This is a genomic window from Nostoc sp. ChiQUE01b (assembly GCF_034531255.1).
In the GTDB taxonomy this organism is placed as follows: Bacteria; Cyanobacteriota; Cyanobacteriia; order Cyanobacteriales; family Nostocaceae; genus Nostoc.
Genome location: NZ_JAVRBM010000074.1, coordinates 1 through 44,929 on the forward strand (window position 1 = coordinate 1; position 44,929 = coordinate 44,929).

The following is a 44,929-nucleotide window of genomic DNA, read 5'->3' on the forward strand; positions in this document are numbered from 1 at the left end:
CAAAAGATTTGCCTGCACTACCTCCTGCCATTTTTTAGTTCCGTCGAACTCACGTCATGATTAGTGCTGATTCAACTTGGCAATTAATCTTTCAAGGCCCACCTGTTTTTGCCTGGTTTGAGCCGACTTGGAATTGGCTAAATGTACCGTTTGCACTGTTCAACCCTTTTTTTTACCTGGCATTCATGATTTCTGTGGGTGTTCAGGTAATCGAAGCCCACGCCCTACGAGGTAAGAACCCAGATTCCGCACGACGGGAACTTCAAGACCACATGGTTTATGACCTTGAAACTAAGCCTAGTGGCAAGATTGACTTGGTAGGCCAACTCTGGGCGGACTACAAGACCGCAGGTATACGCGATCGCTCTAGTGCAGGGCTAGTTGTGATTGCGGTCTGGGCATTCGATATTGTCACCACCTTTGCGGCTCGTAACCCATTTGAATTTACAGCCCCATTCATGATTTTGGGTTGTATCTTGTTTAACATTGGCACAATGATGGCTGGTGAAATTGGGTTTGCTATTTGGCGACTGACAAAGGATTAGAACGGAATGGCATGCTTGAAAAGATGAAATGTCGTCAGGGCAGGGTGTAGGGGGTAGGGGGTAGGGGGTAGGGTGTAGTGTTTAAGACAATTTAATTTGGATTGGGCTAAGGAGTTCAACATCTTCTTAATTCCCCAATACCTGCAACCCCACACCCCACACCCATAAGCCAACCATATCAAGGGTTTGCGCTTAACAAGCGTGGCATTCGGATTAGAACGGAAACCGCCCAAAAAACCAATAACTATAAAAAGGGCGGCAACGTTTACCAAGGGAGGCATTTATGCAAAGTAACGATATCCCAAAAATTACAACTAAGGAAACGGAACATTTACGCGAATCATATCCTAGCTTGTCTCACTTGGAAGCCGGAAATATTGCCCAATGGCTGCAAGAGAGAAAAGAGCAATTATTTGAAATGGCCCGAGTTTCTGAGAACGAAGCAGACATGATCCGTGTACTTGGTTTGTTGGCTTCTGGGATTGGAGCAGTTTGTTATGCGGTCAACCCACTGGCATTAGTTGGTGGTTTAATTGGTGGTGCTGCATGGCTATGGTTTGTTGTCGAACACTCGAACCGCACTAAAGAAATTGCACCCTTGCCTTTTGTACGTGGCAACTTTATAGACGCTCTAGCTCGTGCCGGGGATTATGATGCTAGGAGCCATTATCAAGCGGATCATCTTGCTAATACCGTTAAATTCCTAGAACGACAATCAGCACAAGAGTATGCCTTTCTTCATGCTGAGTTTGAAAATATTGTCCAGTATTTAACGCAAGTTGAACCAGGAAAACGTTTTTATGCTTATCGCTTTCTGTTTGGCTGGTTTGGCAAGCTTAAGGGTCGTCAGCTACCTACTTATGAAAGCATGGCTCTCCATTTACAGGATGTGACAATTGACAGCCGGGTGAATCGGTCGGAGATCAGTGCGATCGCACAGGCAAACGTCCAGTTACCACCTACCGTAGATATCAAGCAGTTTCAATCGCCACAGGTAGATATTGGTCAGATGAACCAAGCTGCGGAGTTTTCTAGACAGACAGAATTACAGCCATCTTCCTCTGATGGGCTTGTACCAGACACTATAATTAATCTGCCTCTGACTAATAGGGCAAACGCACTGATCGCTGCTTTAACGAAAAGTGGTTTTCAAGTAGAAGATATGATGAGTTCCCAAGTCATTGCGATCGCTGGTACTCAACGAGGTGGCAAGGGAACCTTAGCAGCAATCTTAGCAACATTATCAACTGCACTTGACCCCGGATTGAATACCCAATACTTTACAGCCGGGGTGGACGTTTACCCCTTTGCCTGCAACTTGACCTCTGCCCTTAAGTATCCCGATCGAGATGCGGATGGGGCTGATCGACTCGTTGCTAGTGATTTATTGAAATTTCTTAAGGGTTTAGATGGAAGCGAACCTTACTCCCATAAAAATTTACTGCTAGTAATTGATGAGGCGATGCGGTTGTTGTCATTGTTGGAGGAGAGCGATCGCACTTGGGCTATTCAATATCTGCTGAGTCGCTTTGCTAAATCTGGTGGTACATTAATTATCGTGCTGCATGGCTCTAACCTGACAAGCGTGGTCGGGAAAGCTACGGCTGGGCTGGCAGACACCTTTAAGCAATCGGTTAACTTTATTGGCTGTGTAGCTCAAGCGGTTAGCGCTGGTGGTCTACGCAAAATGAATGTTGCTAGTGGAGAATATTTCAAAGCCAACCCTAACAACTTTGGAGAACCTGTTAGCGGTGGCAATCTGGGCATGATTCCCGAATGGCTAAAGACTTACAAACACCCAGGTAATGGGCAACCAGACCCAGCCAGAACATTACTTGAGTTTTTCCCGGAATTGATTCAACACCATCAAAAGACTGTTATACCTAAAGGCGAGAAAATTGCACCATCAGACGCAGTTAATCACTTGGAGTCCATTATTTCAAAGCCTTATCAAGAAGTGGAATTTCTGGAAGTAGAAGAGAGTAGTATTTCTAAGGCTGATTTAGACCAAATTGTGGCAATCGTTGCGGCTACCGCTAATCCTCCAACTTCTTTTGCAGCTATCAGAAACAGCCGCAAGTGGGGCGATGATAAAAGGAGTGTTCTTTGCTTGAGAAATGCTCTATCACAATTGATTGAGAGTAATCAATTGTGCGGAAATGAAAAAGATGGCTTCAGCGTTTTTAATGTTTTGCAGTAACATTCGTGATACTGACTGTTGAGTTCTAGTTGAGTTCCGGTTGAGTTCCGGTATTCTCACATCTCCAAGTACAGCTTAAAAATAGAGTCTTTTTATTTCTCCAGCAAGTTTTAATTTTTCTAAACATTTTCCCAAATGTGCAAGCATGAGAAGTTTAAGAATGAGCGATAAATTAACCACAGCATTACAAAAACTAGCTATCAGTCCAGTTAAGGCAGACAGGCTGGCTATTTGTAGATTGGAAAAAGAGTACGGCGCTTCTTTATCAGAAATCATTGGTGAACTCGAAGATTATGCCATAGTCCATGAATCTATATCAGACGAAAGGGCTAAACCCAAAAATCAGTTCATTATCCTTTGCTGCTATGGCTGTCTTTGGGGCGCAGTTATTGGAATTGCGACGTTATTTATCAAGCCCAGCATTACTGTGGTGGCGATTGGGTTGGGTTTTACGGCTGGGGTATCTGGGAAATTGCTGGTTCAAAAAGGGGAATAAATCGAAGTAGTTGAAGATTGGTTTTAATTGTTTAGCTGAACTCTTAGATTCATTCCGGGATACCAAACAGTTTCTTAATTCTGCACCCAGCGATCGATATTAATCTCACGCCGAAGCTAATTCTTCTGGTAGTGTATCACTTACTCAAGCTCAACAGATGTTGGCACTTTTAGAAAAAACCACAGCCACTTCAATTGATGAGTTTATCCAAAATGAATTGAAATTAGACGGGTTCCGCCAGAGCTAATTCGTTTGAGAATCGAAAGATTGCTCCAGAATTCTCCGATCAAATATAAATTCGACGGTTGGAATAGAAATCAAAATTAATGTTACCGGGATAAAAACTATGCAAGACAAAAATCAAGACAAATCTCAAAAATCAGCCTCAACTCCAAATGGAACGATAGCAGCTAGTATTGTTAATTTTCTTAACAGTCTCTCTGAAAATTTTCAGCTATCACAACGAGAAGCACAACTTCATCAGCAATGTTTAGAAAATACGAAAACTAGCAAGCTTCTCCGAGAAAAACAAGAGTTTATTAATGAAGCTAACCATCAAATGCCAATTTTATTAACTTCCAAATCAAGATTGATAGTTCTTGAATCAATACTTGTTGCTCGTGCCAGAGATGGTAAACCCATAGATGATTTAGTCACAGCAATTGAATTATTGAGAAAGGATCTTATAAAACTAGATACTCCATCCATTGTCAACTTACAAAACCAGCTTTCTCCCAAACCTCATAAAACTAAAGACACTGTAATTACACATCGTCATCAATACGATTTTCCTATTCTGAGTGAGGTTGGGGCTTTAATCGGGGATGTTCGGAATTTAATACTATTTCTGCTCATATTTACTGCTCTTTCTGTTTTGATTTTACCAATAACTAACCCTAAACTCTGTAATTCATGGAATAATTCTAGCGATACTTATGAAAATAACAGTTTATATTGTCAAATCATTGGTAAATTTAATAGTTTATTTTCTGACTATCAAAAAAGCAAATAGTTTTTTTTGATTTAACCTTTTAAAGAGGCTGGCATGATTAAATTATTGATTTGCTGTTTGCCTAATTCAATTCTTGATACTGAATCTTGCCCTTGGGTTGGAGAATTATGAAAATTTATCAGATGAAAAATAAACTGGCTCCTCTGCTCAAACAAATAGCTACTGTTGGACTTGGCTTTTTAGTTATGCTGTTGATAACTGGTGGTCGAGCTTTAGGTTTTATAGTAGGGTTGAGCGTAGTTTTAGGTATTAGTTTTGTTGTTTGGAGCGAAAACAAGCGAATACATTAAACATTACACAGCCTAAAGTTTAATCACTAGTATTGATTCACCAGTTTTTGGATATAAGGCTTGGATGAACCGTAACTTACAATTGCTACATCAAGCTTAACATTCTTGTAGATGTTCAAGGCACGTTGAATTGCTGCAAGAATCCAATCTGTTTGGTTTCCAAATGCTCCACCACCGAGCAGCGTCAAAAACAATCGGTTATTACCATTGTTTCTCCAATTCAAAATCGCAGTACAAATAGTTGCTTCGTAGGATGCCTCTAAAACCAACTGTGCAAATTTCGCCCACAAAGAAGAAGAATGCTCCGAGTAAGCAACTGGTAAAGCAGAACAATAGGCTTGTGAAACATTGTGTTTGCACTCATTAAGTGTCACTTGAGTATCCCATTGAATACCGATGCGTAGCAACTTTCGCAATTCATCGACTTCCCTCTGGCTTGATGCTTCAAGCCGATTTGAAATTTCGACTAAACCGCTGCGTGATGCCAGAGCATAACCATTTCTCATTTCCCAAAGACGGTTGTCTTGATTTCCTAATGCTGCTCCTATATCTTTGAGGCAATCGATTTGGTTTGTTGCTGATTGACCGATTTGCCCATTTACTCTCACAAAATAATTTCGATAAATTGTGCCTGCGCCCGTTGCCACAGCACACGCTGGCCCTTGAGTAAAATCATCCTCATAAATTCCTACACCATACTCAGGCGTTACACCAGGAGATATCATTTCTAGCAAATTGAACTGAGAAGCTACCTGAAACAGTGAATTGGCATTGGATTCATTAATATGCAAATCCTGCACGTTGGCTACTACTTCACGTAGGGTTATTTTTCCCCTTTCATATCCACTTGAGAGAACACGTTCTCTCAGTTCGGCTAAAGATGGTGTTTCTAACTGACCACACACCATGACTCTTCCATTTACATGAGATTTCAACACCTCACCGTCAACAGCCATATTTTCCCTCACTAGAATCGGGGATTGTTCTGAAAAACCTGTTAATGTTTCAAACCAAGTCATTGGATAAAATCAATCAATATAACTTTTTATTATACTGAATAATTTTGTATCATTTTTTTCTTTTTTATGAAAAATGCATCTTCCTTTTGCACGAGGTCTTGAATATACAATCTTTAAATTTTTAAGAAAGTCAGCAAATTTTAAAAGGAGCTTGAGTCGCTCGTTTTCTGAAAAGACAATATCTTAAAGGTCTCAGCAGTAAATAAGCTATGCTGGTTTTTTCTCATTTGTAATTTTTTTATCAAAAATTAATTTAAATATGTAGTCAACTAGTATTTTAAATTTAAAATAAAAGGTTTCTAACGAATGACTTTTGAACTTACCTCTTTAAAACTACAGGTACGCCCAAACGATCTCGATAGTTTAGGTCATGTTAACAATGCTACCTTTTTGGAGTATTTAGAAACAGGACGTTGGGATTGGTTAAAGCACCATAAGATAAATATTAAACAGAAAATTGTTCCAGTTGTGGCTCGGATTGAAGTTAATTATCGTAAGGAAATTATATTGGAAGATGTGATTGTCAACACTAAGTTAGAGCAATCAAATCAACCATCACTCTACCAAGCCAACTTTTGGCAATCAATTGAGGTTATCAAAGAAGGGAATTTACTAGTTGCTGTTGAAGCCCGCATTCAAGTAGTATTTATTGATTCCACAGAGCGAACTTTGCGAACGCTACAAGAATTTTTAAAATCAGCTAGCAATAATAGCAATTCTATTAATTGAGCTTATTAGATCGGCTGCAAGAGCCTCTGCCACAGCCTAGTGTACCTCTGTTGGTCATCTGTAGTTCTGACTGCCAGAGATATTGCTTTCTTCGAGCCAATTACAATGGCTAATTTTCTAGCACGCGTCAGTCCAGTGTAGAATAAATTGCGCGACAACATCATGTAATGTTGCATATATAGTGGCAGTATCACTACTGGATACTCTGAGCCTTGGCTTTTATGGATTGAAACGGCGAACGCCAACGTAATCTCATTCAAATCGGCATAATCGTAAACCACATCTCGTCCACCGTAGTCCACTGTAAGCTCCTGTTCTTCCGTGTCGATACTCAGGATGGTTCCCAAGTCCCCATTGAATACTTCCCGGTCGTAGTCATTCATCTGCTGGATGACGCGATCGCCCTCCCGCAGAATCATCCCCCCTCGGTTAATCTCTACCTTTCCCGATGTAGGGGGATTGATTAACTGCTGCAAAACAGCGTTAAGATTGCGAGTTCCAACCAAACCCCGTGACATCGGGCAAAGCACTTGTACATCAGATGATGAATTAAAACCCAACCGGGGAATAAAATCTGTAATCAACTCGCAGATTGCCTGTACCCCATGCTCTGGCTGATGTCCTCCACCATGCCAAAGGCAATCTGACATGGGATTGTCGCTAATCGGCTCTAGGTTTGGATAATCCCCTTGATTGATTTGGTGTGCGGCGATGACAATTGCACTCTGCTGGGCTTGGCGGAATACTTGCGTTAACCGTACTACTGGTACTTGAAGCGAATTAATTAGGTCAGCCAGCACTTTCCCAGGGCCAACTGATGGTAGTTGGTCAATATCACCTACTAATAATAGTTGCGCTCCTTCGGCTACGGCTTTCACCAAGGAATGTGCCAGAAACAGATCCAGCATCGATGCTTCATCAGCGATAATTGCGTTGTGTGGCAACGGATTTTCATGGTCGCGCTTGAACCCCATTGTTTTTGGGTCAAATTCCAACAAGCGGTGTATGGTCTTCGCTTCCAAAAGAGTCATCTCGGCTAATCGCTGTGCTGCTCTGCCTGTTGGTGCAGCCAAGGCAATGGATTTCCCCATTGCTTTCCACAGGCTGACAATGGTGTGCGTGGTAAAAGTCTTGCCCACTCCCGGCCCACCAGTGAGAACCATAACTGGAGAATAAGCTGCCTTCTCTACCGCTTGCTGCTGTTGTGACGACAACTGGATTTTGCGACTGGTTGTAAATCTTTCTATCCAAGCTCGAACACGAGGCATATCCTGTAGTATCGGCTGGCTTAAGCGTCGAGATATCATCTGTGCCAAATTCATCTCAGTGTGAAAGAACGTTGGTTTGTAGCACAGTAGTAACCTTTCACCGTAACTTTCTTTAACGCTTTCCCTGATTAACTCCTCTCTAGCTGACATCTCTTTAATAATTGCAGCGATTGCATCTTGGGTTGGCTGATGGTCATCTGTTGTCAACAATTTTGCGACTTTCTCGATCAGTTCTGGCTGGGGTAAGTAGCAGTGACCATCTTCGGCTGCTTCACTCAGTGCGTGAATAATGCCAGCACAATATCTAAAGGAAGAATCCGTTGGTACGCCTAAGTTACGCGCAATCTTGTCAGCCGTGAGAAACCCAATCCCGTAGATGTCGGTTGCTAGTTGGTACGGATTGGCGGTAACTTTTGCGATCGCATTGTCCTGGTACTGCTTGTAAATCTTCACCGCATAAGTTGTAGAAACGCCGTGACTTTGCAGAAATATCATCACCTCTTTGATGGCTTTTTGTGTCTCCCAGGCGTTCTTGATTAGCTTGATCCGCTTTTTGGCAATGCCCTGAACTTCGATAAGTCGGTCAATCTGCTTTTCGATGATATCCAGTGTTTCTAAACCAAAATGTGCAACGATGCGTTTGGCAGTGACGGGCCCAACTCCTTTGATGAGTCCACTTCCCAAGTATTTCTCAATTCCGGTGAGGGTTGCTGGTTTGGTTTCTTTGTAATTAGTGACTTGGAATTGTGGGCCATATTGCGGATGCTCTCGCCAGAAGCCTGTTAGTTGTAGCGTCTGCCCTGGTTGAATGTTAGCGAAGTTCCCAACAATTGTGGTGAGGTCGGTAGAACGTGAACTCTTTAAACGCGCTACGGTATAGCCGGATTCCTCGGAGTGGAAGGTCAGGCGTTCGACTACCCCTGTGATGGTTTCGTAGTGCGGGGTGGCGTTTAGGGGTTGATTAGTAGGTGTTGAGAAGGTGGACATTGGGGATCAAAAATGCCGCACATTATTTTAAGTTAGAAAATAAGTTTTTTGTAGTACATAAATACTATCTCAACCACACCCAGGTGACAAGAATCTTGAGATATTAAATCAAAATGACGAAAAAATCACACACTTTTTGATACATTAATTCTTAAATACTAGTTCCGCTGTCAAATCCAGAGGCATTAATGCGATGCAAGTTATTCACGGCACCTGGATACCAGACCAAACAACTGAATTTATTCAATCTGGTTCTTTTTATCTGTGGATAGAAACTTCTGTGGCTAAACAAAGCCGTACTCGACAGCAGATTCATCCTAGACATTTATCACAAGAAGAATTAGTCAGTTTTTTAGTGCAGAATCTGGGATTTAAAGAGACACCTGTACAATTAAAAGAACGCATCTCTACCAAATTTTTTGCTCTGCCGACTGTCAATAATCAGCCCATTCCTTCACCAGAATTAATTAAGTATCTAGAGTTTGAATTTCCTGAAAGTTATGAAGATTTCCAATACTGGAACGTCATCTGCTATGAAGCAGTCGTATCTGCTAAAGGCAAAAAGTTAATCAATATTGTCAAACTCCTCAAAGATATTCATTTTTTAGCACTTTATAATGCAAATGAATTTCAAATAGGCTCAGATTTACTCTTCTGGTATCATTATACGCAAGCATTTAGACAAATCATCTTCAAAGACCAATATATTCCGGCATTAAAATATCGATCCTTAGCAGCTATTAAGGATAAAACGCGCAATCACAAAAGTAAAGAGCTATCCTCAAAACAATTTGAGATATATGCTCTTTGGGAGATTATTTCTGAGCAATATGAAGTAAATATTCTCAAATATCTTGAATATATGCCACTCCTTTGCACAGCGGGTAGTCACAATCAAGAGCAACAAATAGAATTTTTCGACAAAGAAACGCTGCTACGACATTTTTCCGAATTTCTTCTCCAAAATCTAGTAACTGATACAATTTCTACAGCCACTTTTGATAAACAAATAGCAGATTCTCTGATTTACTATTGTCTGAATCAAGACAAATATAATCCCTTAAAAACAGAAACTTCTTTACTCGAATACCAACAGTGGTTGGCTTGGAAAAACAGAATTCAGCACACTCAATCTAACTTACCCTTTCATCTGTGCTTTCAGCTGCACTCTCCAACTGCCCAAGATGTAGACAATTGGCAGATTCAATTTTTGGTATCTAGTAAACAAGACCCTTCTTTAAAGCTAGCATTGGCAGATTATTGGTTGATGAATCAAAAAACCAAAGCTAGCGTTCACAAAGAGTATGGTCAGGATTTTGAAACTAATTTACTGCTGAACCTGGGCTATGCTGCTCGTATGTATCCCAAGCTTTGGCAAGGATTAGAAACAGAGTGTCCTGTCGGAATGCAGCTTACCTTGGATGAAGCATTTGGCTTCCTCAAGGAAAGTGCTTGGGTGTTAGAAGATTCGGGTTTTAAAATTATTGTCCCGGCTTGGTACACTCCGGCTGGGCGCCGTCGCGCTAAAATTCGCCTCAAAGCATCAACCAAAAAATTAACTCCCACAAAGGGTGAAACCAGAAGCTATTTCGGTCTAAATTCACTGGTGGAGTATCAATATGAATTAGCAATTGGCGATGCTACTGTTACAGCACAGGAATGGGAACAACTAGTTAATACTAAGGCTCCCTTAGTACATTTTCGCGGTCAATGGATGGAATTAGACCGAGATAAAATGCAACAACTACTCCAATTTTGGGACTCTCACGGTTCGGAGCAACCGCAGATGACTTTGCTGGAGTTCATGCAACGTACTGCCGAGGCTGGAGATGATTGGGAAATTGAACATGACCAAGCTTTATCAGAAGTTATGTCAAAGCTGCAAGATAAAAGCCAATTGGAACCAATTTCACAACAGCTTTTGCTGCAAGGTACTCTGCGACAATACCAAAAGCGTGGGGTGGCTTGGCTGCAATATCTCGAAAAATTAGGCTTAAATGGCTGTTTAGCAGACGATATGGGACTGGGCAAGTCTGTACAAGTAATTGCGAGATTAGTACAAGAAAAACAGACATTTAAGCCCCTTTTACCCACTTTACTAATTGCTCCTACTTCCGTTGTTGGCAATTGGCAAAAAGAAATTGCCAAGTTTGCTCCTCATTTAAAAACTCTTGTTCATCATGGCAGCACGAGGCTACAAAATGGGGTAGATTTTTCTGCGGCTTGTCAAGAACACGACGTAGTAATTAGCTCTTTTACTCTAGTTCGTAAAGACGAAAAGCTCCTCAGCAGTCTGAAATGGCAACGCATAGTTGTAGATGAGGCGCAAAATATCAAAAATCCAAAAGCTGCACAAACCAAAGCTATTCTCAAACTTTCGGCTCAACACCGCCTGGCCTTGACTGGCACTCCCGTTGAAAATCGCTTATTGGATTTGTGGTCAATTTTTAACTTTCTCAATCCTGGGTATTTGGGGAAGGAAGCACAGTTTCGTAAGTCTTTTGAAATCCCTATTCAAAAAGATAACGATAAAGTCAAGTCAACTACTTTAAAGAAATTAGTTGAACCTCTGATTTTGCGGCGAGTGAAAACTGACCAATCTATTATTAGCGATTTGCCAGACAAAGTTGAACAAAAACTCTACACTAACCTGACAAAAGAACAAGCATCGCTGTATGAAGTTGTAGTTAAAGATGTCGAAGAACAATTACAAAAAGCCCAAGGCATTCAGCGTAAAGGGTTAATTCTCTCAACTTTGATGAAACTCAAGCAAATTTGCAATCACCCAGCCCAGTTTCTTCAAGATGCTAGTGAATTTCTCCCAGAACGCTCTCACAAACTCTCTCGTCTGGTTGAAATGGTAGATGAAGCAATATCAGAGGGAGAAAGCCTCCTGATATTTAGCCAATTTACCGAAGTTGCCGAGCAAATTGAAAAATATCTTAAGCATAATCTGCATTGTAATACTTACTATTTACATGGGGGTACTACTAGGGAGCGTCGGGAGCAAATGATTAGTGAATTCCAAGACTCTCAGACAGAACCATCTGTATTTGTGCTTTCTTTAAAGGCAGGTGGTGTTGGTATTACTCTGACTAAAGCTAATCATGTTTTTCACTTCGACCGTTGGTGGAACCCCGCAGTTGAAGACCAAGCTACAGACCGCGCTTTTCGGATTGGTCAAAAAAAGAATGTTTTCGTACACAAATTTGTGGCAATTGGAACTTTAGAAGAACGTATTGACCAAATGATTGAAGATAAAAAGAAACTTTCTTCAATGGTTGTTGGTAGTGATGAATCCTGGCTTACTGAATTAGATAATTATGCGTTTAAACAACTTATCACCTTGAATAAAGCTACTATTTTGGAGTAAGTATTATGGCTAAATTTAGTCGCACTTGGTGGGGTGAGCGTTTTATTAAAGCCTTAGAAGGTTTTACCGACGATAACCGACTTCAACGCGGACGTTCTTATGCACGTGGTGGTAAAGTCAAGAGTTTTGAGATTGAACTCAATAAAATTACTGCTAAGGTTAAAGGCTCTATTAATCCTTATTTTGGAGTTTATAAAGAACCAACATATAACATAATCATTGAAATTACACCTATTAGCAAAACGCGGTGGAATGAAGCTATTCCCAAGATTGCTTCTAAAGCCAGTATTGTTTCTCGATTGCTCCTCAATGAAGTTCCCGAAAATATTGAAGAAATTTTTGCCCAAATAGGATTACGTTTATTGCCTCATAGTAGCAAAGACTTTAAAACTAAATGTTCTTGCCCAGATTATGCTAATCCCTGTAAGCACATTGCTGGGGTCTATTATCTGGTAGCTTCTCAATTAGATGCCAATCCATTTTTACTATTTGAATTGCGCGGACTCTCTAAAACAGAACTTCAAACAAAATTAGTGGCTTCACCTTTGGGTAAAGCACTATCAACATCTCTTTCGCAGCCCGAAGAGTTTAACATACAAAAGAGTGAATCTTTCTATACAAAAATAGAAAAGCGGGCTGTCGATCAAAAACCGAGTCTGAGGGAGTTTTGGCTAGGTAGTAAGCGATTGCCCTCAACTATTGAAGCGCCTAATAATACTGGCATTCCAGCAATTTTAATTAAGAAGGAAGGAGACTTTCCTGCTTTCTGGCAAAAAGATAGTTCCTTTATCGAAACTATGGAGGAGCTTTATCAACGTGTCAAGAGTAAAAATCAAAACTTGATTTAACTAACTGGGCGGCAATCTCTTTCTCACTACACTAGCTTAATTCATATCTACAAATCAAAGTCTAAGAAAAATGTTTTATTGCCTGAATCCTCTTGTTCAGGGTAGGCTGATACACTTGAAACACTCTGTTGAGATGCTCCTGAATTGGTATCTATGCCATTAAAATCAGATGTATAAGCTGTTGGTTGCTGTATATTCAACACTCCTTTTTTGAATGCAAAATAGCAATCAATTATGAAATGAACCGTCTCCAAATAGCTTTTGTCTAATTGTTTAGCCTCTGCTATTATGCGTTGACGATAACTATTTCTGATGCGTACTTTGTCTGAGACATTATCTTGATTATTGAGCATGGCTTTATCCTATTGGGTTTTTAAGAATTTTTGTTAACTAGCCCCTTCGGGGCAGGGTGTGGGGTGTGGGGTGTAGGGAAAGAAAGAGTACCCCAAACAACAGGATACAAGCCTCTGTATTTATACATAGAATGAAAAGAAATATGTATTTTGACATAGGTAGTACGAAAAATATAATGTCTTTGTTTGAAGCCCTTTCTTTTAAGAATGACATTTCCCTACACCCCACACCCTACACCCTACACCCTGTTAACTATTGCTTTGGCCATCTCTAATAGCCCGACTGCATTAGCCTCTACCGGATTGTCCAGGACTTTGAAGCCATTTTTCTCTAACAGCTTTTTATACCCTGGCAATAAACAGCCGCCTCCTATTGCCCAGATTTCATCGCCTTGGTGTTTGGCATCTAGGGCCATACCTACTACTTTTTTCAAATATTTTTCATACCAATCCTTAAAACAAGCCATGTAGACATCTTTAATATCAATGTCACGACTATATCTGGTGTGTTCGTTTTCTAAGCAAAATCGCACCTTTGATGCGTCCCCAACTTTACCCCCATTAAGATGTTTCATTTTTTGGGCAATCTCATCGATGAGGACTTCTACACCGACTGGGTAAGGTGTGTGTACTTCGCGCTTTCCTTGGGTATATCGAGAATACAGTGTTGTGCCGTTGCCAAAATCTATCACTGTTAATTTTTTGGGAAGGGAACGCCCAAATAATGCTCCCATTCCTTCTGGAACAACTTTTAGTACTTCTACCTTGACTTCTGAGGGTTTGCCTGCGAGTATTGCTTGGTATTCTCCATTGAGGACTTGCGTTAAGTTTTTTGCTAGAGCGACATCATGCAAGCTGACGACTAACTTTAAATGCCAAGCTTTACGGTGTGGCAAATGTGCTAATGCTCCCAGTAGCGTCGTCAGAGCATTCTTGATTTTGTTTTCATTGTTGTCTGTATTGCGTTCAAAATGATTTCCAGCACGAAAAGCAGATTCACCGACTGTATATGCTGTCCCATTAAATTCCACTCTCCCTGGAACGTCTTCCATATCTGCTGTGGAAATGTAGCTGGGAACTCTCACAACTTCAAAGCCATCGACTAACAGCTTCAAGCTTCCGTAGCCATTGTCAAAGCCTGCCGGAAAAATTTTTTGCAGTGCGTGGATATTCGTCATTGGGGTTAATTACGGCATAAAATTAAGACTTTTTGAGGATACCCTAAATGGTGGTTAATTGTAACCTATTTAACCCCTATTTAGCTCCCACAACCAATTTCTTATTTTTAGGGGTTATATAGCCTTCATCTGACACCTATTTGCAATTTTTGATTTTTTACCTGGTTTACTTAATTTTTAGAAATTTGAAAAAAATCGATTTGGGGATTAAACAATTTTGGAGCGAAGTGCGATCGCTCTGTACAGAGGATGGATAATTTTTAATTAAAGATGCTGAATTTGTTTTCTCACAAGGAGAATCACTGCTAGGCTAGTTTGTTAGACGACTATTTGCTAACTGGTTCAGCCTTTTCTACGAAGTCATCATTCAATCCCAATGTCAGTTGCAAAGGAGTCCGGGATGGGTAAGCCTTTACTACCTGTCGATAAACATCATAGTTAGTAGGTAGTGTTTTTTGTTGCTGACCCACACCATAAGTAATTTGATATTTCACCGTTTTCTGTAGTTCTGGTTTACCTGCCTCTTCTTGAGGTTTTTTGCGTTGTTCTAGTTCATCAATACTTGGGCGTGCTGGTAAAGTCGGCCACCATAGCCCTTGATCGTCCGGCCCGATTACTGCTCCTGCTGGTTTCAATCCATTCCGATTTAGTACTGATGCAGTGTTAAAGCTTTCAATCCGCGGCTGTGGTGCATTAGTTAAATTATTGGCATACTTCACTTGCCATGTATAGCTGGTCAGTGCTGTCGCTTCGTACTGCTCAACACTAGTCGTGCTGCAACTTGCCAGGGTTAGGGCTGTTAGTACAATTAACGGTGCAGTTAAACAGATCGGCTTTGGCATTATATCTTTCCAAGAATTCTTAATTGATATCCTGTACTATCATTTCTTCCAAGGTGAAGGGATTGCGGTTGTCGATAGTACCTCTGTCGTACTCAACTTGATTGCGGTTTTACCACAGTTAGGGCATTCCACGTTTACCAGAATAATGGAAGGTCTGCCTTTGTACTCTCCCATGATTGGCTCTCCCCTAAACTCGCTAATGATTCCCTGTTGACAGTGCCAGCATTCAAAAATTACTCTTCCTACTGCTTGATTACAGTCTAAAAACTTGATGTGTTGAAACTGCTCTCCTAACTCTGGCTTTTGAGTTCGAGGTTTTGATGCTCTGGCTGGTTTAGACTGTTGCTCCAGGTTAATAGTGTCAGCGATCGCTACTTCGTTGTGTTGCTGCGGTAGCTCATCAGGATTAGAGACGGGCTGATGCTCTAAGTATTGTTCCGTTGGATTATCAGGAGAATTTGGGTTAGATTGTGACTGAGTTGGAGCAGGAGCCTGTTGTTTTGGTGGTTTAGATGGTCGCTTAGTAGATTTCATAAAAAGTTGATTTTTAACAAGCTCAAATCCACCGTTAGCTATCAAACTTTAATTTCATTAAAGTCTTATTCGCTATAATTCTCCGCTTTGATTACAGCTTCTATTTCTTTAAGTTTCTGTTCTAGGGATTGATGAATCTTTTCGAGATTAGAACGCTCAATCTTGTCCACACTAAGTTCTTTCAAGCTACGCATTATATTTTTTACTTGTTTATCATTTGGATCGCTAGCAGGCTTGGGTGCATGTTTTGAAATAATTTGATTGACTAGTTCTTGAGTTTCTACAAGTGTTAAATATTGGTCAACAACTTTTTGGGTTGTTTCAACTCTAATTTTTGCCACTCTTTTCTCATCTAAACCTAGCTTTTTAGCTGACAACCTTTGTAATATCATTGCATGTGCAGCCTTAAGATTCGATTTTCGGATAGCTGCTTGTAAATCCGGAAAAAGCGATAACATCCGGAAATCGTTAGCTGTAACTGATGCTGGATTTAAACCCAGATCTAAAATAACCCTGAAAATCTGCTTCTCTATATCATTTAGATCGAGTTCGTCCAAAACTTGGTTTTGTTTATCATCACTTTCTCCAATTAATTCACCCACCTGCTTCATTTTTTTCTGATAATCTAATCTACGGACAGCAGTAGCTAAAATGCGTGGGGCTTCTGTTAAGCTAACTTCTGTTCGCCCAGAAATTTCCTTTAAAAGAGCTTCTGCTTTATCAAGAGGGTTGAGGTCTTCACGATATAGTGTTGTAAGCAGTGCTTTCCTATGCAAATCTTGAGGGCGAGGCATGACAACAGATTTTAATGTCTTCCAGTTCAGCTGCATTGCTGCACGCCATCGTCTTTCACCATCAAATAAATCAAAACCTGAACCTTCTGCTATTAAAATTACAGGATGTAGCTGTCCATCCTTTTCCAAAGTACGTGCCATAGAATTAATACTTTGGGCAGAAAATGTTTTTCTTGGTTGCTCAGGGTTAGGGAGAATTAATGTTATATCTATTTCCTGTTGCCCCGACTGCATCATTAATTGTTCGCGCAATGCAGCAATTTGCGCTTCTAATTCTGGGGCTTGTAAAGCTCTCAGGCGCTCGACTTCTGCTTGCAGTTTATTAATCTCAACTTCTGCATCTGACATTTGAGCAGCAGTACTAAACATTTTTGTTAAATCTACTTTTGAACGTGCCATTTTACTTCGCTCCTACAATGGCCGATAAATCAGATGCTAGTTTGGCAAAGTCTTTGCAAGCTGGGTGTCTTTTTCGATAAAGATGTAATGGTAATCCTGAACCAGACGCATTACTAAACTCATAAGAAAATCTAATTGGAGGGTAAGAATAAGCATCTTTAAGTTGCATCTGCTGAATTATAATCGGCATCTGCTCTAAAATTTCGTTGTGAATAGCCTGATCTGCTCTATATTGATTTGGCACTATCCCCATAATCTGAGGGTAGGGTTCTAATCGCAACCTTCTACACTCAATAAAATAAAACTGAAGTAATTCAGCTGCTCCACTAGCACTTTTTGGCTCAAGCTGCATGGGAATGAGAATATGAGTACTAGCGGCAAGTGCGGCTAAATTTAGTCTGCCTAATGTAGCAGGACAATCAATGATTATTAAATCATGCTCTACAGGATAATCTTTAAGGTTGTCAGCTAAAAGATAAGGGCCACGAGGATGATTAACTAAATCATCAGCAGTTTTCAGTAAAGGCTGTTGTATGCTTTGGCAAACTTCTACTTTGAGCTTGTGCTCACTCCAACAAGGCACAAAAGGCCAATCACCCGAAAAATTATCAGATAATACAGTAGAAACGGACTGTTCAGGATCTGAAGGTTTTTCTAACCCACAAAATAAACTTAAAGAACCTTGAGGATCTAAATCAATAAGCCCTACTGAACAAGTACGGCGACCGACTTGACGATGAGCTAATTCATAAGCTAGGTGCGTTGCTAAGGTAGTCTTACCACTGCCTCCAGCATTACTAAGAATGGCTAAGACTAGCTTTTGAGGTTCTGTTTTTGGCACAGCTACTTCTGATCTCTTTGTCAAAGTTAATTCTCATATTTTAAAATCTGAGATTCAATATGCTATAAGTCAACTCAAAAAAATTTGCCGAGTTAACACGAATGGCTAATTTGATAGCACAGACTTAATTTCATGGCTCACCCTTGTAAATCATTGATCTGGGTTTAGCCTTCTTCTTCGGCTCAAACAAAGATTTTTTGGGTAGCTGCGGCACACGGCAGGTTTCCCAGTAAAAGAGGCGAGGGACATAAGTCTCGCGTTGTGTAGGTTGTTGACACTGCTTGCAGATGAAGTTGAAAATCTTGGTATGAATCTCTCGTTTATGCGCTCTAACCGTGTACTCTTTGACGTTGATTATCTTGTTTGGCATATCAATTTGTAATTATTAAAACTCAATAGTCACTAATTATTAGTCATCAGTCAATAGTTAGCAGTAAAGAGCCAACACTCAACAACTGCCATATTTGAAGCGTTTGCTTTGCTTTCAGCTCTGACGACTGATTAATAGACCTCTTTCTAAAATAACGACAACTGACCAAGAGAAAGTTTGTTTTCTCGATGTTGGGGCTGGGACGAAGTGCTTTGTGTTGGGCTATATAACCATCTTGATTTACTATCAAATCTTTTGTATCCACGCTTTTCTCTTCGCTGCTGTAGCTTGTGGTAGTTGGTAAGTGCGGTTTGATAGTCTGAGCAATTTAAATCTTGCGATCTGCCGAATCCTCTTTTTACGACGCTACCCCAAGTTTTGGTAATTACCCACTGTCCGAATAAATTTTGGCATAGCGTTAGGGTATAAAATCGCGTGTCTCGTCGCCACTTCGATTGTTGCCAGAGGTCTAGTTGGTAAACAGTTTGCTCAAGCATTTTTTATCCACAAGCCTTTTTGTATAATATTCCAATACCAGCAAATCAGAACATTACGCAAAAGTTTTGTCAAAATAGTTGAGCAAAAGAATATGAGTGAGCAAATTTTTGTAGCTGTTGGAGATGGTTCTCAAAGGGCGTAGACTGATTTGGAAAAAGAATTGATAATGCAAAACCCTGAATTAGTCAGGCAACTCAAAGGCTGGCTGGAGAATTCCCTAAGTGATGGTTAAAAAAGCTTATTCATCCTCCTCCTCGTCATATTCATAATCCTCATCACCGTGTTCCTCGTACCACTTCCTTTCTTCCTCTTGAGCGATTTCTATCATTATTCTTCTTTTCTCCTCCCTTTCCTTCTCCAGGGCTTCCTGCTCAAGCTTTTGGTTTTCCAAGCGTTCCTGCTCCAGCCTCGCTCTGTGTTTGGTTTTCGAGGAACGAGCGTTGTTGGTGGGTTAAGAGTGGTGTGCAAGCGATCGCGATCGTCAGCCCCAAAACGTCGGCTGAAACCCTGATTATTTCGTCAACTTACAAAAGTTTTCGATCTACTGACATTGCCTGCAAAAGTGAACGGATCTACTTTCAAACTGATTATTAGGGGTAGACTAACCAGCGCAGACAGCAAAAAGCCGAAGAATAAGCTAGCAGCGCTGGCAAGATTCCAGTAGCGACCCAGATAACCCAGGCGAAATTGCAGTACCCACTCCCCAATTGCGAACATTGTCAGCCAAAACGCAGCACTCGCTGTCCAATAATCAAGCATTAGTCGCTATTTTACCCATGCGCTGAAGAAGGTATTTCTAGAATAAGCCCAAATTAACTGTGCTGGCTTTTACCATTCCCAACATTCTCGCTCTTTCTCGCTGTACTTTTTTGAGTTTAATCAAGCGATCGTTCATGTGGCTAGGCGTTCTGCTCGTAGTGGATTTATTCGCGATCGCCTCACGAAGACTTTTTAAAATCCACATCACTTTGGTAAACCTTAGCCCTGGGCTTACCCTTCTTAGCTGGTGCAGTCACTAAAGATTTCTTAGGCGGCCCTGGAGGACGGCAGGTTTCGCAGTACAGGGGACGTGGGCCATAAGTTTCACGAGAAGTTGATCGATCGCACTGCTTACAGACGAAATTAAAAACGCGTGTGTGGATTTGCCGTTTATGCGCTCTGACGGTGTACTCTTTGACTTGGACTTCTTTGCTTGCCATTGTTTAACTTACTGCGGCCTAGTTGAATGAACGTAATTAACCGCTTGACTTGAATCTTAGCCTTTTCAATTCTACTTTTAAGCCTGTTTGCCAAGTTATCACTACAGGTTCTTTGGGCAATTTCTCCTTTGGGCTACGCCAAATTTTTAAGGAATATCAGGCTTCTACAAATTCAATTCTCCACGCCTAGAATTTGTGCCTGAATCCTTCTGCTACTTCCTAAATTTCTCAAAAACGTGCAGTTAAAACGCTTCGCTAGTTGTCACTGAAAACTCTCTCGTACTTCAGGAGAAAACAATGGATATTCAAATCGCACTCAACTGGGCAATTCAAATCATCGTCATGGGCATCGTCACTATTATGGTGATGGATTTCGTAAACGGCTTGTTCTTGCTACCATATTATGCAATTGCACCTGTCGCTACAAATTCTCAAGCGCTCGCCCTTCAACAAGAGCCAGCCGCCGCACCAATACCAGAACTAGCAATAACACCAGACCCTTGCGCAGCACCACAGTTTGAACAATTGCCTGACCCTTGGTTCACCACAGACATTCAACCAACCCCAATCCAGACCCAGCCATCGGTTATACTCCCGTTCCCCTCACTTAGACTGTTAGCGCCAGCTTCAGTTGTACAACCGAAAGCTAGGGCAACCAAGAAATCTACCCAATCCGCCACAACCAAGAGAACCACTAAGCTTACCAACAAAGCCGCTACTCAAAATCGTTCCAAAGGGAGCAAGAAGTCCGCTGCTTAATCCCACAACTTGGTTTTGAAGCAGAGCGATCGCGTTACTACAAGCGATCGCTTCCCCTGTCGTTTCAAAAATTAGAATAATGCAAGCAGCCCACTGTGCTTTATTTGTAGCTCTCCAATACGTTCCAGATGAAAGAGAGTTTGCGGTTGCTCGTCTGCACCTCGAAAAAGCAATTACTTTGTCTGGAGAATATTATCAAACTCGCTACAGTATCTTTTGGAAGACTTCATCAGAAAAGGTGAAACGCTCAGTTAGACAACAATGCAATCAACTGGCATTCGATACGTATTCGCACATGGTTGATTGTGCTGGTTTAGTCAATGAATATGCAGCAAAACAAACATTGGCTGGTATCCCCGAACCTAAAGAGTGGCGAGAATTCTTGCTCAACCTGGAATGTGCCTTTGATTGGATCGAGCGCGAGCATCCACAAGAAATCAACATCAAGCAATTAAGTCTAATTTGATTGCTTTGTTCAGTCTTCAGCATCGGCTACGCCAATTTTTTGTGAAAATTATATCTATATATAGTCATGGTCAGCCAAATCGCTACACAAGGAACGCTTTTTGACCTACAAACTGTTCTAGATTATGGGCAATCCATCCTCAACGTTGCTCAAGAACTAGCTAAATCACTAATTGATCATCGCCCTATTGCTACAAAAACTATTCAATCGCAGATGAATCGCCACTTTCACGGCACTGCGGCACAGGGCAAGTGGTTGTGGAAAGATGCGTATGAAGCGGTGGAAGTTGCACTAATTCTCTACCTGCGACAAAAACCATTACCTCAAAACCCCTTAGAAGAACTGCAACGGTTTGAGTCGCTTTGTCCCACACACTCCCGCCGCACTTCTGAACAAATCCAGCTTCAGCAGTTCTCGACTCCGTTATCCTTGGCTTACTTAGTAGCATTGGCTGGACAAGTGACTAACAACGATTTAGTGCTTGAACCATCGGCAGGGACTGGGATTCTGGCTCAGTTCGCCAAACTTCACGGTGCAAGTTTGATGCTGAACGAATTGGCTCAAGACAGAAATAAGATTCTGCGTCGGCTGTTCCCTGGTACTCCACTATTCTCTGTTAACGCCGAGCAGATTAACGACTACTTAGCTGGTAAGACTCAGCCCTCGGTTGTGCTGATGAATCCGCCATTCTCATCATCGCCCAAGGTGAGCGATCGCAACCCCGACGCAACCCCTCGCCATATTAACTCTGCACTACAAAGGCTGTGCGACGGCGGACGGTTGGTAACAATTACAGCCAATTGGTTCTCTCCGGCTAACCCGACTTGGCGCGACACTTTTATTAGGTGGCAAGAAAAAGCGCGAGTTCTACTATCTGTAGGGGTCAGTGGCAAGGTGTACTCGAAACACGGGACAACAATAGAAACCCGAATCACAGTAATTGATAAGGTTCCGGCTGATAAAAAAGACGTAATCCCTTGCATTAGAGAAACTCTGGAACCGCCCGAAATATTGGCGTTGATTGAGCAGTTGCCTGGACGATCTCTGTGGCAATCCGCACCTGTCAAAGTCGCTGCTGCTGTGGCGAAGGTTGTTAAATTATCGAAACGTACTACAGTAGCTCAACCAGAACCCTCCGCAGAAATTCCTGATGTAGTAGTTCTGGAATACGAAGTTGTCGAGTGGACTGCCACCGATGGGTTGAAAGATAGCCTCTATGAAACCTATCGCCCACAACGCATTAGAATCAAGGACGCTCTACCCCATCCGTCATTGCTGTGTGAGAGCGCAGCTTTAGCACTTGTCTCGCCTCCGCCTCCGACATATAAACCACATCTCCCACGAAACATTGTCTCACAAGGCTTGTTATCAGAGGCACAGCTTGAGAGCGTAATTTACGCAGGACAAGCGCACTCAGAATTCTTATCTGGGTCTTATATTGTCGATGATTCGTGGGATAATGTGTCTGTAGCGGCTCAGGGCGAAGAAAATGCTGTGAAATTTCGTCGTGGCTGGTTCCTTGGCGATGGGACTGGTGCTGGTAAAGGAAGACAGTGTGCAGGTATTATATTAGATAACTGGTGTCAGGGCAGACGAAAAGCAATCTGGGTATCTAAAAGTGCTGCATTAATCGAAGATGCCCGTAGAGATTGGTGTGCGCTGGGTGGTATTGAGCGAGACATCATCGACCTTAGCAACATCAAGCTTGGCGAACCTATCGAGTTCACTCAAGGGATTTTGTTCTGCACATATTCCACACTGCGCTCTCAGAAGAATGGCAAAAGTCGGCTTAAGCAAATCGTTGAGTGGGCAGGATCGGATATGACGGGTGCCATCGCTTTTGACGAGTGCCATTCAATGGGCAATGCGATGGCCGTTGAGGGTAAACTCGGTATGGTGGCAGCATCCCAGCAGGGCATTGTAGGGCTGAGACTTCAAAACGCACTTCCCTCGGCACGGGTTATTTACGTATCGGCAACTGGCGCAACCAAAGTGTCCAACTTGTCTTATGCAAACCGCTTGGGGCTTTGGCAAACCGGCGACTTCCCATTTACCTCCCGTGAGGATTTCGTGGAATCCATTGAGGGTGGTGGCATTGCGGCGATGGAGGTTGTGGCTAGGGATTTGAAGGCACTCGGTTTGTATCTGGCGCGATCGCTTTCGTTCGATGGTGTTGAGTATGAGATGTTAGAAATTGAACTCACTCCTACTCAAGAACGGATTTATGATAGTTACGCGGACGCTTTTCAAGTTATTCATAATAATTTAGAGAAAGCACTAGAAGCCTGTAACATCACTGGCACGAAAACTTACAATCGCATGGCTAAAATGTCTGCATTGTCTCAGTTTGAATCTCACAAACAGCGTTTCTTTAACCATCTGCTTACAGGCATGAAGTGTCCTATGCTGATCAAAGCAATTGAGCAAGATTTAGCTCAAGGTCTTGCTGTTGTGATTCAAATCGTGTCAACTAACGAAGAGTTATTGAAACGGCGACTTGATGAGGTTCCGGCTGACGAATGGAAGGATCTGAATCTGGATCTAACTCCGAGAGAATATCTCATGGATTATTTGATAAGTGCGTTCCCAATCCATTTGCATGAGATATACTCTGGCGAAGATGGTTCAGAACGCTCCCTCCCAGTCTTTAATGCTGATGGCTCTGCGGTTATCTCCCAAGAAGCTGTAGCCTTGAGAGGTGCGTTAGTGGATAAATTGGCAAGCCTCGATCCAATCCCCGGCGCACTAGAACAACTGCTGTGGCACTTCGGTCACAAGCAAGTTGCTGAGGTGACAGGTCGCAGCAAGCGAGTTTTAAAAGATGATTCAGGGCGTTTGTTCGTTGATTCACGGGGCAGTGGGGCTAATATTGCCGAAACTGCTGCATTTATGAACGATGACAAACAAATCCTTATCTTCTCTGATGCTGGCGGTACAGGCAGAAGTTACCATGCCGATTTGAACGCTGTGAATCGGCGGCGGCGATCGCATTACCTTCTCGAAGCTGGTTGGAGAGCCGACAATGCCATTCAAGGGCTTGGGCGTTCTCATAGGACTAACCAAGCATCTGCACCAATCTTTAAACCTGTCACCACCAATGTCAGGGGTGAACGCAGATTCATCTCGACTATTGCCCGACGGCTGGACAGCTTGGGTGCTTTGACTCGCGGTCAGCGTCAAACTGGTGGAAATGGGATATTCGAGGCTAAGAATAACCTAGAGTCACAGTACGCCGAACACGCCCTGTATGAGTTGTTTAAGCAAATCTTCCAAGGTCGATTTTATGAAGTTTCATTAGGGCAATTTGAGCAGATGACTGGTTTATCGCTAACTTCTCACGAAGGCGGAATGCGGATAGACCTCCCTCCCCTGCGTCAATTCCTCAACCGCTTGCTGGCTCTAAGAATTGATATGCAAAACATTATCTTCGAGCGTTTTGAGTTGTTGCTGAGTCAGCAGATTGAAGCAGCGATCGCCGCGGGGATTTATGAGATGGGTGTTGAAACTCTCCGGGCAGAACGATTTAACATCGAAAGCCAAGAATCAGTTTATACACATCCTGCCACTGGTAGCGTGACCAATTACCTGAAAATTGAACGTATCCAGAAGAACAACATCAAAACTGCTGATGAGATGCTAGAGTTTGCCACTCAATATCAGGGGAGACTGATGGTAAATACCAAGTCTGGTCATACTGCTGTGTTAATTCCGACACATAGTATTTTCAACGCTGATGGTGGTGTTGTACCAAGAGTTCTACTCATTCGACCACAAAAAGAAACTCGCGCTCCCGTCGAACAATTGAATTCGTCCACTTGGCAGCAGGTTTCGGCTGATACGTTTGTTGCTGCTTGGTCAAAGGAAATCTCTTCTTTGCCCCAGTTCACCACTGACTATCTGCATCTAGTCACTGGCATACTGCTGCCCATTTGGAAAGTTCTGCCACAGAGCAGTAGCCGGGTTTTCCGGCTGCAAACTAGTGATGGACAGAAAATTCTGGGGCGGGTGGTGAATGCTAATGATATCCAAACTGTGCGAGAACAACTCGGACTCAAGAACCAGTTGCTAAGTCCCACAGAACTTGTTTGGTTGGTGCTGAACGAGAAGTATTCACAGCAACTACCAGGAGGTATAACGCTACGGCGTTCTTTCATTGCTGGTGAGCCTCGCATAGAACTAGTCGATGCCCTCTCGTTGGCTGACCGGCTTGTGGCTGTGGGTTGTTTCACCGAGATCATCGATTGGCGCAAGCGGGTGTTTGTGCCAACTGGCGTAAGCGCTGCTGGTGTCTTGGGTGCTGTGATTGGGGTTTTGGGTTAACAAGATAAGCCACTCTATCAGCAGAGTGGCTTATCTTTTGGCAGCAAAATTATGTTCGCTATTATTAGCTGATTGACAAAATGCACTTTATCTTAACCTATCACCGATGCAAGGAGGGCAATTGCTAACAGCAAATACTCTTATAAGCTAATCGCCACTCTCTTGGACTACTGAAGGGTTTTAGCGGTAAACCAAGTTTTGCAAAAGTTGTTCAATCACTCGGAACAAGCAACATTCGATCTTCAATCGCTTGCCATGTTGTAGGTGCCAATCTTACCGCTGCTTCTTTGCACTGGATTATGAGGTAATTGCCGTAAAAATAATTGGTCAGTCTCTTAAATTCTTCCTTAGATAAATTAATCATTTCTGGGGTTAGATCGAAAGCAATGAACCAGCTTTGCAGAAGCTGACCAAGGAATGCAAGGCGTTCTTCTGGAGGGAATTTATTACTAGGAATTTTGTTTTTAAGTTCCTCAAGTTGATTAATGATATCTCCAAAGTTTACGGCTTTGAAAATTTTCAGTTTATCCAATTGCCTACATGATTTAATGAAATCATTGATAGCGTCGTTAATAGTATTGACATCAAGGTTGCCATTAGCAATAGCGATGGGGTTGATGTAGAGCTTGGTGAAAGCGTAGTTACTGAAGTGGTCGTGGTTACCAGTGATATAGAGGTTAGCTATGGGTCTGCTGTAGGAAAAGGCATTTTCGCGGATGTATGGGTAGGCGATAGTGGTGAAGACAGAGGTGTTGGTGGCGTAGGTGTAAGCTATGGCGATATTGATGGCGTAAGAGTAGGCGTTCGCACGCCTGCCCACAGGTTTTAAGTCCCCTTTATACCCAGTAGTTTTTTCTTCTATCCATTTCTGTAAATTTCGCAACTTAGGAGAGTTCATATATTTACGAACTTCTGTTTCCATTAGTAACAGTAATTGGTCAGCTCCACCTCGCATCAATCCTGCTACTAGCAAAAAGACTTCTCGCCAACGTGTATCTGTAAGATAATTCGTCACCAACTTTTCAATCAGATTGTTATCAGCTATGTGTTGCGCCGTTAAATATTCTTGGAATGTTAGATGAGAAAAAGATATGACATCTCTTGCACGTTCAACAAATATCCCCTGTTGAATTTGGATGGCTTCTAAAATATCTTCTCCATCCAAATGCTTCGGTGCATTTAAATTACTTGCTAGAAAATCATAAATTTGCTGCACTATCTCACGCTGAGGAAAGAACAATAAATCCGCTTCAAAGGTTTTATAAGCAATTTCTGCAAGCATCATTTTTTCCAGAGCTATAGTTAGATTTTGATAAATAGGTTCACGCTGAATTCGCTTCTCTGCTGCCCATCTCTTCAGCAGAACATCTAGCGCATCATCATAAAGTGAAGCTCGGTTTTTAGGGAAGGTTTGAGAATCATCAAAGACCAGACACAGTAAAGTAAGCAATAGCGGTGTTTGCGCTAATTCCTTTGTGGCAGCATACTCAGATTGCTGCAATAATTTCCAACATCTTTGCCCTATGAAGAAGCGTTTGTCTTCTTCTGACTGAAACCAGTTAGTAATAAATTGCTCAATCTGAGTATCATCAAAATCTGCCATCACCACATCTACAAAACGCTTGAAGCGGCTTTGGTAAGCAGCAGTACGACAGGAGGCAATAAAACGGTTTTGATTGTGTTTATCTACGAAATTTTCAATTTGAGTAATTGCTGCGTCCAGTTGAGCGGTTGGGATCTCATCTAAGCCATCCAGTAAAATTAATAACTTACCTTTTTCTAGTAAGTTATTAGTGGAAGCTTCGGCATCAGGAAAACCACAATTCTCTAGTTCCTCTGAGATTGCTTTTTCTAAATCTATATTCTCATTATTAAACTGTTTTAGTTCCAGAAAAACTGGAATACACTCATGCTGATATTTTTCTCTTGTTCCTTTGATTGCTTCCAAACCTATACGCCGTAAGAAGGTAGATTTTCCCGCACCTGGTTGTCCTAGTACCATTAAGTATTGTTTTTGATTGGCAACTTCAAGTCCATTCTGTTTTTGACACTTTTCTAGCTGAAATTTACGTGTAGGCGACTGACGGTAAACCTGTTCTAAATTTGCAACTGAAATAAATTGCTGTCTCTCTTCTTCTCCTAAGAATTGCACTTCTGCATAAATCTCTTGCAGTTTTACTGGTTGCTGCATTCCTAATACTTTAAGAGTACCATGTCGTTCTTCATAACTTTCTATGTATTTATTAGATGCATTGAAAATTTTTTGCTGGATTTTATCAGGTAGCCTTTGTAAAAAATTGCTACCGCTATCCCAACCAAACTTAATGACAATTCCAGTTAAACTCTTTGCAGCTGCTAAGGTGATAGATTCAAACCCTGTCATAAAATAGCCCTCGACTAAGTAATTATGAACAACAAAATTTTTACCGCATCAGTACAGCTTAAAGCAATAAATTATTAAGTGATTCTCAGAAGATCTAGCTCGTTAGATAGGGTTCATTTTAAAGCTTGTGTGAAAAATATATAAGCCTGGTTTCAGTTTTTGCAACAATACTATAACCGCAATTGCCCTTTTAATAAATCTCATTAACGGGAATAACAAAATTTCTTAGTTGCATTTTCAATCTTTACATTTTCCTCTTCCCAAGTAAAAATGCTACTTCAAAAATCAGATCCGAAACGTTTATTTTAACTCCCCATCGGACACCGCCGCATCATCTCCTGCAACGCCACCGCCTCACCATCTGGCGTGTACACAGTTTCCCCCGACATCGCAATCACAATCCTGTTTTTCCTTGCCCACTCGAACCAAGCAATCACAGAGGACTTGGCCTGCTGTACCTCCGGCTTCCGTCCTTCCTTGCAAGCAGCAACAAACACGGCTTCCGGGACTTAACCCCTTTCCAAGTTCTGAGTGCTTCTTTGAGATAAGTGATCGCAGTATCATCCAAAATCTGGTTTTCAGCTATAAGCGAAGTGCAAAGACTCGGTTAAGGTGGTTCTTCACTTTGAGTTGAGTATTTTTCAAAATCGGGAGCAACGGGTACAGCGGAAATTGGGTTTTTATTAGGGGTTTCCGGCTGGTAATTGAAGAGACATTGAGAATATTAATGGTTAAAACAGATATAACTATTAATTTTCTCAGCCTAAAAAATTGTATGGGATTTGATATCGTTGGTGCTGCTATCGCCTTTGTTCTTCAGACTGCTGACCGGATGGTTTCAGCATTTATTGACCAGAAATCTACTAAGGAAAATAAACGTAATCTACCTGTAACAGTTCAAGAAGTTAGACAAGATCAGCGTGTACGTCAGGCAGAGATAGACTATTATAACCGTCGAGAGGCTAGAGAAAAAGAATTACTACAAATTCAAGAATTACGCTTCAAGGCAGATATGCAAATTGCGGCAGCAAAGGCGGAACGAGAAGAAAAGGCGCTGCAATTAAAACAAGAAGAACTAGAAGACAAACGGAAGCTAAGTGCTTTGTATCTAGATTTGATGCGAGAGAAAACCACTCAAAACATTCAACTTAGGCAAAAAGAAATTCAAGCAATTTTTGACCAGCAGAAATGGCCTGGTGTTTTAAGTCGTGATGAAGCACAAAGAATTTTTATTGATGAACAAAGGAAACCACGCTTATTAATGTTAGTCCCACCACCCGATATAAGTGAAGAATTTCCCATATCCTTCCGAGATAGCCTTAATAAGGAGATTCGCAATCAATTAAAAATATTCATAGAAAAATACTATCCGCTTCAGGGTGCTTTATGTCCAGTGGAATTTTATGGTAAATATTTTGAACGTTCAGTATTTGATGCAGAAGTAAAGCAGTTAGAAACAATTTTATCCGCTATACCAACAGCGATAATTTATACAGATGTTACAGATCATGAAGTTTATTTTAATGTTCGGTTTTGGGGACTGCAAGAACCAGTATCTTTATCATTTGAACCTTGGAATTGGGAAGCAGTCAAAAAACAACTTGAAGAAGCTGGTACTGATGATATACAAAGTTTTCGAGCAATTAGGCAGACGATTGTAATTTTACACAAGCTGTTAACAGCTTTTTTAGCAGATTGGTATTACTTAAATATTAATCCAAATTATGAACCTCAGTTATTTAGTATAGAGTCAGAAATTCCTTTAGAATGGAAAGCAACAATTCTTGAAAAGCTGACTTCAATTCGACAAGAGTATACAGAAATTTATAATCATGAGTTGAAATTGCTAGCGGATTCGCAAAGCAAAAAGGCTCAAATTTGGCGATGTATAAACACACTTTCTGCACATACTAATCCTATTAATTCTGTTACCATAAGCTCTGATGGTAGAACATTAGCCAGTGGTAGTGCAGATAATACTATTAAGATTTGGAATCTGCAAAACGGAGAGATACTTGCTACTTTAAATGGGCATTCAAATGCCGTTAGATCGGTGGCTTTTAGCTCTGATGGGCTTATTCTTGCGAGTGGCAGCAATGATAATACTGTTAAGCTTTGGTATTCTCGAACAGGAACTACTTTTACAGGGCATTCAGATAATGTAACCTCAGTGGCTTTTAGTCCTGATGGTAAAACATTAGCCAGTGGTGGTGGAGATAATAAGATTAAAATATGGAATTTGAATACTAATGAGCTAATCTATACTTTGTCTGAGCATGAAAATTGTGTTATGTCTGTTGTATTTAGTCTTAATGGACAGCTATTAATCAGCAGTAGTGTTGACAATACTATTAAGGTATGGAATTTGCAAACAGGATTAGCCATTCATACTCTTAAAGAACATTCAGAATCAGTTAAAGGGGTTGCTATTAGCCCTGATGGTAAAATTCTTGCTAGCGGGAGTAATGACAAAACTATTAAAATTTGGAATCTTCCACATGGAAACGTGATTCACACATTTTCTGATCATACAAATACTATTACCTCAGTTGCCTTCAGTCCCGATGGAAAAACTTTAGCTAGTGCTAGTGGTGATAGTACAATTAAAGTTTGGCATTTAGGTACAAAAGAGTTGATAAATACTCTTTCAGGACACTCATCACATATTCACTCTGTAGCTTTCAGTCCTGATGGTAAAACAATTGTTAGTGGTAGTCAGGACAAAACAATTAAAATTTGGCGGTGTGACTGATATTGAGATGCGTACTAAAAAGCGATCACTACTCATTCCAGTTAACCCGCACCCCATCCACACAAGCGATTCCCCACTGCGGACACTTCGCCACCAGCTTCTTGATCGCAATCGTCAAAGCAGGGTCATCAGCCCAACATTCCATCAAAAAATCATCCCCAGAATTTTCGCGCAACTGTTCTGCCATCTTGAGCTTCTCCATTCTCCAAGGCCGCACTCTCGATCCCATTTTTAACTTTTCCATCCGCCAGGGTCACGTCTTTGACCTTGCTGCGATGCCCCTCACTTGTGGTATTACTCCCGCACCGGATAACCACCGCATCATTTCGTGCAACCCTACTGGTTCGCCATCCGAGGTATACACAGTTTCTCCCGACATTGCAATCACAATTCTCTGCCGCCTCGCCCACTCAAATCAAGCAACCACACCAGACTTGGCCTGTTGCGCCTCCGGTTTTCTTCCTTCCTTACAAGTACCGACAAACACGGCTTCAACTACATTTGACTTCTGAATTCTGATAGACATCACACTGAAGTTTTAGCTTGATTCAAGGTTCACGTAGACCTGAGAAAAATCCAAACGCTTCAAGTCTTCTCCATGAATAAGTACTTGTAGATAGCCAGCATCACCAAACATCAGATCAACTTTTCTGTTAGACTCGACCTCCAGTAAGTTATGCCAGTTTTGGGCGTGAGTCATGTCTAAAGTTTGGCGTTGCTCGTAGTTGTAAAGCCATTCGGGGTTCACCTGTCTAACTACGTAAGCGTCCTCCCGTGGATCGTGACCAATGCCCGAAGCATGACCGAGCAGCTTCCCGACACTATTTTCGCTGAGAGTTCTACACAAATCATTTAACTTGAGTTCGTCCAAGTTGAGGTGAGCGCACAACCGATAAAAATCATTTGTTGCCCAACGCGGGATATCGGGAAACAACTCAAACTCTAGACGGTGAGTTACTAAATTATCGTACCAATCTGTAATCAAACGAGTATCTTCGGGTAATTTTGCAGGCTCTAAAGATTCGCTCCCATCGTAAAACACTAGTTGTTCGGCAGCATTTTCACTTTCCGAAGCAAAAAGATAAAGCATTCCCCGCTTTGTCAAAGGATTTTCAGCAAAAGTGGGTAATTCAGCTAAGTTAATCTGCAAGATAAAGCAAAGGTAGCTGTCTGAAGGAGTGTTTTTCGGCCAAGGAACAGACAAGGGCAAATCTGGAACTCCCCCAATACGACTTTGCCCTTTGTGTCCTGCTTCAGCTTGTCCAAGCTTTAACAAGATAGCCGGGCGCACGCTTGCCAAAATATCATCTTGATACTTTGATAAGCCATGCTCATGAATCAGCGTTATAATTTGCTCCAAATCCACGCTTTACCTACCTGTCTTTGCTTTAGTTCATTAAGCAAAATAACATTGCAGCTTCACTTGGGAGCGATCGCATTTTTTAACCGTTTCAATCCCTGATTCGGATTCAAAACTAGAAGGGGTAAGCATTTGAGGCTAAAAATTTGACTGTAGAGGAAAAATAGCTACTGGTTGACGCAGATGAAATTGCACTTTTTCAATCAACACAAGAGGTTACGCCTGTAGGAGGTCAGTAACCAAAGAAAATTTAAACACTATTCGTTTTTTTGCGTAAAGTACAAAACTTGAGGTGTTAACTATTAGTATGCCGATATTTACTATGGATAAACCGGGAGGCAACAGTAAAAGCCTCTCTTATGATTAAGCTGTATTAAAAACTGCTTTGAGTTTCCTCTGAAGCAGTTTTATATTGCAGGCTAGGAACTGATTCCAACTGTGCCTCATGCTGAATCACCTAATTATAGTTGCCAAAGTAAGCACATGGACGCAAACGGTTGCTTGCCTCACTATTAGCGCACAGTGGATAGATGGTAGTATTCAGAACGAGACGCTTAAAATCGCCCAAACCGAACCATGCCAGACTCACAAGACCCAAAGCAAGTCAACAACGACTTATGCAATGCCCAGTTTGGTGGTGGGTTAATTAACGCTGGTACAGTAAATGCTGGGCAAATTGGTGGCGATATCTACAATATTCACCTTGGGCAGCAGACGGCGGCATCAGATAATTCAGTCCAATCACAGAATCAACGCCAGCGATCGCAGCAAGAAAAAGACTCACTCGAAAAAGCGTACACCCTGCAAAGCCAAAAAGTTGCAAGCATAAGAACTGCATGGGTGATTGAGACAGACCCATCACGCAAGTTCCAATACGAACAGCAGCTTCAGCTAGAAGAACGTACACTCAAAGAGCTTGGTGACAAGTTGGATGCAGTTGAACGGCAGTTGCAAGCTGATAATAACTCTGGACTAGATGCAGGTGCAGAGATATATATTGAAAGACCGCCTATTGAAGACAAATGCAACAACGCAATTGTTCAGCCTGGGGCGTTAATCCGCATCAAAGCCCCCCAGAGAATGGGTAAAACTCTTCTGCTAGAGAAAATATTAGACCATGCCAGAAGACAGGATTATCAAACAGCAAAGCTGGATTTAAAACTAGCTGACACTGACATTCTGGCTAACCTAAAAACATTCCTGCAATGGTTGTGCGTTAATGTAGCTGACAGCCTGGAGCTAGAACCACAATTAGATAAACACTGGCAAGAAGTGTTTGGACTAAATAAAAACTGTACCCGCTATTTTCAAAAATATTTACTATCGCTTACAGATGCGCCCTTAGTTTTAGCAATAGATAATTTTGAGCGATTGTTTGATTATCCAGAGATTTTTCCTCAGTTCTGCTTGTTGCTGCGGGGATGGTATGAGGCAGCCAAGCAAGGTGACAAGATTGGTAACATCTGGAAGAAACTGCGCCTTGTAGTGGTTCACTCTACTGAATCCTACCCTTCCCTAGACACAAATCACTCCCCGTTTAATGTTGGATTAGCAATTGAGTTAGCCGAATTTAACGGTCAACAAGTATTAGACCTTGCCGAACAACAGGGTTTAGATATGCTTGGAGAACAGGGCTTAAATGGGTTGATGGGTTTGATTAAGGGACATCCTTATCTACTGCAACAGGCGATCGCACACCTCAAAAGCCAGCAGACGACGTTAGAAGAACTGTTGAGACTCGCACCAACAGAACAGGGAATTTTTAGTGACCACCTGCGACAACAACTGTGGCATTTACAACATAATCCTCAGCTTGAGGCAGGGTATAAAAGAGTAGTGATGAATGAAATACCTGTCAGGCTTGATACTGAAGTTGCATTTAAACTGCACAGCTTGGGCTTAGTAAAACTTTCCAGTAATGATTGCATTCCCAGTTGTGATTTGTATCGCCAGTATTTCTCAACTCGTTTGGGGTAGTGAGTCATGATTGACCAGTACATCTTTTCTGGAAGTTTGCCTGAGAATGCCAGCACCTACGTTACAAGAGAAGCTGATGCCCAATTGTATGAAGGGCTGAAGGCAGGAAAGTTTTGTTATGTGCTGAATTCGCGCCAGAGCGGAAAGTCCAGCTTACGTGTGCGAACCATGCAGAGATTGAGAAAGGATGGCGTACACTGTGCAGCAGTTGACTTGTCTGCGGGTGGTATTCAGAATGTCCCGCCCGAACAATGGTATGCAGATTTAATTGACACGCTCATTGATAGTTTTGGTTTGGATGTAGACTTCGGTGATTGGTGGGAGGCGAATCATTTAAATTCATTGGTAACACGATTTCGCAAGTTTTTGGAAGAAATATTACTGGTTGAAGTTAAAGAAAATATTGTCATTTTTATTGATGAAATTGATAGTGTACTCAGCTTAAATTTCCCGACAGATGACTTTTTTGCGTTGATTCGTGCCTGTTATAACAAGCGTGTTGATAATCCAGAATATAACCGTCTTACTTTCTGTTTATTGGGCGTTGCATCACCTAGTAATTTGATTGAGGATAAACAGCGCACCCCGTTTAACATTGGTCAGGCTATCTCACTTAAGGGCTTTCAATTGCATGAAGTTGAACCATTAGAAAAGGGGCTATATGGTAAATTCAGTCGTCCCCAGGTAATAATGCAGGAGATTTTGCAGTGGACTAGTGGGCAACCATTTCTGACTCAAAAGCTGTGTCAGTTCATGGTTGAGGAATCAGAGCAAGAACATCCCCGTTCAGTAGAGCAAGTTGTCAGGTCACGGATTATTGAAAGCTGGGAATCACAAGATGAGCCTGAGCATTTACGGACAATTCAAGCTAGAATTTTACGCGATGAACAACGGGCTGCTTACTTACTAGAACTGTATCAGCAAGTCAGGCTGGCTGAGGAGCGATCGCAAGTTATAGCAGATGATACTTTGGAACAAAGTGAGTTACAGCTTTCGGGATTGGTTGTTAGACAGCAAGGTAAGCTGAGAATTTATAACCAAATTTATCGGGAAATATTTAACTTAAATTGGATTGAAAATCAATTAAATAATCTGCGTCCATATTCTGAAAACTTTCGCTTTTGGGTAGCTTCCGGTGGAACTGATGAATCGCGGTTGCTGCGAGGAAAGGCATTACAGGAAGCAGAGGAATGGGCGAAAGATAAAAACTTAAGTTATCAGGATAAACAGTATTTAGCAGCTAGTAAAGAGAAAGAAATAGAGCAAGACATTGCTGTCAAGCAACAAGAAGCTGCTTTGGAAAGAGAGAAGCAAGATAGAGATGCACTAGAGGCGAGAAATCAATTGCTTAGTGAGGCAAACAAGAAAGCTCAACGGCGAATTAGTATTGGAGCAATTGCTTTAATTGTAACATTAATAGGCTCGGCAATTGTAGGGATTTTCTCTGGAAAACGACTGAAACGACTGGATGAAATTCATGATGAAGTTGTAGCTGTTCAAGATTTAAACAAACTAGCTAGGGAATTAGAAAAAAATACTAATGCTACTAATTCTGAAGGCATTATTTTTTATTCAACTGAAGCTCTAAGGCTGTCCGCCTTATCTTTTAACGTTAGTAATCATCAACTTAAAAAAGCATTAGTATTGTCTGCTAGTTCACAAGCACATCAACAGTTAAAAGATCTGAAAGACGCAGAATCAGAAATTAAGCAAAGTCAGAAGTTGTTAGCTGAAGCAGATAAGAAAGTTTTAGAATCTAGCCAAGGATTACAAATTCAAGTACTCTCCTATAATAGTCAAGGTGATTTCTTTGCCAAAAATCAACAAAACCAAAACGCTATAGAATCTTACAGAACAGCATTTAATATTTTAAAGACTCACCCAAATCAAACTGATTTTACTCAAAATAATCAGTTGCTTACAGGCGAAAATATTGAGTCAGTTTACCGGAGTTTAATTAAGCTAAACCCTCAAGATAAAGAAGTTAAAGAATCACTGACACAACATTTATATGCTCAACTTGAATACTTTCTAAAGGCTAAAAACTGGTCATTTGCTGACTTTAAAACATACAAACTCATGCTCAATATTGCTCAAAGAGAAGAACAAGGATATTTAGATTATGAGGACATCAATAGATTTTCTTGTCCAGACCTGCAAAGAATAGACAAGCTTTGGGTCAATGCAGACAACCGTTTTGGCTTTAGTGTGCAGAAGAAAATATGGCGAAGCACTGGCAATAGGCTGGGAATAAAACCACAAGACTGGACAGACAAAGATAATAAAAATTATCTTCGGTTTGCCGAGGCAGTGGGATGGTATGATAACAAACTTCCTGACACTACAAGCCGCTCAAGAGGTGGTGGTGATTTTGTGAGCTTCGACGATTTTTTGAAGCGTATAAAATCAAACTCAGCGTATGGGAGGGGAGGGCTACCAACAGTCTCAGAGGGAAGGAGAGTGAAGTACAGCGGGGAGTGGGTAGCCGGGTCGATAGAGCGCGGTCTTCTTCTCTCGCGCTGCGATTTGTAAAGTGTAACATAATAAAGCTTTTTTAAGTTTGTAAACAATTATCACAGCGGTCTTTTCCACGTAATAATCAACATTTCATCAATTCGATACCTGGCACTGGTGGCTGATAGCAATTCGCAGCAATGAATTTTGTGACTATTTCAGGATTTTGGGCAGAGGCACAACTTTAAACTTTACTCCCCCACCGGACACCGCCGCATCATCTCCGCAACTGCCACCGCCTCACCATCTGGTGTGTACACTACCTCACCCGACATTGCTATCACGATCTGTTGTTTTCTCGCCCACTCAAACCAAGCGATTGCACCAGACTTCGCCTGCTGTACCTCCGGCTTCCTACCTTCCTTGCAAGCCGCAACGAATACAGCTTCCGGTGACTTGATTCCTTTCCAAGTCCGTATCGCCTCCTTCAAGTAAGCGATCGCTCCCGGCACATTCTCCCAACACCGCCTCACTGTACGCTGAATCTGTGCATTGAGCCGAAACTGTGGGGTACAAGGAATCTGCCTTAACTGCTGCAATACTTCCTGAACCTTTTGGTTGGTGGGCTGTATTGATTTTTCTACACTCTCAAAAGCGTAGTCATCATCGCCAAAGTCTTCGTCACAAAAATTTGACTCAACCGGGGCGGCGGAAAACTTGTCTTCATGATGATCTGTCTCGGTAGTCGAGTTATCTTGTTCTATATCTTCAACGAAGTGAGCAATTTCGGGTAACTCTGGTTCTACGGTTTGACAAACCCCTTCCTGGTCACAGTCCAAAATCTCGGTTTTCACTTCCTTACTTTTTTTAAGCTCAACAGCAGAGTGTTGTTGTGGCTTTGAAACTTCTGGATGGGATCTGTGGTATTGTTCCCTAGTGAATCTGGAATGTTCAGTTTTGCCTCTGCCGTGTTCAAGCAGCTTATTCAGTACATCGAAGTTTAATTTATACTGCCATGTCCGATCCTGCCCGTTACCTGGATTCTTCTGCTTGGAGATAATACCCATCTCGTCAAGCAGAGCGATCGCACTTCGGATGACATGAAGGCTATGCTCACGCATTAGGTCAGCGTAAATTTTCTTGAGAGGCTGATAAATCCAAGGTGTACGGTGATTCTTCATCTTCCACTTTGTCCAGTGCCGAAAAGGGGTCATGACGAAGTACGTGTAAAATGGGACATGTTGTAAAGTTTTGTAAAGAATTATTCTTACAGCAGTCAGTTACACGAAAACGAACGTTGCCACCTCATCCAAAGTCAAACTTAAAGAGTATTGTAGGTGTGGATTTAGGAATAAAGAGTTTAGCTACTTTGTCAACAGGAGAAGTAATCGAAGGAGCTAAATCTTATAAAAGGTACGAAAGTAAATTAAGCAGACTACAATGTTTAAATAGACGTAAGGTTATTGGGTCAAATAACTGGAAGAAAATTCAATTAAAAATTGCTAGGTTACACAGAAAAATTGCTAATATCCGTAAAGATACACTACACAAACTTACAACACTGTTAGCCAAAAACCACGGAACAGTAGTAATTGAAGACCTCAACATTAAAGGGATGTTAGCTAATCGTAAACTGGCTAAAGCAGTTTTAGATATGGGCTTTTATGAATTACGTCGGCAACTAACTTACAAATGCAAGCTCTATGGCTCAAAACTTGTAGTAGTTGACAGATGGTTTCCTAGTTCTAAGACTTGTTCTCACTGTGGCACTAAAAAAGAAACTCTGCTGCTAAGGCAAAGAGTGTTTGAGTGTAAATATTGCGGTTTTACCTCTGATAGAGATTTAAACGCCGCAATCAATTTGTCTAAAGCTGTCAGTTAGACAGTATTAGCCTGTGGACTGGTTGAAGCCGACTTCTCCAGAATGAAACAGGAAATAAACAAAGCCTAAAACAATTTAATAAAGATAATTTATCTATTTATAGATAGTTTTAGGCAGGAGTTATGTAACGGATGAAATGTCCACGCTTTATTAAGATATTGATAATAGTTTAGCTATTAAAAATTCTACTATTACCAAATAGTCTGTATATAAGCATAACTATTGAAGCCGTAACTTCTTAATATTGGCTCTCACTAATTAGTAATTCCATAGTAAATTTGAAAGGCTTCGATAGCTTCTTGGGTTTGTTTTCCCCAAACCCCATCTAATGGGCCATTATAGAAACCTTTAACATTCAGCCATTTTTGCAACTCAAGTATTTTATTGTTATATCTACGAGGAGCAATCTCAATATCATTAAAAAGTTTGTTAGCTAAATTTTGAGAATTCTCTAAACCTTGTAGGCTAATGTCCCCCCCAAGCAAATGTAGAGTTTCTGAAGGGTTAGATGGCAAACCACCTCGTCCAATAACAGTAAATTCACTTTGTTTGTAGGCTGTTATTTCTTTAGGACTCTTATAGGTTTGGGAAAATTTTGTACTAGTGTCAACTAATTCTCTAGATACTAGGGCAGAACGTCTTCCTGAAGACCGAGATCCTGCGCTAGATATTACAGTGGAACGTCTTGATGAACGCCGAGGTTTTGCTCTAGATATTGCGGCGGAATTTCTTGCTGAACTTGATGAACGCATGAAATTTGTTGATGAAAGCCGACGCCGAGGTCGTGTTTTAAAGACACGAATTTGTCTCTGTATGCCTAATTCTAAACTTGGAGTGATATCACTTGGATTTGTAAATTTGGAACGTGCTTGAATGCTAGAAATATCTTGAGGTGTGATGCTAATGTTACCATCTTCGCTAGCCAAAAGTTCCTCCGGTGGAGGTAAAGTATTAATCTCAGTTATGATGTTACTTCTGAGTACAAAAAGTTGCTTAGTATCAATCCAAAGATCTCCTCCATTACCTTGAGCAAATGGGGCAGCAAAAATTTTTCTGTTAGTGCTTAAGAGGTTTAAGTTTCCATTTATAACATCAATTTTGTCCCTAACATAAATTTCTCTGGGATTAACCCTAGTAATATTAATAATACTACCGTTACGAAGTACCAAATTCCCACCTTCCAACATACTATCATTCAGTTGAGTGCTATTGGTCAACACCAGAGTTGGTATTTTGTTAATAGTTATGTTATCAGAAGTGCCTACATTTGTTAACAATCTGTTTAACAGCCCTTGACAGATTTTACCATTTGTAGGTATTCCTGTAGCTTTTTGGAATTTCAATACGGAGGCTTCAGTTAAATAGCCAAAATATCCTGTTGGCTCACCATTAAAAAATCCTAATTTTTTCAACTGATTTTGAAGGTTAATTACTGCTGCTCCACTGTTACCAAGCTGTAATATATTTCTCTCACCACATCCCTTATCTAAAACAATTAAATTTTCATTATTTCTACTCCTATTAGCAGAGAAGTTTTTATATATCAATAATGGATATTTTAATCCATATATATTTATTTGGTCATTATGATTATTATTTTTGGGTGGTTCTATATTCAAAGCTGTTAATTTTGCTTTATCTGCCAGAGCTACTCCAACCATAGTATTAATATCAGGAGAATTTGTAACTGCTTTTTTCTCCCCATTACTCGTAACAATACCTGTTGTTTCTGAAGTGTAATACTGCTGATAAGACTGAACGGCTAAACTGTTTCTACCTTCATTAGGTGTACTATGTACTATAGCGTGCAGTTGCTTTAGATCAGCAACAGCCTCTTTAAGCTTATTTTGAGTTTTTGTATATTCAATTTTAAGTGCCTGATACTTCTGTGCTTCTTTTTCTAATTCCTTATTTTTTTTATTAATTGCTAAAGATGTTGTCTCCAGTTCTGCTTTAGTATCTATAAGATGTTTTTTCGCAATTTGAATTTGCTTTTCTGCTACTTTTTGTCTTGTTTCAGCTAGTCTAATTTTCTCAGATGCTATGTTATTATTTTTTTCAAGGTTGGTTTGTTTTCTCTTGATATTTTCTAATTCTAAATTTTTTTGATTAACTTGTTGAGTAACTTGTTGACGTTCTTTTTCGGCGTGAGATAATTTTTGATTAGCTTGTTGAGTTTCTATGTGTGCTAATTTTTCTTTTTGTAGTGCTTTATTCAAATTTGTGCTTGTAAATATTAATAGCATCACTGCTACCGACGAAATCACAGCTAATCCAGTAAATCCTTTACGGATTGTTTGTTTAGCTTGATGTTGGGCTTCTGCTAATATCTGATTTGCTTTTTCTGCTGCTTCTAAAGCAAGCTTAACCTCTTGTTTTTCTAATTCTTGGCTTGCTGATAAAAACTGATAATCTTCGTTACTCAAGCTTTTACCTGATGCCCACGTTAAAGCTTCTTGTAGTGCTTGTCCTCGTAGTAATCTTGATTGATCTTGATAAGAAGAAACAATCCAAGCGTTTATAGCTTCAGCATAGGGACGCAGAGTAGCAAGTTCTCCGTCTACCCAATTTGAGGTAAAAATTGAAGCATATATGCGATTATAAACTTTTAACTTGCCTTGTTCTTTGACAACTAAGCCTGAAAGTTGAAGTTCTTTTTGAGCAGGACTATTATCAGCTAATATTTCTCCTTGTTGAAGAATTTTTTGATAAAGTCCTAGTAGCCGACCAGCACGTTGCTTACTTCTAATAATACGGTCACGAATAGTTCTTAGATGTTCTGGGTTATCCTGGGCTTCCCAATTTTCAAGCAAGCGTAATTTTATTAGTTGTTCTACCCACTCTAACTCTTGTACAACAGGAAGGGAAAATTCATAAGTATAAATAATCTGACAGAGCTTTTGGGTTAAAAATGGTTGGCCGCCTGTCCAGGTTAATATTTGTCTTAAAACCGCTTGTGGGTTGCTAACTTTATCTGTTAATCCTGCTGCTAAAGTTTGAGTTTCATATAAGTTAAAACCACTTAACTCAATAGCTCTCCCAATATTGAAAGGTGTGCGAGTTTTATCTTTAATTAAATCAGAAGGAGTAGCAACGCCTAGTAAAACAAAGGAAAGCCGTCTATATAATGGATTATTAACACGCTGATTATAACAGGCTCGGATAAATGCAAAAAAATCATCTATTGAAAAAGTTAAACTGAGGATGCTATCAATTTCATCAATAAAAATAACAATATTTTCAATAATTTCTACTAACAGTACCTGCTCAATAAACTCGCTTAATTTCTGGACAGATGGTAAGTGTTCGCGTTCGCGCCACCAATTTCGGCGATTGACTCTATCAGATAACTCAAATTTTCTGACTAGCTCGTAAAAAATTCCCATGTACCAACCGTCTGGAGTTACATTTTGGCTACCAATTGTTGTCAAATCAATAGCAGCACATCTAACTCCTTCTCCTTCTAGCCTTTCCATTGTACGGACACGTAGGCTAGATTTACCCATTTGTCGTGAATTTAAGACATAACAAAAATCTCCGTTTTTTAATCCTTTATATAAGTCTTTATCTGCTTGTCGAACAACATAAGTAGGAGCATCAGCCGCTAAACTCCCACCTACTTGATATATATATGTTTGACTTTCCTTCATGGCTCATTTATCTAGTTGTATTGAAGATAATAAATAATTACTCATTGCAAAGATGTTCGCGGAAATATTGAGAATATAAATTACATCGTGATTCGATGGCATTTCCATGCAGTTTTACCAAGCCTAAACTTTGCAACTTAAATATTTGATTTGGTTCTAATTGCACAGAATTAGCTGTATTCACTATTTTTTTCATCGCTACAGCTAATTCTGGATATTGTTTAAGATTGTATAAGTGTCCCCGTAAATGGTCATTATAAATACCTGACTCTGTATCAGCCTCCTGTAAGAGCTTTACAAGACTGATTTTCTGGGTATTTAAATAATAAATTGCTCGTTGCACTAAATAGGGATGCCCCCCTACTAAGTCCATTAATTCTAAAATTTGTGATGTATCTAAATTAAGTCCTTGTCGTCTTGATAACTCTTGTATTTGCTCACTTGTAAACTCTGGTAGTTCTATGCCTAGTCCAACATTAAATGGTGAACGATTAATATTTAATGGAATGTATGCTTCTGTCGAGTGTGCCAAAATTAATCGTAGCTTTCGCCACATCTGGCGGCTTTTTGCTTCCTCATGCCACGCTCTGAGCATACCTAAAAAGTCTTCAGCTATTTCGCTATAAGAAAAAATTCGATCTACTTCATCTAAGCATAAAACCAATGGTCTATCTATTTGGGCTAACAAGTGTTCCTCAAAGTACAGCGTACAGTTATAATTGCTTCCTAATCCCTTCTCCCAGTAATCATCAAGTTGGGGTGATAGTTTCAGCTGTCGGCAAACAACAATACAGAACCAGCGTAAAAATTCATCTAAATTCTTTAAGACTGTCCCATCTGCCAGGAGCAAGCTCAAACGTACTGTTATGTAATTTTGCTTCTGTGCCTGATGAATAATATTGTTTATCAGCCAAGTTTTACCCATTCGCTTAGAAGCTTTGATTCTCAGCAAAGAACCAGGTTGCACAATTGTTTCATAACAATGAGATTCAATGGGAGGACGCTCTATATAATTAGAGGTTTTTATTTCTGACTCTTCCTGGAAAAGAGTAATAGGAGCTTGTTCTGTTTCCAAATCTAAAGTTTGGAAAGAATCATTAGCATTATGAACTTCAAAATCAGCTATCCTATCTAGCTCAAGCCCTAGTTTCTGACAAATTTCATAAAAATTTAGATAATCAACGGGTCGGCCATTGAGAAAATTACTTATTGTAGCCAAGGATAACTGCAAGTTCTCCGCTAAATCTTTTTGGCGAGGAAAACCACTCCGCTTGACAGCTAATTTGACCTGTTCAATATGCTGTTGACAAACTTTGATTGATCTGGACATGGCTCTTAATTGAGCAGAACTGTTCAAATCATAATATTTTTCCCTATTCTAGGACGATAAGTTAGTTATAACTTAGTCATAAGTCAGTTATCAGTTGTATGTAAGCTAAAACTCAGTTCAACTTTATATTTTCTCAACTTTGAACTAAAGCAGCTAGTAGCTTTAATAAAATTGTTGTCGTGGAAAGACAGACAGATGAAAGCAATCTTCAGAAAAACTAATAGGTCTACTTCTGTAGTGCTTAATCAACAAGAGAAAGTTGAGCAAGAACTTCCCTCACATGGTCAAGATTTAAACGTGATTAATTCCAACAGTATTCATCAAGAGCGTCTTCGTCAAGCCCATGTTAGTTTTAACCTTGCTTTTGGATTAACAGCTGCAAGTGGGCTTATTAGCTTTGTAGGTGTTATTCTGCTATTTTCAGGCAATGTATCCGTAGGAACAGTTACAGCAGTCGGAGCAGTTACAGCTGGAACTGTTAGTGGCTCATGCCTTAGACTTGCTAAGGATGCAAATAACAGGCTGAATGACACAGCAAAAGCCTTAGATAACGAGGAAGATGAGTCATAGTAGTACGAGATCAGTGCCTTTCCGATTCATCTTCATTCCATCCATTCCGGTGAAGATGGAGAAGAAAGATCCGAACCTGCCTTTGACGCAGACGGTTCTCCGGTTATCTCCCAAGAAGCTGTGGCTTTGAGAGATGCACTGATTGACCGCTTGGCCAGCCTTGACCCCATCCCTGGCGCACTAGAACAACTGCTGTGGCACTTCGGACATAAAGAAGTGGCTGAGGTGACTGGTCGCAGCAAGCGAGTTCTATTGGACGAATCAGGACGTTTGTTTGTAGAATCTCGTGGTAGTGGGGCGAATATTGCTGAAACTGCGGCATTTATGAATGGGGATAAACAAATCCTCATCTTCTCTGATGCTGGCGGTACTGCTCGAAGCTATCACGCTGACTTAAACGCACAAAATCGACAGCGGCGATCGCATTACCTTTTAGAAGCTGGTTGGAGAGCCGATAATTCTATTCAAGGGCTTGGGAGATCGCACCGTACAAACCAAGCGTCTGCACCAATCTTTAAACCTGTAACCACCAATGTCAGGGGTGAGCGCAGATTCATCTCGACTATTGCTCGACGGCTGGACAGTCTCGGCGCACTTACTCGTGGCCAACGCCAAACTGGTGGTAATGGTATATTTCTGGAAAAGGATAACCTAGAATCGAATTATGCCGAACGAGCTTTGTACGAGCTATTCAGACAAATATACCAAGGTCGGTTTTTTGAAGTTTCACTAGGGACTTTTGAAGCAATAACTGGACTATCGCTGACTTCTCACGAAGGCGGTATGAAAACTGATCTTCCACCCCTGCGTCAATTCCTCAACCGCTTGCTGGCTCTTTCCATTGATATGCAAAACATCATTTTCGAGCGTTTTGAGTTGTTGCTCTCTCAGCAGATTGAAGCAGCGATCGCGGCTGGTGTTTACGAGATGGGTGTAGAAACACTTCGGGCTGAACGGTTTAACATCGAAAGCTGTGAGCCAGTTTATACACATCCTCCTTCTGGTAGTATGACCAATTACTTGAAAGTAGAACGCACCCAGAAGAACAACATCAAAACTGCTGACGAGATGGTTGAGTTTGCTACCCAGTACCAGGGACAGCTAATGAGACATCTCCGAAAACACTCAAAGCCTTTGTATGGCTAAGCTATAGTCCGTAAATGCAATCATCCTAAATTAGCTAGTCTGTACGATACCCCTCTTCTGTCACTTTCCGGAATAAGCAAGTAGTTGAGGAACGAAATCATCCAG

Annotated in this window: 37 protein-coding genes; 18 read left to right on the forward strand and 19 right to left on the reverse strand. The window is 40.9% G+C overall.

Features of this window, described 5'->3' with window-relative positions; genetic code table 11:
- Positions 1-56: 56 nt before the first annotated feature.
- From RMY63_RS32130 to RMY63_RS32150, 5 genes are all read left to right on the forward strand, one after another.
- Positions 57-545, forward strand: a complete 489-nt coding sequence (locus tag RMY63_RS32130) for a hypothetical protein (protein ID WP_322732581.1) — start codon at positions 57-59, stop codon at positions 543-545.
- A 283-nt stretch (positions 546-828) separates the two neighbouring features.
- Complete coding sequence (locus tag RMY63_RS32135) at positions 829-2,745, forward strand: hypothetical protein (protein WP_322732582.1); 1,917 nt, start codon at positions 829-831, stop codon at positions 2,743-2,745.
- A gap of 160 nt (positions 2,746-2,905) precedes the next feature.
- Positions 2,906-3,241: a hypothetical protein gene (locus RMY63_RS32140; RefSeq protein WP_322732583.1), complete on the forward strand. Its 336-nt coding sequence runs from the start codon at positions 2,906-2,908 to the stop codon at positions 3,239-3,241.
- Positions 3,242-3,587: 346 nt separating this feature from the next.
- Positions 3,588-4,253: a hypothetical protein gene (locus RMY63_RS32145; RefSeq protein WP_322732584.1), complete on the forward strand. Its 666-nt coding sequence runs from the start codon at positions 3,588-3,590 to the stop codon at positions 4,251-4,253.
- 107 nt (positions 4,254-4,360) lie between these two features.
- Positions 4,361-4,543, forward strand: coding sequence for a hypothetical protein (locus tag RMY63_RS32150; protein ID WP_322732585.1), 183 nt, complete (start codon positions 4,361-4,363; stop codon positions 4,541-4,543).
- Positions 4,544-4,569: 26 nt separating this feature from the next.
- Here RMY63_RS32150 and RMY63_RS32155 read toward each other — a convergent pair whose 3' ends face one another.
- A complete protein-coding gene (locus RMY63_RS32155; RefSeq protein WP_322732586.1) occupies positions 4,570-5,562 on the reverse strand; it encodes a hypothetical protein in 993 nt (330 codons plus the stop codon).
- A 306-nt stretch (positions 5,563-5,868) separates the two neighbouring features.
- On the opposite strand from RMY63_RS32155, the gene RMY63_RS32160 reads away from it, so the two are divergent.
- Positions 5,869-6,291 carry an acyl-CoA thioesterase gene (locus tag RMY63_RS32160; protein ID WP_322732587.1) on the forward strand — a complete coding sequence of 141 codons (423 nt, stop codon included), beginning with the start codon at positions 5,869-5,871 and terminating at the stop codon, positions 6,289-6,291.
- A 5-nt stretch (positions 6,292-6,296) separates the two neighbouring features.
- On the opposite strand, the gene RMY63_RS32165 is transcribed toward RMY63_RS32160, so the two are convergent.
- Complete coding sequence (locus RMY63_RS32165; RefSeq protein WP_322732588.1) at positions 6,297-8,546, reverse strand: ATP-dependent RecD-like DNA helicase; 2,250 nt, start codon at positions 8,544-8,546, stop codon at positions 6,297-6,299.
- Between the two features lie 193 nt (positions 8,547-8,739).
- Here RMY63_RS32165 and RMY63_RS32170 point away from each other — a divergent pair, with 193 nt between their 5' ends.
- The gene (locus RMY63_RS32170; RefSeq protein ID WP_322732589.1) at positions 8,740-11,919 is read left to right on the forward strand and encodes a DEAD/DEAH box helicase; all 3,180 of its coding nucleotides are present in this window, start codon (positions 8,740-8,742) and stop codon (positions 11,917-11,919) included.
- Positions 11,920-11,924: 5 nt separating this feature from the next.
- The gene (locus RMY63_RS32175; protein WP_322732590.1) at positions 11,925-12,767 is read left to right on the forward strand and encodes an SWIM zinc finger family protein; all 843 of its coding nucleotides are present in this window, start codon (positions 11,925-11,927) and stop codon (positions 12,765-12,767) included.
- Positions 12,768-12,814: 47 nt separating this feature from the next.
- Here the strand turns inward: RMY63_RS32175 and RMY63_RS32180 are convergent, their stop codons facing one another.
- The 11 genes from RMY63_RS32180 to RMY63_RS32230 all read right to left on the reverse strand — a co-directional run bounded on the left by RMY63_RS32180 (position 12,815) and on the right by RMY63_RS32230 (position 19,775).
- Positions 12,815-13,120, reverse strand: coding sequence for a hypothetical protein (locus RMY63_RS32180; RefSeq protein WP_322732591.1), 306 nt, complete (start codon positions 13,118-13,120; stop codon positions 12,815-12,817).
- A gap of 239 nt (positions 13,121-13,359) precedes the next feature.
- On the reverse strand, positions 13,360-14,298 hold the full coding sequence (locus tag RMY63_RS32185) for a ParM/StbA family protein (protein ID WP_322732592.1): 939 nt from the start codon (positions 14,296-14,298) through the stop codon (positions 13,360-13,362).
- A 326-nt stretch (positions 14,299-14,624) separates the two neighbouring features.
- A complete protein-coding gene (locus tag RMY63_RS32190; protein WP_322732593.1) occupies positions 14,625-15,140 on the reverse strand; it encodes a hypothetical protein in 516 nt (171 codons plus the stop codon).
- Between the two features lie 39 nt (positions 15,141-15,179).
- Positions 15,180-15,674 carry a hypothetical protein gene (locus RMY63_RS32195; protein ID WP_322732594.1) on the reverse strand — a complete coding sequence of 165 codons (495 nt, stop codon included), beginning with the start codon at positions 15,672-15,674 and terminating at the stop codon, positions 15,180-15,182.
- Positions 15,675-15,739: 65 nt separating this feature from the next.
- Positions 15,740-16,867 (reverse strand): ParB/RepB/Spo0J family partition protein, encoded by a 1,128-nt coding sequence (locus RMY63_RS32200; protein ID WP_322732595.1) that lies wholly within the window; start codon positions 16,865-16,867, stop codon positions 15,740-15,742.
- Position 16,868: 1 nt separating this feature from the next.
- Positions 16,869-17,732, reverse strand: coding sequence for a ParA family protein (locus tag RMY63_RS32205; RefSeq protein ID WP_322732596.1), 864 nt, complete (start codon positions 17,730-17,732; stop codon positions 16,869-16,871).
- Between the two features lie 106 nt (positions 17,733-17,838).
- Positions 17,839-18,078, reverse strand: coding sequence for a hypothetical protein (locus RMY63_RS32210; RefSeq protein WP_322732597.1), 240 nt, complete (start codon positions 18,076-18,078; stop codon positions 17,839-17,841).
- A 146-nt stretch (positions 18,079-18,224) separates the two neighbouring features.
- On the reverse strand, positions 18,225-18,575 hold the full coding sequence (locus RMY63_RS32215) for a WGR domain-containing protein (protein WP_322732598.1): 351 nt from the start codon (positions 18,573-18,575) through the stop codon (positions 18,225-18,227).
- 239 nt (positions 18,576-18,814) lie between these two features.
- The gene (locus RMY63_RS32220; RefSeq protein ID WP_322732599.1) at positions 18,815-18,967 is read right to left on the reverse strand and encodes a hypothetical protein; all 153 of its coding nucleotides are present in this window, start codon (positions 18,965-18,967) and stop codon (positions 18,815-18,817) included.
- Between the two features lie 405 nt (positions 18,968-19,372).
- Positions 19,373-19,540: a hypothetical protein gene (locus tag RMY63_RS32225; RefSeq protein WP_322732600.1), complete on the reverse strand. Its 168-nt coding sequence runs from the start codon at positions 19,538-19,540 to the stop codon at positions 19,373-19,375.
- Positions 19,515-19,775, reverse strand: coding sequence for a hypothetical protein (locus RMY63_RS32230; protein WP_322732601.1), 261 nt, complete (start codon positions 19,773-19,775; stop codon positions 19,515-19,517). The genes RMY63_RS32225 and RMY63_RS32230 overlap by 26 nt, the downstream gene beginning before the upstream one ends.
- Positions 19,776-20,072: 297 nt before the next feature.
- Between RMY63_RS32230 and RMY63_RS32235 the strand changes: the two genes are divergently transcribed.
- The 3 genes from RMY63_RS32235 (at position 20,073) to RMY63_RS32245 (ending at position 25,320) form a co-directional block, all read left to right on the forward strand.
- Positions 20,073-20,534, forward strand: a complete 462-nt coding sequence (locus RMY63_RS32235; protein WP_322732602.1) for a hypothetical protein — start codon at positions 20,073-20,075, stop codon at positions 20,532-20,534.
- A 79-nt stretch (positions 20,535-20,613) separates the two neighbouring features.
- Positions 20,614-21,000: a hypothetical protein gene (locus RMY63_RS32240; protein WP_322732603.1), complete on the forward strand. Its 387-nt coding sequence runs from the start codon at positions 20,614-20,616 to the stop codon at positions 20,998-21,000.
- A 66-nt stretch (positions 21,001-21,066) separates the two neighbouring features.
- Positions 21,067-25,320, forward strand: a complete 4,254-nt coding sequence (locus RMY63_RS32245; protein WP_322732604.1) for a strawberry notch-like NTP hydrolase domain-containing protein — start codon at positions 21,067-21,069, stop codon at positions 25,318-25,320.
- 211 nt (positions 25,321-25,531) lie between these two features.
- Here the strand turns inward: RMY63_RS32245 and RMY63_RS32250 are convergent, their stop codons facing one another.
- On the reverse strand, positions 25,532-27,703 hold the full coding sequence (locus RMY63_RS32250) for an NACHT domain-containing protein (RefSeq protein WP_322732605.1): 2,172 nt from the start codon (positions 27,701-27,703) through the stop codon (positions 25,532-25,534).
- A 727-nt stretch (positions 27,704-28,430) separates the two neighbouring features.
- Between RMY63_RS32250 and RMY63_RS32255 the strand changes: the two genes are divergently transcribed.
- Positions 28,431-30,455 (forward strand): WD40 repeat domain-containing protein, encoded by a 2,025-nt coding sequence (locus RMY63_RS32255; protein ID WP_322732606.1) that lies wholly within the window; start codon positions 28,431-28,433, stop codon positions 30,453-30,455.
- Positions 30,456-30,483: 28 nt separating this feature from the next.
- Here the strand turns inward: RMY63_RS32255 and RMY63_RS32260 are convergent, their stop codons facing one another.
- Positions 30,484-30,684 (reverse strand): hypothetical protein, encoded by a 201-nt coding sequence (locus tag RMY63_RS32260; protein WP_322732607.1) that lies wholly within the window; start codon positions 30,682-30,684, stop codon positions 30,484-30,486.
- 46 nt (positions 30,685-30,730) lie between these two features.
- Here RMY63_RS32260 and RMY63_RS32265 point away from each other — a divergent pair, with 46 nt between their 5' ends.
- Complete coding sequence (locus RMY63_RS32265; protein ID WP_322732608.1) at positions 30,731-30,967, forward strand: hypothetical protein; 237 nt, start codon at positions 30,731-30,733, stop codon at positions 30,965-30,967.
- Between the two features lie 26 nt (positions 30,968-30,993).
- On the opposite strand, the gene RMY63_RS32270 is transcribed toward RMY63_RS32265, so the two are convergent.
- Positions 30,994-31,821: a YwqG family protein gene (locus tag RMY63_RS32270; protein ID WP_322732609.1), complete on the reverse strand. Its 828-nt coding sequence runs from the start codon at positions 31,819-31,821 to the stop codon at positions 30,994-30,996.
- Between the two features lie 570 nt (positions 31,822-32,391).
- On the opposite strand from RMY63_RS32270, the gene RMY63_RS32275 reads away from it, so the two are divergent.
- Both RMY63_RS32275 and RMY63_RS32280 read left to right on the forward strand, forming a co-directional pair.
- Positions 32,392-33,792, forward strand: coding sequence for an AAA-like domain-containing protein (locus tag RMY63_RS32275; protein WP_322732610.1), 1,401 nt, complete (start codon positions 32,392-32,394; stop codon positions 33,790-33,792).
- Positions 33,793-33,798: 6 nt separating this feature from the next.
- Positions 33,799-36,324: an AAA-like domain-containing protein gene (locus RMY63_RS32280; RefSeq protein WP_322732611.1), complete on the forward strand. Its 2,526-nt coding sequence runs from the start codon at positions 33,799-33,801 to the stop codon at positions 36,322-36,324.
- A gap of 173 nt (positions 36,325-36,497) precedes the next feature.
- Here the strand turns inward: RMY63_RS32280 and RMY63_RS32285 are convergent, their stop codons facing one another.
- Entirely contained in the window at positions 36,498-37,427 is a 930-nt protein-coding gene (locus RMY63_RS32285) for a hypothetical protein (protein ID WP_322732612.1), read from the reverse strand.
- A gap of 50 nt (positions 37,428-37,477) precedes the next feature.
- Here RMY63_RS32285 and RMY63_RS32290 point away from each other — a divergent pair, with 50 nt between their 5' ends.
- Positions 37,478-38,128, forward strand: coding sequence for an RNA-guided endonuclease TnpB family protein (locus RMY63_RS32290; RefSeq protein WP_322732613.1), 651 nt, complete (start codon positions 37,478-37,480; stop codon positions 38,126-38,128).
- Positions 38,129-38,382: 254 nt separating this feature from the next.
- Here the strand turns inward: RMY63_RS32290 and RMY63_RS32295 are convergent, their stop codons facing one another.
- Positions 38,383-41,778: an AAA-like domain-containing protein gene (locus tag RMY63_RS32295; RefSeq protein ID WP_322732614.1), complete on the reverse strand. Its 3,396-nt coding sequence runs from the start codon at positions 41,776-41,778 to the stop codon at positions 38,383-38,385.
- Positions 41,779-41,815: 37 nt separating this feature from the next.
- Positions 41,816-43,108 (reverse strand): AAA-like domain-containing protein, encoded by a 1,293-nt coding sequence (locus RMY63_RS32300; RefSeq protein ID WP_322732615.1) that lies wholly within the window; start codon positions 43,106-43,108, stop codon positions 41,816-41,818.
- A 195-nt stretch (positions 43,109-43,303) separates the two neighbouring features.
- Here RMY63_RS32300 and RMY63_RS32305 point away from each other — a divergent pair, with 195 nt between their 5' ends.
- Both RMY63_RS32305 and RMY63_RS32310 read left to right on the forward strand, forming a co-directional pair.
- The gene (locus tag RMY63_RS32305) at positions 43,304-43,678 is read left to right on the forward strand and encodes a TRADD-N-associated membrane domain-containing protein (RefSeq protein WP_322732616.1); all 375 of its coding nucleotides are present in this window, start codon (positions 43,304-43,306) and stop codon (positions 43,676-43,678) included.
- Between the two features lie 120 nt (positions 43,679-43,798).
- Positions 43,799-44,824, forward strand: a complete 1,026-nt coding sequence (locus RMY63_RS32310) for a strawberry notch C-terminal domain-containing protein (RefSeq protein WP_322732617.1) — start codon at positions 43,799-43,801, stop codon at positions 44,822-44,824.
- Positions 44,825-44,929 lie beyond the last annotated feature (105 nt).

Bases quoted from the DNA above. Each gene is read 5' to 3' on its own strand.
- RMY63_RS32180 (WP_322732591.1), bottom strand. From the start codon at position 13,120: ATGCTCAATAATCAAGATAATGTCTCAGACAAAGTACGCATCAGAAAT.
- RMY63_RS32275 (WP_322732610.1), top strand. From the start codon at position 32,392: ATGCCAGACTCACAAGACCCAAAGCAAGTCAACAACGACTTATGCAAT.
- RMY63_RS32290 (WP_322732613.1), top strand. From the start codon at position 37,478: ATGGGACATGTTGTAAAGTTTTGTAAAGAATTATTCTTACAGCAGTCA.
- RMY63_RS32190 (WP_322732593.1), bottom strand. From the start codon at position 15,140: ATGCCAAAGCCGATCTGTTTAACTGCACCGTTAATTGTACTAACAGCC.
- RMY63_RS32250 (WP_322732605.1), bottom strand. From the start codon at position 27,703: ATGACAGGGTTTGAATCTATCACCTTAGCAGCTGCAAAGAGTTTAACT.
- RMY63_RS32175 (WP_322732590.1), top strand. From the start codon at position 11,925: ATGGCTAAATTTAGTCGCACTTGGTGGGGTGAGCGTTTTATTAAAGCC.
- RMY63_RS32265 (WP_322732608.1), top strand. From the start codon at position 30,731: ATGCCCCTCACTTGTGGTATTACTCCCGCACCGGATAACCACCGCATC.
- RMY63_RS32200 (WP_322732595.1), bottom strand. From the start codon at position 16,867: ATGGCACGTTCAAAAGTAGATTTAACAAAAATGTTTAGTACTGCTGCT.
- RMY63_RS32155 (WP_322732586.1), bottom strand. From the start codon at position 5,562: ATGACTTGGTTTGAAACATTAACAGGTTTTTCAGAACAATCCCCGATT.
- RMY63_RS32140 (WP_322732583.1), top strand. From the start codon at position 2,906: ATGAGCGATAAATTAACCACAGCATTACAAAAACTAGCTATCAGTCCA.
- RMY63_RS32130 (WP_322732581.1), top strand. From the start codon at position 57: ATGATTAGTGCTGATTCAACTTGGCAATTAATCTTTCAAGGCCCACCT.
- RMY63_RS32160 (WP_322732587.1), top strand. From the start codon at position 5,869: ATGACTTTTGAACTTACCTCTTTAAAACTACAGGTACGCCCAAACGAT.
- RMY63_RS32240 (WP_322732603.1), top strand. From the start codon at position 20,614: ATGCAAGCAGCCCACTGTGCTTTATTTGTAGCTCTCCAATACGTTCCA.
- RMY63_RS32165 (WP_322732588.1), bottom strand. From the start codon at position 8,546: ATGTCCACCTTCTCAACACCTACTAATCAACCCCTAAACGCCACCCCG.
- RMY63_RS32300 (WP_322732615.1), bottom strand. From the start codon at position 43,108: ATGTCCAGATCAATCAAAGTTTGTCAACAGCATATTGAACAGGTCAAA.
- RMY63_RS32285 (WP_322732612.1), bottom strand. From the start codon at position 37,427: ATGAAGAATCACCGTACACCTTGGATTTATCAGCCTCTCAAGAAAATT.
- RMY63_RS32185 (WP_322732592.1), bottom strand. From the start codon at position 14,298: ATGACGAATATCCACGCACTGCAAAAAATTTTTCCGGCAGGCTTTGAC.
- RMY63_RS32235 (WP_322732602.1), top strand. From the start codon at position 20,073: ATGGATATTCAAATCGCACTCAACTGGGCAATTCAAATCATCGTCATG.
- RMY63_RS32225 (WP_322732600.1), bottom strand. From the start codon at position 19,540: ATGTGGATTTTAAAAAGTCTTCGTGAGGCGATCGCGAATAAATCCACT.
- RMY63_RS32230 (WP_322732601.1), bottom strand. From the start codon at position 19,775: ATGGCAAGCAAAGAAGTCCAAGTCAAAGAGTACACCGTCAGAGCGCAT.
- RMY63_RS32280 (WP_322732611.1), top strand. From the start codon at position 33,799: ATGATTGACCAGTACATCTTTTCTGGAAGTTTGCCTGAGAATGCCAGC.
- RMY63_RS32260 (WP_322732607.1), bottom strand. From the start codon at position 30,684: ATGGGATCGAGAGTGCGGCCTTGGAGAATGGAGAAGCTCAAGATGGCA.
- RMY63_RS32305 (WP_322732616.1), top strand. From the start codon at position 43,304: ATGAAAGCAATCTTCAGAAAAACTAATAGGTCTACTTCTGTAGTGCTT.
- RMY63_RS32150 (WP_322732585.1), top strand. From the start codon at position 4,361: ATGAAAATTTATCAGATGAAAAATAAACTGGCTCCTCTGCTCAAACAA.
- RMY63_RS32210 (WP_322732597.1), bottom strand. From the start codon at position 18,078: ATGCCAAACAAGATAATCAACGTCAAAGAGTACACGGTTAGAGCGCAT.
- RMY63_RS32255 (WP_322732606.1), top strand. From the start codon at position 28,431: ATGGTTAAAACAGATATAACTATTAATTTTCTCAGCCTAAAAAATTGT.
- RMY63_RS32215 (WP_322732598.1), bottom strand. From the start codon at position 18,575: ATGCTTGAGCAAACTGTTTACCAACTAGACCTCTGGCAACAATCGAAG.
- RMY63_RS32145 (WP_322732584.1), top strand. From the start codon at position 3,588: ATGCAAGACAAAAATCAAGACAAATCTCAAAAATCAGCCTCAACTCCA.
- RMY63_RS32170 (WP_322732589.1), top strand. From the start codon at position 8,740: ATGCAAGTTATTCACGGCACCTGGATACCAGACCAAACAACTGAATTT.
- RMY63_RS32295 (WP_322732614.1), bottom strand. From the start codon at position 41,778: ATGAAGGAAAGTCAAACATATATATATCAAGTAGGTGGGAGTTTAGCG.
- RMY63_RS32245 (WP_322732604.1), top strand. From the start codon at position 21,067: ATGGTCAGCCAAATCGCTACACAAGGAACGCTTTTTGACCTACAAACT.
- RMY63_RS32135 (WP_322732582.1), top strand. From the start codon at position 829: ATGCAAAGTAACGATATCCCAAAAATTACAACTAAGGAAACGGAACAT.
- RMY63_RS32195 (WP_322732594.1), bottom strand. From the start codon at position 15,674: ATGAAATCTACTAAGCGACCATCTAAACCACCAAAACAACAGGCTCCT.